Genomic DNA, 56534 nt, shown 5'->3' on the forward strand with positions numbered 1-56534 from the left:
CGCCCGCCAGCACCCGAAACCATCATCCCAATGGATAACAAGCCGACGATGCACTAACAATCAGGTTGGACCAGTCAGATGAGGCTGCTCAGTCTTGACTCGGGAACAAAGCGGGTCGCACACTTCCTGCGAAAGGACCAAAAAATGGTTACGAAAGCAGAACTTGAGAAACAGGTGGCTGAACTCAAACGCCAGCTCGACGCCCAAAAACAGGCCGGGCCCACCCCGAAGGCGGACGACGAATCCAAGGCCGCGCAACACGGTTTCTCGGATCAGCTTCATGAGTGGTCGGGCGAATTGGAACATGTTCTGGAAGAGCTGGAAGAGATGCCTCAGAAAAAACCGGTTCTGTTTGCCTTGGGTATCTTTGCGCTTGGATATCTGATCGGGCGGTCGCGTTAGGAGAGTGCAATGAGCCGTATTTCACGAAACATCTCGGTCGTACTGCGCACCGAACGCCTGATCGCTCAGCGGCATCTGGCCGTGGTTGTCAAACGCTCCGGCTTTTTTGCCGCCGCGGGCCTTGCCGCAGGGCTTGCGGTCATCATGCTGAATGTGGCCGGTTACCTGGCCCTGTCCGAAGTGATATCCAAGCCGCTGGCTGCCCTAACCGTTGCGGGTATTGATCTGGTTCTGGCTTTGATATTGGCCATCCTGGCAAACTCATTGAATGCGCAGGAAGACACCACGCAAGTGGCAGAGCTGCGCGATATCGCCATTGCCGATATCGAAGCGGAAATTCAGGACACCCTGACCGAGGCACGCGGCGCCATGGGCGGATTGCGCAATGTGGGCCGGGACCCTTTGGGCATGATCGCCCCCGGCCTGGCCAGCGCCATCGTAAACGCGCTGATCAAACATCTGAGAAACCAGAAAGACAAATCCCAATAAGGCCCAAACCCCAGAGAGCGGACTGGCGGCAATTACATCAGGTTTTTTGGGTAAGTGGCTATTCTGTCAGACTAAATCGAACCAGTCTCAGTTAGCTCTGGAAACCCTGAAATTATTCGAAACAAAATTGACGTCAATCGGTAGGAGCGGCGGCGCGTTTCAGCTTGAAGGTGCTTTGGCGGGCTAGCGATCTTTCCTGGTTGAAGCGGCTTTAGACGGAGGAATGGACGGAAGCGAATTTCTGTGGACTTCGTATGCGCTTGAAACACTGCGTCGCGCGTTCGCATCGTCGACACGGCAGGCACGAATTCTCGACGCGGTTGTTGTGCCACCTGCTCCTTTGCTGATTTTTGATAGTACCAATATCACTTATAGTAACTCCATACGATGCGAAGCGCATCCGTGACGACGTTTTCTGCTTTACCCTACCGCTTCGTTAACTTCTTGGGGAATTTCAATGCTGCAACTTTGTTTCGGCTTATGGTAACGACCACTTCGCGCACTTCGCTTTCATCATCAAAAGCCCGCCAAAGGTAGTGGCGCTTGCAATTTACCCTCATGACAACATCGTCCACGCGCCAATTCCATTTCGAGAATGCACGCAATTGTTGAACACGCTTCCGCCTTACCTCAGCGGCAAACATGGGGCCAAACCTGTTCCACAAGTATCAGACGATTTCGCGGCTCACATAGATGCTTCGCTCGTGCAGCAGACCTTCGAAATTTCGATTCGAGAGCGGAATTCGGATGTACAGCATCACCGCCAAGCAGATGATCCCAGGAGAGGTATTGACACACTTGAAAGAGACAGGTTTGGTCGTGGGCAAAAGCCACAAAACACCCCCTGCCCCGCCAACCAAAAATCTTCTGACAAGACCACTTGGGCGGTCTCAGAGACCTTATGTTGATAGTAACGCTCTCAGTTATGGAAACGGAGCTCGCCAAGAGCGACACGCCTGATAACGCTGGCGGCACGCTGGCTGCGTTGGAGCATCTCAAGGCAGCGAGACGCTGGACAGCGACTCCAAAAAAGCCACAAGATCCGCGATCTCCTGTTCCGTCAAATTCAGTTCGGAAAGTATTGCTTCACCATCGGCGTGAAGCCTTTCCGTATCGATTTCGCTGTAGTGTCTTATTACCGCAACCAAGTCGATCAAACTACCGTCATGCATGTAAGGCGCGGTTTCGGCGATTCCCCGCAGGCTTGGCGTACGAAAAGTTCCAAAGTCCGAATGGCTCCTGCGTACGTTTCGAACCGCCCAAGCACCTTGCTTTTCCGGATCGTCGTTCCAGTTGCCGTCCAGTGTGTATGGGCTTGAGAGTAGGAAATTAAGCCCTCCGAACCGCCCATCGTCGACTTCGGTTTCGCTCAGAAAATATGGCACGCCGGCGTCGTGGAACTCGTTGTTGGAAAACCTCGGGCCGTTGTGACACAACACACAATTTCCACGCCCTAAGAAGAGCTGAAGACCTCGCTGGGCTGCTTCGGGGTATTTCACGGCCTCTGTCAGATCGCGGCGCTCTAACGCGTCCCGGAACTTGTCAAATTGTGTCCGCTCAGTTGCCTGCGTTTCCAAATAGGCCGATAGGGTTTTAGCCGTGTTTACCAACACCAGTTCCGGTTCCTGGCTTCGAATATCGCTAAAAATGGCTTCAAAGTCATCGACATACGCACTTTCGGAGATTGCTGCCTTTAGGCTTGCGTCGGTATGCGCCATCTCTTCAGCCTCGATGATCGGATGCAAACTGGCAGCCCAAAGATTGTCACTCTTGCCGCCCCACCCGTACCAACGCAGACCAGCGAGGTTCCGCAGCGACGGTGTATTGCGATCTAAAAGCACACGACCGGACGCCCGCGCCTCAGACGTGGTGAAGGCCTGTTCAGGGTCATGACAACTTGCACAAGAGAACGCGCCGTCGACTGACAACAGTGGATCGTTGAACAAAGCCGCGCCGAGCGCAATCGCCTTTGGATCGTTTGAAACCCTGTTGCTTGGATCGGGTTGGAAGGATGGTGGCCATTGCCCGAAGGACAGTGTTTGCTGGATTTCTTTTTCTGACAGCAAAACCTCTGCGCGCGCTGCCCCGGTCAGGACGATAAATACTGCGGTTACCCAAAACTTCATTTCAGCACGATGTCAGAAGTATATGATATCAATTGCCCGTTAAAATCGACATCCACCTGAAGTTCCCACGATCCCGGCATGTGAAACAGCATGTCATCGACACGGAACATTCTGTCGCCCAACGCCGTGACCGTCGGAGTGTAGTTCATGCCGTGTTGGTGAGCCGGCATGATCGCATCGACGCGCATTTCGTTCACGGCAGTTTCATCGCAGACGGAGATTAAAATGGAAAACGGTTGGGCCAATGGGATTTCATCGACAGTCATTTGCACCTCGGGTGCGTTTTGAGTGTCCGAACTCAAGAATTGCCCCGTTGGCTCACAAGCTATGGCCGCGCTTGACGATACCAGAAATGAGACAAGCCAGCGGATCATTCCGTTGCCAGCAAACGTTCTGCGTTGGCATAGGCGATGTTGTCCGCAATCTGGTCCGGCAGCAAATCCAGCCATTCGCGTGAAAACTCTGCATGCGGGCCAACGTAGTACCATCGCTCCGGTGCAAATGTGTCCGTGCCGACCATGAACCGATCCGGGTGCGCTTCGAATGCAGTCTTCCAATCCGGATCGACGCGCCCCCGCGAGACCATGTCAGAGCGAAACGCAAGATCTGCCCAAAGTCGGGGATAAGTGTCCATTGCGTTGACCACACTGGCCGGGTCGTCAAAGCCAGAGTGGGCCCACAGAACCCTAGCCTCGGGCCAAGTATCAAAGATCAGATCAACCGCCTCTCGATCGCCGTGGTGGTGAAGAATGAGGTTTCGCTCTTTCGCCAATGCAATCATGCGCTGGATGACAGGCGTCTTAATGTCATCTCCGTAAGCGTGAAACTCGCCGATGGCTTCGTAGTCGTTCTTGGCTAGATTTGCTTCCAGATAGTCGATAACCGTTTCGTCGTGCATCCAGGTGTTGATTTCACCGCGGCGACGGTAAGGGCGCAGTGCCGGAACAACGATGTCAGGCGCTGCAGCCAAAAGCAGTTGCGTGCCATTGTCATCCGAACTGGAAACAAGAGCTTTTCGCACGCCTGCATCTCGCAGGATTTTAGCAACTTGTTCAGGTGGCACCAGTTTCACTGCATCGTGGCTGTAGTGAATATGTGCATCGAAAATCGGTCGCTCTTCGGCGATGGCCACTCCACCGAACAGCGCTGCACATAAGATGAATGTGTACTTTAGCACTTCACGTGTCCTCCATAGCGTTCAGTCCCGAGCAAGCGTAACGTCGAAATTTACATGCAGGTAAGGTTCGGTGATCTTGCCCGACAGTGCCATGCCATCGGGAAATTCCGAAGCGGGTCGTTCAACATAGGTCATCACCAGATCGTCCCGAACGCCAAACACCGTATCCTGATCCAAATAGGGATCGTCGTCCGGGAAAATCTCGGTCACAAGTGAGCGATATCCCGGGGCTTTGACGATAAAGTGCAGGTGTGAAGGCCTCCATGGGTGGCGACCGCATGCGCGCAGAATGTCGCCAACCGGCCCGTCGGACGGCACCGTGTACTCAACTGGCTTTACTGTGGTGAACGCATATCTGCCGTCACCGCCAACTGTCATCAGGCCGTGGAAAGAATAGGTATCCTGTTCTTCATCCTGACTGGCATACAGGCCATTGGGGGCCGTTTGCCAAATGTCGAGTTCAGCGCCGGCAATGGGATTGCCCTCCGTGTCCCGAATGACGCCTTCGGCGAGCAGAACCGGCCCGCCGTAATGTCGCTTCATATCCCCACCGATCGGCAGCGGAGGGGCGCCAGACACATGAAACGGACCTAATACTGACGAACTTGTTGCGTCTGGGCTGGAATGCAGCATGTCCACCAGCGACGACAGCCCCAACACATCCGAAGCCAGCACAAATTCGTGCCGATCCTCGGTTTCCACGGCGGCGCAGCCTTCCAGAAATGCAATTCCGGCGCGCCATTCTTCGTGGGTCAGATTGGTCTCGCGGGCAAAATCATGAAGGTGCTTGACCAGGGACCCAATGATCTCGCGCATTCGCGGGTTGGTGTCTTTGGACAGGTATCCCATGAAAACATCGGTGATGTTGTCTTTTGTGACAGTGCGCATCTTGACCTCCTTATATCAGGGCAAGGCTGAGGATCGGAAACTCGATCAGGATAAACAGAACGATCAGCATCACGAACGCAAAGGGAAGTGCGCCCATGAACACGTCTTTGAGTGATATCCGGTCGTCGTTGATTGTGGATTTGATAACAAAACAGGATATGCCCAAAGGCGGGGTCAGCAGCCCGATTTCAGCGCCGACAACGGTGATGATCCCAAACCAAATCAGCGACATATCCAGTGCCTCGGCCATGGGCAGGAACAATGGAACGACGATCAGGATGATCGATGCCGTATCGAGCAATGTTCCCAAAAACAGCATCAGCAGAACATAGAGCAGCATGATCGACCAGAAAGACGCGGAGTTCCCTGCAAGCAAATCCTGCAACTGGTTCGGCAGACCGGCGAGGCCCAGCATGCGGCTGTAGATTGACGCCGCTGTGATCAGGAACAGGATCGCCGCTGTGATATGGCCGGTTTCCAACAGCGCGTCCCAGAACGCGCGCGGCGACATCGACTTGCGGGCAACCGCAATAACCAGCGCGACCAGTGCCCCGGCTGCCCCTGCCTCGACAGCGGTTAACCACCCCGTGTAGATGCCGCCCAGCACCACGGTAATGATGAACAATGTCGGCAGCGTTTTGGATGCGATTTCACGCCCGGACATCCATTCAGTGTCGTCAACGACCCGGCCACCGACGAATGCTGGAGTGAAACGGCCCATGACCCAAATCGCTCCGACATAGGCGATTGCCAGCATGATGCCTGGTATTACCCCCGCCAAGAACATGTCCCCAACAGATTGTTCGGCGACAAAAGAATAAATGATCAGCATAGCCGACGGGGGGATGATCATGCCCAGCACTGAAGACCCGGCTACCACTCCGACGGCAAAGCGCGGGTTGTATGCCTGCGCCATCATCTGCGGGACCGAGACCTTGGTGAACACGGATGCAGATGCAATCGACGAACCGGTCACGGCGGCAAAGACGGCGTTGGCCCCGACGGTTGCCATTCCGATACCGCCTTTGACCTTACGAAATCGCATGGTCATGACCTCGTAGATGTCCCGGCCCAGCCCCGCCTTTGAGACGATAAGCCCCATGAAGGTAAACAGCGGGATGGTCGCGAAACTGTATTCCATCGCGCTGTCGCCGACCGCCACTTTCAACAGGTTCAGCGCCAGCGTGAAGTTGTCCCGCATCAGCCAGATTGAAACGAACGAGACCACACCCAGAGCGATAGGGATGTAAAGGCCGGCGTAGATCAGAAAGACGATGGCGATGACCGAGATCAGGCCAATCTCAATCGGCGTCATTCTGCGGCCTCGTCCTGTTCAGGCGTGCGGACAAGCTGCGGGCGGTCCTGCGCCGTGACGACCTTGAGAAGGAAGATCACGCAGGCAAGCGCAGTACCACACGCGATGACCAGTTTGACCGGCCACCATGGCAACGTGAAAAGACCGGGTACTCCGAAATAGTCCTGCGTCTCCCACATATGCAGGAACTCGGGAAAGGTGACGTAGGCGATTAGGCCCATAAAGATTGCCGATATGGCGTTGATGATACGCCTCAAACTGCCTGTCAGACCCGGGCGGCGATGGTGCAGCAAGTTCAGAAACCCGTCCGAGCGCGTCAATCGATCCACTCTCACCACATCGGCGAGTTGCAGGAACACGATCATCACGACCGAAAACTGCACCATCTCGTATGTTCCGCGTAGAGGTGAAGAAAACAGACCGCGCGCTACGACATCCACGTTCAGGATTACCACCAACGCCAATACGACGAGCGTACCCAAAGCGTTGGCGGCGATAGCAAGCGAATTGGCGACCCGCGACAGGCCATCAACTGCGGTCTTCAGCATGAAACGCCCCTTTCGTGGATCGCCAGACGGTTATTCGGCCGTCCAGTCACGCACTCCGGTGAACCCGGCATCCTGAAGTTTGCCGAGATAGGCCGCCAGCATCTCTGTGCCCTGCTCGCCATTGTCGTTCAGCGTCGCCGCCCATTCCTGTGCGACATTCGGCATGGCGTTTGCCCAGGCCGCGCGATCTTCGTCCGAAACCTCGACGATGGTACCACCTGCTTCGACATATGCGTCCCGCGAAGCCGCAGCCCGGTCCATAGCGATACCCGCGACATGGTCACGATAGTCGATGGCCACAGCCTTCAACACGTCTTTGACTTCATCCGGCAGGCCTGCCCAATAATCGGCATTGACGGTTATGGTTTTGGAGTTCACAGCACCCAGATCAGCTTTGAGCATATAGGGGGCCACTTCCGCGATCTTGAATGTCTTCGCAGCCTCGGGCCACAGCATGCCACAATCGACCAGACCGGTCTGAAGCATGTTGTAGAAATCGGTCAGACCTCCGCGTACACCTGCCGCATCTTTAATGCCTTCCAGATACCGCAGATTGAGCCCTGCCCCGGCAATCTTGCGGCCCTCAAGGTCGGCGACCGACGAAACAGGTTCTGTGCAGAAAATCTGATAGGTGTCGAGCACAACGCCCGTAGCCAGGTAAACCTGGTTCTGCGCGGCAAACTCGTTTTGCATCGCCGGATATTCGCGCGCGATTTCATCTACTGCCTTGGCCACCGCACGGGAGTCCGATGCCACGAAGGGTGTCGAACCCGATATCCCCTGGCTGGGCAACTTGGACGAATGGAAGATGGTTGTGACAATGCCGATGTCACCAAGGCCAAGCTGGATCCCTTCCAAAACACCCTTCGGCTTTACGATCGAACCACCATAGTTCTCTTGCCAGTTCACCTTATAATTGCCGGAATCGGCCAGCCGCTTGTCCACTTCGGGAATGAAGAAGTTGGTAAATTCCTTCACCCACAAAGCCCGGTCGGGATAGCCATCAATCACGACCGCAGAAATGGTTTCTTCTGCAGCAACGGGCATCGCCGTTACGCTTGCCAGAGCAGCGGCCATCAGGCTGCGTTTGGTCCAGTTTTTCATTTCTCTCCTCCCAGAAAGACAGGTCTTTTCTTTATTAGTTTGCATTGACCCAGTTGACGGTCAGGTCCGTGCCCGCCGCTTTGAACAGTTTTGCAATGGCGCAATACTTGGCTGTTTCCTCACCTACGCGCGCCAGCTCTTCCTGGCTGGCGCGCGTATCGCAACGTACCGTGAGTGTGACTTCGGGAAAGGGTACGTCGATCTCTTCTTCCATGAGGACACCGCGACGATCCAACCGACACATTGCATCGATCGTCACGGTACCCAGGTCAATTCCCAGCCGCTTGGCAGTCTTGTGCCCTATGACATTCGTGCAAGCGATCAGAGCAGCCATTGCGGTTTCAGTCGGAGACGGGCCAAGATTTGTTCCGCCCCGCTCGACAGGCTCGTCGACAATCACATCCAGATCGCGAATGGGGATCTCGGTGCGTGCATGTGTCGGGCATTGAGCCGTCGTGCGGTACGTCACGACGGGTTTCACTTTCATCGCCACAGCGTCCCCTCCTCATGCATATGAGCAAACCTTTTCAAACGGAAAGCGCGGCAACTTTTGGAACAAACCAGCCTCATCCGCGTAGCCCAGGTTGCAAAGAAAGTTCGACCTAAGCGTCGTGCCCGCGAAGAATTCCTCGTCGACGATCTGGTTCGAAAAACCTGACATGGCGCCAACGTCCAACCCGACAGCCCGGGCCGCGATCATGAAGTAAGCGCCCTGAAGCGTGCCGTTGCGAAACGCAGTGTCGGCCACGTAGTCGGGATTGTTTTCGAACAATGGCCGACGATCTTCGTGCGGGAAAAGAAAGGGCAGCTCTTTCCAGAACTCCAAGTCGTGGGCAATTATGGCCGTCACTGGCGCATCCATCATCTTTGGCACGTTCTTTGGTTTCAAGGACTTGGCCAGCCGCTCTTTGCCCTCTGCGCTTTTTACAAAAACGAACCGCGCAGGCAGCGTGTTCATGCTGGTCGCGCCGTTGATCGTGATGTCGTAGATTTCTTCAAGCAACGCGTTAGAAACCGGTTTGTCGGTCCATGCGTAGTGAGATCTGGACTCGCGCAGGATCAAGCCGATCGCGTCATCCGACAAGCGCGGAATGCGTTCGCGCAGCTCGCGGTGATCTTGCTGCGCCTTGGCGCGAAGTGCCTCCAGCTCTGCCCTGGTCGGTGCGCTCATGCTGCGGCCACTTTTAGCTTGGCGTCTTTCTCATCTATGACAGGGTTCGCGCAAATGCCGATGCCTTCGATCTCAACCTCAACGGTTTCACCCGGCTTCAACCAGCGAGGGTTGGGTTTTTTGGCATGGCCCACACCCGGCGGTGTTCCCAATGCAATCAGATCACCTGGTTCAAGGGTCATGAACTCTGAAACCGTAGCAATCACCTGACGAACACCCCAGATCATGTTGGCGGTATTCGAACTTTGAAGAACCTCGTCACCAACGCGGCTTTCGATCTTCAGACCCGAAGCGCCCTCGGGCAATTCATCCGGAGTCACGGTGAAGGGGCCAATTGCACCCGTGTGGTCAAAATTCTTACCCGGCGTCCATTGTACCGTTTTACGCTGATAGTCCCGCACCGACCCGTCGTTGAAAACCGTATACCCAAACACATGATCCAGCGCGTCTTCTTCCGAGATATGGCGGCCACGTTTGCCGACAATCAACATCAGCTCCGCTTCGTAGTCGAAGTGCTCGGAAGCTGCCGGTCGCACCATGGGCGCGCCAGCCGCCATGACCGAGTTCTTCCCGCGCATGAACAGCGTCGGATATTCCGGGATGTCATAGCCGCCTTCCTTGATATGGTCGGTATAGTTCAACCCCATACAGATAATCGTACCCGGCGCTGCAATGGGCAACGCCGGCTGGATCGAGGACACCGGCACATAGTCGGCAGAAGTGATTTTGTCAGCCAATGAGTCGGCCAACGCAGGATCGGTTATCATCCCCATCAGGTCGGAACCGACAGAATGATCCAAACCCGTTAAATTCACTGCGTTTTCGCCATTCACAGCAAAAACCGCCGTACCTTCCGAAGTCACTCCCACCATGTATTTCATGTTCACCATCCATAACAGTTCGCTTGATTTTTGCCGACTATTTTGAAATATGTCAAATAATATCGATATTTTTGGAGACCACAGATGGTTGCCTGGGCGAACTACAAATCAGAGGCAAAAAGCCGTGGCGCACTTGCTTTGGAACTCTACGTTGCAGTCAGCACACCCGCCAAAACACCCGAAGATGTGAAGGCGTCGCTTCCCGATCATCTGGCATATCAGGCGCAGCTTGAACGCGCGGGACAGCTGGCCTTTGCAGGACCAATGTCGGATGAGACTGGTGAACATATGCAAGGAATGGGCTTGATTATCTATCGTGCCGACAGCCTTGAGATCGCACGAAAACTGGCTGAAGACGATCCTATGCACCAAAGCGGTGCGCGCAGTTTTGTACTTCGGCGCTGGATGATCAACGAAGGCTCACTGAACCTTTCGGTCGGCCTATCGACCGGTACGAGCACACTCAGTTAATAGCTCCCCGAAGAAAGCGCATTCACAAAGGATTAGTCGGATATGGACGTTATGCTTGATAGCGAGGGCAAGGAGAAATCTGCCACTCATGCTGCATATCGACGGTTACGCGAAATGATCCTGACAGGCGACTTGCCCCCCGGACAGAAGCTCAAGATCGAGCAACTCCGCGGCCTGCTGGATACTGGGGCAAGCCCGGTTCGCGAGGCTCTTAGCCTTTTGACCTCTGACATGCTGGTCGAGCGGATTGATCAGCGTGGATTTCGAGCAGCGCCAGTCAGCAAGTGCAACTTCGAGGAAATCCTATTGCTGCGATGCAACCTTGAGGAAACCGCGCTGCGGGCTTCAATCGCCAATGCAGATGGCGCTTGGGAAGACAGGTTGGTTCTGCGCCATCACCATATGAAAAAGGCCAGCCTAAGCGGTGCACCTGACTTTGAAGACGCCCACAAGGCGTTTCATATGGCTTTGTTGGAGAATGCAAAACTGCCGTTGCTGTTGCGTTATTGTTCCCAGCTATACGACCTCAACATCCGCTATCGCTATCTGGCGGCAGGAGGGCCAAGCTACAAAAAGCGTGACATTGCCGCCGAACACCAGAACATCCTAGATGCCGCACTCGACCACGACGCAGACAGCGCAACGCGCCACTTGCTCGATCACTACCGCCGAACAGGTGAGTACCTGAGCAGTCAAATGGACTCTTGAAATGCAGCGGAATTGGTTTCTGGGCGATTTATTGAATCAGTTGTTCGACCGCCCGGGAAAACGGCGAGGCAAAGAAGACAAGCGATCCATTGCAAAGCTGTGTGAGGTACTCTTGTCCGCTGAAGGCGAAGTTTCGGGTTTTACGCTGGCGTCCACAATTTTGGATCGCTACCAGACTTTGAGTGAACACGAAAAACTGGAGTTTTTTGCCTATTTGAATGACCAGCTTGAACTGGATGCAGATCAGCTTTGTGAAACTGCGCGACTTTATGCGAATGATCGAAGTATTAATCTATATCAAAGGCTTAGTGAGATCGCAGAGCCCCGTCGACAAGAATTGTTGCGTCGGTTGAATCAGCCCTCTGGTGCCACACAAGCGGTTGTAGGCATGCGCGTGGACCTGTTGCGCTTTCTCAAGTCTAACCCCGAACTCCAGCGCACCGATATTGATTTCGTTCACTTGTTGCGGAGTTGGTTCAATCGGGGGTTTCTGGTCCTCAAACAGATTAGCTGGGATACCCCTGCCCGTGTTCTGGACAAAGTCGTTGCCTATGAAGCGGTTCATCTGATCAACGACCTGGACGACCTGCGACGCAGGCTTTGCCCGCCAGATCGCCGTTGCTTTGCGTTTTTTCATCCCTCGATGCCGGATGAGCCCCTAATTTTTGTAGAAGTGGCCCTGACGACGGAAATACCAGACGCAATCGATGCGCTTTTGTCTGAAGATCGGGAACCGATCGAAGCCGAACAAGCAAAAGTCGCGGCATTCTACTCGATCTCGAACTGCCAGAAAGGTTTGACCGGTATCAGCTTTGGCAATCTGTTGATCAAACAGGTTGTAACTGAGCTGTCGAGAGAGCTTGAGCGGCTTGATACATTTGTAACCTTGTCGCCGATACCGGGGCTAAACCGGTGGCTGGACTGTGAAACAGACAACCCGGAACACGGGCATGCCGCCGAGGCCGTGCTTGCAGAAACAGCAACACCGCAGGACGTGCGTGCGATGGCTGCCCGGTACCTACTGTTCGCCAAGCGCAAAGACGGGATGCCGCTGGATCCCGTGGCCCGGTTTCACCTGGGAAATGGTGCCGAACTTCACGAACTGCACGCCAATGCTGATTTGTCGGCGAACGGCCGCGCCCAATCTAGCGGAGCGATGGCCAACTACCTTTACGATTTGAAAAAGACAGAACGTCATCACGAAGAGTTCGCGACACATGCCACGATAGAAGCCTCGCGTTCTATTCGCGCGGCCTCAAGCGCTGCGCTTGCGGCCAAGCCAAGGGAAAGTACTGCGTGACCAACACCCTATATGACAACCTTTTTGCCCGCCATGCAGGTAACGAGGCTCCGTTCCTGCAGCTCGATGATGGCCACGTAGTGTCCTATGACGCGTTCTTGAAGCGCACCGCGCAGATCGCGCATGTTTTGCGCAATGACGGAGCCTCCCCCGGCGATCGCATCGTTGTGCAGGCACCCAAGTTGGCTGATACACTTGCACTCTACGCAGCTGCGGTTCAGGTAGGTGCCGTCTACCTGCCCCTGAATACGGCCTATACATTGGCAGAGTTGGACTATTTCATCTCTGATGCGCAACCTTCGATGGTCGTTTGCGACTGCAAAGACAAAACTGAAATCGGAAAATTGGCGGCGTGGTCTGGGGCAAAGCTGCGGACACTCGGCAGTGCTTCCGCTAGCCTGAGCAGCGAGGCCGACGCACAGCCTTGTGCATTCGAACCCGTGGATCGCGCTCCGGACGATCTTGCCGCGTTGCTTTATACATCGGGCACCACAGGTCGTTCCAAAGGCGCAATGCTGAGCCATCAAAACCTATTGTCCAACGCCCAAGCTCTTGTTGATCTGTGGTGCATCACAAACGACGATCGCTTGGTTCACGCGCTACCGATCTTTCACACGCACGGGCTTTTTGTGGCAATGAATACATCACTACTCGCCGGTGCCAGAGTTCGCCTGATGGAAAAATTCGACCTTAGCGCCATCCTGGATGAGTTGCCTCAATCGACCCTTTTGATGGGGGTTCCCACTTTTTATACCAGACTGCTGGCAGACGACCGGTTCACCAAAGAGATCACCGAGAACATGCGCCTGTTCATTTCCGGCTCCGCGCCTCTGCTTGCCGAAACCCATCAGACATTCGAAACACGCACCGGCCACCGCATCCTTGAACGCTATGGCATGACCGAGACAAACATGAACACTTCAAACCCCTATAGCGGCGAACGTCGCGCTGGAACTGTCGGCATGGCTCTGCCCGGTATCGAAGTGGTCGTGACACATCCGGTTACTGGGAAACCACTGCCCCTAGTCCAGGTAGGAATGATCGAAGTTCGCGGCCCCAATGTGTTCGAAGGCTATTGGCAGATGCCCGAAAAAACCGCCGAAGAGTTGCGAGAGAACGGGTTCTTCATTACCGGCGATCTGGGTCAGTATAGTAAGGATGGATACCTGTCGATTGTAGGACGGTCAAAAGATCTCATCATCACCGGCGGTTACAACGTCTACCCTAAAGAAATCGAAGATGTCCTGAATGACATTGATGGTATTTTGGAGTCGGCAGTGTTTGGCATTCCCGACATCGATTTCGGCGAAGCAATCATCGCCGCTCTGGTGGCTAAGCCAGACGCACAACCGGACATGGAACAGATAGCGAGGACCATCAAAGGCAAGCTGTCAAGCTTTAAACACCCACGCCGCTACGAGCTCATCTCGGAACTGCCGCGCAAAACAATGGGAAAAGTCCAAAAAAATGTGCTGCGCGAACGGCACGCGCAAAAGGAGCCATTGGAAGTGTCTTAGTGACGAGCCAGGGCCCACAATCAAACGAGGACTCCTCGACCCGATACTACCCCACCCTTCGGACAACCAAACTCAACAGGAGATGCACTATGACCCGCATGACGGCCAGAGATTTCGACCAGGAGCTTTTGGACCTGTACGACTTTTACGCACACGGTAAAATCACCAAGCGCCAATTCCTGGACCGCGCAGGCAAGTTCGCGGTCGGCGGCGTGACTGCTGTCGCGCTGCTGAACATGCTCAGCCCAAACTATGCCCTTGCTCAGCAGGTTTCCTTCAACGACCCTGATATTCACGCAGACTATATCACTTACCCTTCGCCGAATGGAACCGGCGATGTCCGAGGCTACCTGGTTCGACCAACGGGCGTGGACGATCCCCTACCCGGAGTGCTGGTGATCCACGAAAACCGGGGCCTGAATCCCTATATCGAGGACGTGGCGCGCAGATTGGCGAAAGCCGGATTTATGGCTCTGGCCCCCGACGGCTTGACCTCGGTCGGCGGATACCCAGGCAACGACGCTGATGGGCGTGAACTGCAGAAGACAGTGGATCGAGTCGAATTGATGAACGATTTCTTCAACGGATTCGAATACCTGCTAAATCGGAAAGACTGCACGGGCAAAGTCGGCGCGGTTGGTTTCTGCTACGGCGGCGGTGTCGTTAGCGCAATAGCCGTGGCCTACCCCGAACTTGCCGCTGGAGTGCCATTCTACGGTCGTCAACCGGCAGCAGAGGATGTGACCAAAATTCAAGCGCCGTTGCTAATTCAGATGGGCGAGCTTGATGAACGTATCAATGCAGGCTGGCCAGATTTTGAAACTGCTCTAAAGGCCAATGAAAAGGTCTACGAAGCCTATATCTACGACAATGCTAACCACGGCTTTCACAATGACAGCACACCACGCTATGACGAGGAGATGGCGAACCTTGCCTGGGACCGAACAATTGATTGGTTCAACACATATCTGAAATAACAGGAACCTCCGCAGCCAGTGCCTCCAGTCAGCGACACGCAGGCTGGGCGCAGTTGCATTGGCCATACAACGATGATGGTGTGGGTGCTGACAGACAAATTGTGGCCGGCTTCAAAAAGGTCAGTATAGCATCGCTTCGTCCGGCACAAAGATTGTATGGTCGAGCGAAGCCTTGCTTGCGTTCTATGGGTATTGCGAAATCTGGCAGCAAATGTCCGTTATGGGCCTTTAGTTTGAACCTCATTTCAGCTGTGCTTGTGATCTTTCAAAGTGGTATTAGCCTCGCTAGACTGAAGATCCCCAATTCTTCAGATGGTTAACACCCAATCAGTTGTTCGTTTTCAACATTACGAAACCGTTACACTAGGTACTCCAGGAATGTTTTGGTTTTCGGTGCTGGATTCACGGTCTGTTCCGTCCACGTTCGACAATGCACGCGCCAACAGGCGGAAATTGCGAAACAATCCAGGGTCAGAAAACACGACCGAAGTTAGACAGAAATGAATGGCGGAGAGACAGGGATTCGAACCCTGGAGACGGTTTCCCGCCTACACACTTTCCAGGCGTGCGCCTTCGACCACTCGGCCACCTCTCCGTGCGGGCGATGTTTGGACCATCGCACACGGATTTGCAAGGGGCGATTGAGATTGATTTACACCTCGTCCCCGTCATCCGAGGTCAAGTCATCGCGGGTCATTTTCACCGGCTCGGAAATGACAACAGGCGCTTTTGATTGCGGCGGGGCCTCGTCCTTTTTCAAGGCCGTTTCTTCACCCCGCAGCACTTCGGCATTCCGAAACCAGACGTCACGCTGTGCAAACGGAATCTCGATCTCTTCTTCAACAAAGCGCCGATTAATCTCGTGGTTCATGTCCGATTTGACGGACAGCGCCCAGTTCACATCCCTCAGGATGGCACGTATCTCAAAGTCGAGCGAATCCGCTCCGAAACCCTGAAACACGACGCTAGGTGCCGGGTTGGCCAGGACCATGGGATGCGCGTTGGCAATCTCTGACAGAATCGTCTCAACCTTTTTGGTGTCCGTACCATAGGCCACGCCGACCGGTACGATCACGCGGCCAATGGTGTTGCCCCGCGTGTAGTTCGTCACCACGCCGCTGATCAGGTCCGAGTTCGGAACGATCACATCCGTTCGATCAAAGGTCTCAATCCGTGTCGATCGGACCGAGATATCGCGGACATATCCCATCATCCCGTTGACATCGATCCAGTCCCCTTTCGAAATCGGACGCTCAACCAGCAGGATGATACCCGACACGAAGTTCGACACGATGGTTTGCAGGCCAAAGCCGATCCCGACGGACAGGGCCCCCGCAACGATGGCCAGAGAGGACAGATCAAACCCAGCCACCACAATGGCCACAAGTGCAGCCAGAAAGATCCCGACATAGCCCGTTCCCGCGACGATGGCGTTCTGTCCGCCCGGATCGATGCTGGTTTTTGGCAGCAAAGATGTCCGCAGACCGCCCTGAAGCAGGCGGGTCAGCGTGTAACCAATCGCAAAGATCGCCACGAAGGTCAGGAAGTTGCTAGGCGAGATTGTGACCCCGCCAATGTCAAACCCAAGCAGCAGGCGCGACCACGCCTCGCTCAGATCGGTTTCTCGTGCGCCCCAATAGAGCGCCAGAATCGGCAGCGCGACAATGGCGAGCACAAACCCTACAAGCACCGAGAACAGTGAATCCCGCGCGGTGTCACCCTGCCCCGTCACCCAGCCATAGACCGAGGTGATGAACCGCTGCAAAATCACCAAGGCGGCGATCAGAACCAGCGTCTTGATCGTTGGATAGACAATCGCCTCGGCCGCATTGATATAACCGATGGCTGCAAGAACCGGCGTGGCCATCCCCAGCAGGAACAGCGCGCGGCGGATCAATTCCACAAGCTGGCTGAACCCTGCGGCACGAGCCGAGCGCGCCTCTTCCTCGTCCGAGGTGCCGGAATGTCGAACCTGCCGGATCCGCAACAACAAGGCCGAACTTGCCACGATAATCGGAAAGCTCACGACCGCGCGGGTGGCGTCTGATACGTTTTCGATCTGATCGAACAGCACCGTCAACTCGTGTAGGATCAGCATGAGCGCCAACAGGTCGAGATACACACGCAGTTCGGTGATTTTCGCAGCCGAAAGCCTCTTGAAGCCTTGCGCCGCCCCGATCAGATAGGCCTGACGCCCGATCCAGTCGAAATAGAAGACGATGGCCGCCCAGTATGGGATTTCCTGAAACAAAAGCGTCCCGCGGAACCCAAGCACTCCCGTCAGGGTGATCGCCTGAACCAGCATAAGCACACCCAGCCAAGGCAGGAAAATCCGCGACAGCGAGACGATAAACGTCCAGACCCCGCTGCCCCGAATGCCCAGCGAGCGCAGATAAGCGCCCCCGCGTTCGGACCATCTGCGCCCGTAGATCAACAGCACGAAGGCAAAAACGGTCAGCAGAAAAACGGGCAATCCCCGATCTTGCAGCTGTTCCTTGACGGTGTCGGACCGCAGGTTTCTTGCGGTTTCGTTGAACAGGCTTGATGCGGCTTCGGTTACATCGACCCATGCCGGGCCCCAATAAACCGGGTTCAGCGGCGACGGGCCTCTTTCAAGCAGTTGCTTCGCCTGTCTTTCGCGGATGATCTGATCGATCTCGCTGATCAGACCATTGGCACGGCTAAAGGCTTCTTCCGAAATAATTCTGGGAACGCGCAGGCTATCGAGCTGCGTATCAAGATGTTCGCGCAGGTTGGCAATGTCTTCGGGTTCGTTCGAGCCATCATCCGGCTTTGGCCCCAGGGCCTTTACCTGGTTTTCAAGCGTTTGGATACGCTCGGTATTTGCATTCCGCGCCCTGTTAAAGTCGTCGCGATAGCCGTTTATTTCCGCGCGAAGGTTCTCCAACGCGGCGTTCGAGGCCCGGTTGGCCTCGATCACCGTTTCGGCCCGTTCGGCGGTGCTGACCCACCCCCGATAATAGTCGCTTTGCCGATCAGACAATTGCGCGTGGGCAAGCCCGCCCATCCCGATCAGGCAAACCGCCAGCAGGGCCAGAAGCAGGCGAACCTGCCTAAACATCAGACGTCCTCAAAAACGCCGGGTATGCTGCGCGGCGCTTCGGTCATCCACTCGGGAACCGGCAGCTCTTTTTCACGCAGAAAGTCCGGGTTGAACAGTTTGGACTGATAGCGGGTGCCATAGTCACACAGGATCGTCACAATGGTGTGGCCCGGCCCAAGCTCCTTGGCCAGACGCACGGCACCGGCCATGTTGATCGCAGTTGAGCCACCCATGACCAGCCCTTCGTCGCGCAGCAGGTCGAAGATATAAGGCAACGCCTCATTATCCGACATCTGGCAGACGAAATCCGGTGAGAACCCTTCCAGGTTCTTCGTGATGCGCACCTGTCCGATACCCTCGGCGATCGAGCCACCCTCGGTCGCGATCTCGCCGGAGGTATAGTAGGAATATAGCCCTGCCCCCATCGGATCGACCAAACCGATTTTGACGCCTTTGGGCTGCAGCGCATCGGCGACGCCTGCCACAGTGCCCCCCGATCCGGCGGCACAGATAAAGCCATCCACCTTGCCACCGGTTTGTTCCCAGATCTCGGGACCCGTGGTTTCGATATGGGCCTGGCGGTTGGCCACGTTGTCGAATTGATTGGCCCAGATCGCGCCATTGGGTTCGGTCTGCGCAAGCTCTTCCGCCAATCGGCGCGAATAATGCACAAAGTTGTTGGGGTTGCGATAAGGTGCAGCGGGCACCTGAACCAGCTGTGCACCAGCCAGACGCAACATATCTTTTTTCTCTTCCGATTGGGTTTCGGGGATCACGATCACCGTCCTGAACCCCATCGACGCGCCGACCAAGGCCAGGCCGATCCCAGTATTCCCCGCAGTACCTTCGACAATCGTGCCGCCCGGTTTCAGCTCACCCCGCGCGATGGCGTCGCGGATGATGTAAAGCGCGGCGCGGTCCTTGACGGATTGGCCGGGATTCATGAATTCCGCTTTGCCGAGTATCTCGCATCCGGTTTCTTCGCTGATACGGCGCAGACGGATCAGGGGTGTTTTTCCGACCGCGTCGGCCAGGTCTCGTGCAATGCGCATGGCGCCCTCTTGTCATTTGGTATCGCAGAAGATTTACAGGTGCCCAGCTTTAACCACAAGCAAGATAGTCACACCCGCAGGCGCCCCCGGTGCCGGGCGAGCCAATGCGCAAGTGTCAGCAGCGGCAGGTCCTTGAAAACATTGCGATCCACCAGATCAATGAACTCCGCAAAAGGCATTATTTTGCTGCGAATATCCTCACCTTCCTGAGCCAATCCGCCGCCTTGGACCGTTTCGGTCAGGTCGCCCAGCCCGACAAAGAGGTGCACATACTCCGTAGACGACCCGCTTGAGGCATAGGCCCCGCCCGCGCATTCGAGCCCCGTAAACCTGATCCCCGCTTCTTCCCACGCTTCACGGTGGGCCGTTTCTTGCGGAGTTTCGCCAGGATCGATCATTCCGGCGACAGGTTCCCACATCCACGGCTCGGGGTCGTCAATCAGGTAGAGCGGTGCCCGAAACTGTTCCACCAGCAGAACCACATCGCGCACAGGGTCATAAGGCAGCACGACCACTGCGCTGCCTTGCATCAGAGCACTGCGCCTGAGAACCGGGCCCATCGCGCCGTCATATTGCCGATGCTGCAGCTCGGCCTCGTCCATACCGAAATAGTCGACATAGGCATGCGTAAGACTGTGCAACCTGACATCCCTGGCCACATCGCGGCTGTCACCGGTTTTGCGCGCGCGGGCGGCAAGCCGGGCCCAGGCCCGCGTGCGGATGGCCGGAAAGCTCTGGGCAATCTTGGCCGGATCGACCTTGCCGAAAAAGCTCATGACCTCTGCTGCAGCCAGCAGAGAGACCGGCCCCCAGTCTTCTACCCAGCGGTCCAGCGACCAAAGATGATCGTGGTCCCATTTTTCCGGTCTGGGAAAAAACACTTGTGCCGTGACCTGAGCCCCGTCCGACGTTGTCACAGACATATTCTGCAGATCATAGTCGAACCCGGCCTCATAAAACGCCAGACGTGACAGCTCATGATCCGTGAGCCCGCGCACCAAAACCCCGGTGGCCTCGGACCCCGGAGACGACAGGATCATCGGGAAAGGCTGATCCTTAACGGCATAGACAACGTGGTCAGACAGCTTTGCTTCGACTGCGCCCAATGCCTCGGACGGGCGTCCCAAAACCAGCTCCAGCAATGGGGTGTGGCGGAGCGTTCCGTAGAAAAACAAATCGGCCAAAACGTGAAATTCTCGCTTGGGATAAGGCGGCTTAGTTCCAGCGCCGCGCGGCAATCTCGGTCAACAATCCCGCGATGACGGCGCCAACCAGCAAGGTCCAGATGATGTTCGACGCCCAAAGCTGTTCCGAGAACGCAAATGACAGCTGAAAGATCGCCATAATGGCCTCGAGCGGGCCGTCAAAACGGTGACGCATCGCCTGCCGAAACATCTCGTAGGTGCCCTGAACGAACACGCCCCAAAACACCAAAGCAGCGACGCCAGTCAGCCCGTTATTGATACCTGCAGTCCAACCGCGCCCGGCTCGCCAGCCCATGATTTTCCAACCGCAGGCGATACCGAGGATGATGTTCACCATGGTGAAATATCCGTAGGATTTTCCCTCTTCGCCGTTGGCAATGATCATCGACGATACGAGGAACGCGATGATCACAAGACAGATCGAAGCTACAAGTCGTGCGGCGGTAGGCATTAATTCAGTCCGTCCCTTACTTTAACTCGGCTTTGCTATTGTGATCTGTGTCACATCGCAATTGCCGGTGTCAAAGGCTGCGCCGCATGCGGTCAAATAATAATTCCACATGCGGCGGAAACGCTCATCAAAGCCCAATTCGGCCACTTGATCCCATTTGGCGTTAAACGTTTCGTACCAACGCCGCAGGGTCAGGTCATAGCTTTTGCCAAATTCCTTGGACTGCACCACGTCAAGCCCGGCCTCGACGATCTGTTCCCGCAGGATTTTCGGCGCGGGCAGCATGCCACCCGGAAAGATGTATTTCTGAATGAAATCAATGCTGTTCCTGTAAACATCCCATCTATGATCCGCCACCGTGATGATCTGCAACGTGGCTTTGCCACCGGGCTTCAGCCGCTCTCGAACAGTGTCGAAGTAGACCGGCCAGTATTTTTGACCCACCGCTTCAAACATCTCAATCGAGGCGATGCCGTCATATTGACCGCTCTCATCGCGGTAGTCTTGCAACTTGAACTCAACAAAGTCAGAAAGTCCTGCTTTTTCAATACGCTCCCTGGCGTACTTCAACTGCTCCTGACTGATCGTCAAACCCGTGACCCGCAAGCCACGTTCTTTAGCTGCATATTCCGCAAATCCGCCCCAACCGCAGCCGATCTCAAGGATGTGGTCACCGGGCTTGGCACCCATTTCATCAACGAGGCTTGCGTATTTTGCCGTCTGCGCCTTTTCCAGGCTTTCCTGTCCGGTCTCAAAGATCGCGCTGGAATAGGTCATCGTATCGTCCAGCCACAACCCATAGAAATCATTACCCAAATCGTAATGATATGAGATATTCTTCTTGGCCTGCGATCGGTTGTTGCGGTGCAACCAGAACCGCAGCCTTTCGTAGGCGCGGACAAGCACTTTGCCTGTGAAATCGTCATAGACCGTTTCATTGCCCAGATGCACCAGATCCATAAAGGCCCTCAGGTCGGGTGTGCTCCAATCGCCTTCAAGATAGCCGTCCGAAAACCCAAGCTCGCCCTCGCGGACCAGGCGCGCGAAGATATCGGGATCATGTATGTCAACTTGGGCAATCGGGCCCGGTTTGGGCCCTTCGGCCCGAAAAACACGGCCATCCGGTAAGGTGATATCCAGACGGCCCGCCTGCATACTGCACACCATCTTGAACACCTGAACAAAATATCTCGGCAGGTTTTCCTGCCCGTCCGTGGTCGTAAGGAACATCCGCTCTCCTCTTTGCGGTCGCAGCCTCAGGCTAGGGCGGGAAATTGTTTCTGGCAAGTTTTCAGTTCCTTACAGGTGTTTTGAGCGTTTGATACAACTCCAGCGCGTGCCTGCGGCCCTCGGCCAATTCCACTACGGGACGCGGGTACAAATCATCCGGCGACAAGGCCCAGGATCGAGGGACAGCATCGAAATAGGACAAAGCCTCGACCCCCGGGTTGCTTTGACCCTCCGCAATCCATCTGCGCAGATAGGCTGCGTTCGGGTCGAACCGTTCCCGCTGTGTCTCGGGATTAAAGATGCGAAAGAACGGCGCCGCATCCGGTCCAGATCCCGCAACCCATTGCCATCCGAGCGCATTTGCCGCCGGATCCCAATCGATCAGGCAATCGGCAAACCAGTTCATCCCGATCTTCCAATGCGTTGCCAGGTGCTTGGTCAGATAGCTCGCTACGATCATCCGCACCCGATTGTGCATACGCCCGGTAACATACATCTCGCGCAGTCCGGCATCGATGATCGGAATTCCCGTACAGGCCTGTTGCCATGCGCGCACGGGTTCGGAATGCGCATCGGTGTTCCATGGGAAGTTATCCCATTCGGGACGCCAATTCTCCGACAGAATATGCGGCGTGTTGCACATCAATTGATAGGCGAACTCTCGCCAAACCAGCTGTCTGAGAAATGGTTCGGTGCCTGAAACGCCGGACATGGCGGCATTCTGCACCGCGTGCCATATGGTGCGCGGCCCGATTTCGCCCAGAGACAGATATTCGGACAATCGCGAAGTGTTGGGTTTGTCCGGGCGGTCACGGTCCTGCGCATAATCTGAGACGATGTCCAGAAAGCTATGTAAACAGTCCAGGGCGGCGTTTTCGCCGGGGTGCACATGGGATCGAACCACGGCAGCGCCCCGCTTCATCCCGCTGCCCAGTTTCCAGTCGTCCAATTGGTCCGAGGCTGGCCAGACCTGTAATGGGCACAACGCCCCCGGAAATACCGCAGGCAAAGACACATCGCGGGTTCGTACCGACCGCCACATCGGGGTGAACACGCGAAAGGGCTGATCCGACTTTGTTTTGACGTCCCAGGGCTCAAACAGAAGATGCCCGGCAAAGGAACGCGCGTGAATGCCGCGTGCTGTCAGGTCGGATTTGATCTGCGTATCCCGCTCGATCGTGGCCGGATCATAACAACGGGACCAAAACACCGTATCTGCGCCAGTTTCCGCGATAAGCGCGTTGAGAACATCCAACGCCCGACCGCGCCGCAAAATCAACCGACTGCCGCGACCGCGCAGCGTTTCCGCAAAAGTCCGCAAGCCCAGTTCCAGCCGCCATTTCGGAGCGGCCCCAAGGCCCTGGATCAGATCATCACAGATATAGAGCGGCAAGATGGGGCGACCCGATTGCACGGCTGCGTCCAACGCCGGATGATCGGACAGGCGCAAATCGCGCCTGAACCACAGGATGACGGGTTTCTGCTGATCACTCATATCCGGCCTTTTTCGGGGGTACGAACCCACCACCGGATTGGATCAAAAAATGCGCTCAAGCGCTTCCAAAAGCTGATCAATTTCGGCTTGAGAGGTATAATGCGTGAAGCTGAGGCGCAAAACGCCCTGAGCTTCGTCCACACCCAGGGCGTTAAGGGCGCGGTTTGCATAAAAGTCTCCGCCACCGGCCATGATGCCCAAATCGGCCAGCTTTGCCGCCACGGGCTCAGCCGGTCCTGACAGGGCCAAAGCAACCGTCGGCGCGCGCGCAGACGCATCGCTCGGACCGATCAACCGAACCGCGTTCCTGTTCTTCACCGAGTCCAGAACGGGTTGCAACAGGGTCACTTCATGGGCTCGCATCAGGTCATGGGCAAAAGCACCACGCTCGGCTGCAGTACCGCCCGGCCCGCTATGGTGGTCGCAGAGCAAGTCCATGTAATCCACCATCCCGGCACAGGCCGCGATCTGCGCATGATCCGGACCGGCGGGTGTGAATCGTTTGTACAGCGTGCCGCCGTTGAAATAGTGTGCCTGATTGGGCAGCAACTCACCCAGATTGCGGCGGATGACCATACAGCCCTGATGCGGGCCGTAGGTTTTGTAGGCCGAAAACAAATAGATATCCGGCCCAAGCTCTCCGACATTCGGGAACCCGTGCGGGACATAAGATACCCCGTCAACGCAGACAAACGCCCCTGCCGCGTGCGCGATGGCGGTGATCTCGGTAATCGGATTGATCTCACCCACCACGTTCGAGCAATGCGGGAAGCAAACGAGACGCACAGAGTCGTCCAGAAGGTTTTCAAGATCCGCAGGATCCAGCGATCCGGTTTCGGGGTTGATCTGCCACTCCCGAATGTCGATGCCGTCTTCCTGCAGACGCCGCCAGGGGCCGGAATTGGCCTCATGGTCCTGATTGGTCACCACGATAGCCTCGCCCGGTTTCAGCCATTTACGAAATGCTTGCGCCAGAACATAGGTATTTTGCGTGGTGGATGGCCCAAAGCTCAATTCATCCCCGTCGACGCCCAGCATCGCGCTGAGGCGGGTTCGCGCCTCGTCCATCTCTTCCCCGGCAAGGCGACTGGCTTCATAGGTCCCATAGGGTTGCACTTTGCGCTCTGTGTAAAAGCGAAACAGCCGGTCGATCACCGGTTTGCAGGTATATGACCCACCCGCGTTTTCGAAAAACGCCTGACCTTGAAGGTCAGGTTCGGAAAACGCCGGAAACTGGGCGCGTACAAAATCGATATCCAGAGTGGTCATGCCCTGCCCCGTGTTGTTGGTTCAATACTGGTGCCTGTATCAGCCCTGGACCTTGGTATAGGTCCCCTCACCCGCCAAAATACCGCGGAAGCCGCCGGGCTCATCCAGGCCAAAGACGATCAGTGGCAGGTTGTTGTCGCGCGCCAACGCAATGGCCGATGCATCCATGACCCGCAGGCGTTTGGCCAAGACGTCGTCATAGGTCACGGTGTCATAGCGGACCGCATCCGGGTTGGTCTTGGGGTCCTTGTCATAGACGCCATCGACCCCGTTTTTGCCCATAAAGATGGCCTCGCACGCCATTTCGTTAGCCCGCAACGTCGCAGCTGTATCGGTTGTGAAATAGGGGTTCCCGGTTCCGGCGGCAAAGATGCAGACACGCTTTTTCTCAAGGTGGCGCACCGCGCGGCGACGGATATAGGGCTCGCAAACCTCGTCCATCCGGATGGCCGAGATCACCCGGGTAAAGACGCCAACGCCTTCGAGCGCGGACTGCATGCCAAGCGCGTTCATGACCGTTGCCAGCATGCCCATATAGTCGGCCGTTGTCCTCTCCATCCCCTGCGCGGAACCAGAGAGCCCGCGAAAGATATTGCCACCGCCGATGACCATGCAAATCTCGACGCCCAGATCGTGTACCGACTTTACCTCTTGCGCGATGCGCTGAACGGTGGGGGGATGCAGGCCAAAACCCTGATCCCCCATCAATGCTTCGCCGGAAATCTTCAACATCACGCGCTTGTATTTGGTTTTTGGGGTTTCAGTTGAATCTGTCGATTGGGAAAGGGTCATGTTGCGCTCCGGGCTGGCACGGGGTTATTTTCCGGCGCAAAATGAAGCAAATCGTCTGCGGGTTCAATGCGGATGATACGGAATAAGGCAGGCGCTCATGGCCGAAGACGCTGAGACCCGGATTTGGGATCGCCTGGGCGACCTGCCCGAGGACAAACCGATCCTGATTGCAGGGCCCACGGCCTCGGGGAAATCCGCACTGGCCCTTGCACTTGCCGAACGGTTTGGCGGCGTCATCGTCAACGCGGATGCAAGCCAGGTCTACGGATGCTGGCGCGTAATCTCGGCCCGACCATCAGCAGAAGAAGAGGCGCAGGCCGCACATGCCCTTTATGGCCATGTCGCGTACGATCAGCCGTATTCTACGGGTCATTGGTTGCGAGAGGTCACGCCGCTTTTGTCCGCTGGACCCCGCCCGATTATCGTGGGCGGCACGGGTTTGTATTTCACCGCGCTGACCGAAGGCATGGCGGAAATCCCCCCAACGCCAGCGCCGGTTCGCGCCGAGGCCGATCAGTTGAGCCTTGCGGTACTGATTGCGGGCGTCGACCCACAAACATTGGACCAACTGGATCAGCGCAACCGGGCACGGGTTCAACGCGCCTGGGAAGTTCAAAAAGCCACCGGAAAGCCGTTGGCTGAGTGGCAGGCCGACACACCCGCCCCAACGCTTGAGCTTGCGAAAGCTGTTCCCATCGTTTTTGACGTCGACAAGGATTGGTTACTAGACCGCATCCATCGCAGGTTCGATCAGATGTTGGATATGGGCGCGTTGGATGAAGTTGCTGCAATGCGCGATCTCTATGACCCGACGCTGCCTTCGTTCAAAGCCATCGGAGTGCCCGAGCTTTTGGCGCATCTTGAGGGCAGAATGACATTGGACGAGGCGCGCGAAAAAGCGACGATAGCGACACGACAATTTGCCAAAAGGCAGCGCACGTGGTTTCGCGCGCGCATGAAATCCTGGATCCGTATCAGCGCTGCGGACAACTGATCAGCACTCGCCCGCTATTTTTCCATTACATTACAGATATTTAATCAGAAACGGCTGCCATTCTGAATAGCGATAGCCGTCACTGCGGTGCAGGTTTAGCCACTTGAAATGGCCCTTCACATACAACTCATCTTTCTGACCATATGTCGTTTTTCGCCTCTGGATGACGATTTCGAACATTGACGGCAGGAAAAAACTGGTGCCGAATACCGCCATGGGGATGACGCAAACTCACGAAATCAAGTCCTTCAATGTACCGGCCTGTTCTGATCAGGCCGCGTAACGCAAAAACTCAGCAAAAAATACATCAGATCACAGGGAGAGATCTATGAGTAACCAATCAGCAACCGAAGCGCAGGTGCACTGGGCCGCCAAGATGCACGCGCAAGAATACCGCGATGGCAATCTCAGCCGTCGCGAGTTCATGGCCCGCGCCACCGCATTGGGCGTCGCCGCCCCGACAGCCTATGGCCTGATCGGTCTGCAATCACCGGCAGCAGCGCAGGAACCTCAGCGCGGCGGGACCATCCGCTATCAGATGGAAGTACGCGCGCTGAAGGATCCGCGCACCTATGACTGGACGCAGATTGCTACCTATACAGCTGGCTGGCTTGAGTATCTTGTTGAATACAACAACGACGGTTCGTTCAAACCTATGCTGCTGGAAAGCTGGGAGGCCAATGACGACGCCACCGAATACACTCTGAACGTCCGTAAAGGCGTGAAGTGGAACAACGGTGACGATTTCACCGCCGAAGACGTTGCGCGCAACATCACCGGCTGGTGTGACAGCGCGCTGGAAGGGAACTCGATGGCGTCCCGTATGGCGTCTCTGATCGATGAGGGCACTCAGCAGGCCGCAGATGGCGCGATCACAGTCGTCGACAGCCACACTGTGAAGCTGAAGTGTAGCGCACCAGACATTACGATCATTCCGGGCATGGCCGACTATCCGGCGGCGATTGTGCACTCCAGCTTTGACGCAAATGACATGCTTGGCAATCCGGTCGGCACAGGGTTCATGAAACCTGAAAGCCACGAAGTGGGCGTAAAGGGCGTTCTTGTGCGCAACGAAGACCACGATTGGTGGGGCTATGAGGCCGGCAAAGGCGGCTATATCGATCGCATCGAATTCATCGACTACGGCACTGACCCGGCCGCGTTCCTGGCAGCCTATGAGGCCGAAGAGATCGACATGAACTGGGAATCGGTTGGCGAATTCGTCGACATCTTTGACGGCATCGGACTTGTACGTTCTGAGATTCCGTCAGGCTTTACCATCGTGATCCGCCCGAACCAATTGGCCGAGGATGGCAATGGCAATAAGATCTACGGCGACAAGCGCGTGCGTCAGGCTCTGGCCATGGCGGTCGACAACGAGGTGTGTCTGGAGCTGGGTATGTCTGGATATGGTATTCCTGCCGAAAACTGCCACGTTGGTCCGATGCATCCCGAATATGACTCGGCTGTGACCCGCATTCCCTATGATCCCGCCGGTGCCAAAGCAATGATGGACGAAGCGGGCATGGGTGATTTTGAGCACGAAGTGCAGTCGATCGACGACGACTGGCGCCGCAACACCACCGCCGCCGTGGTGGCGCAGCTGAATGACGCCGGCATCAAGGCAAAGCACACGGTTCTGCCCGGTTCGACCTTCTGGAACGACTGGACGAAATACGCGTTCTCTTCGACCAATTGGAACCACCGCCCGCTTGGGACACAAGTTCTGGCGCTGGCCTACAAGTCTGGCGTGGCATGGAACGAATCCGGCTTTGCCAATGATGAGTTTGACAAGCTTCTGGCCGAAGCGAACTCGCTGGCCGATGTGGACATGCGCCGTGAGGTTATGGCCAAGCTTCAGGCGATCATGATCGACGAAGGCGTGACCATTCAGCCCTATTGGCGGACAGCCATGCGCCACCATCGCGACAACATGGTGGGGGTCGAAAAACACATCGCGGACCTGCCGCAGCTTTATAAGTTCGGCCTTCTGTCCTGATCCAAGAAACGAGAGGCCGCGCCATACTGGCGCGGCTTTTTCGTCATCGCATTAGCGATCAAAAACACAGCAACGCGCAGGACACTAAGCAGCCAGCGCTAGCCTACCAACAGGGGCTAACATGGGACTATTCATACTAAGGCGCGTCGGCATCATGCTGTTGACAGCACTGTGCCTGACATTTCTGGTCTTCTTTCTGACCAACCTGTACCCGAACCTCGAAAAGCTTGCGAAGACGCAGGGCAATTTCCGGATGTCTGACGAGCAGGTCGAGAGCTATCTGAGCAAAAACGGATACCTGCAATCGACGCCCATCAAATACGGCGAGTGGCTGGGTGTATTGCCCTCATATCGGCACACCAACGAGGACGGAACCGTTCAGGGGCGCTGCATTCTGCCGGGACAATCCGCCGAAGAGGCCCCCAATTTCTGTGGCATTCTGCAAGGGTATTGGGGCTATTCCACGGTCTTCAAAGAAGAGGTTTCAACCGTTGTTGGAAATCGGCTGGCGCTGACCGGTCGACTGATGTTCTGGGTTATGCTGCTTATGGTCCCATCGGCCCTGATCCTGGGCATTCTGGCAGGGATGAAAGAGGGTTCGGCCACGGACCGTACCCTGTCCACCTTCGCCATCACGACTACGGCAACGCCGGAATACGTCTCGGGCGTGATCTTTATCGCGATCTTCACCTCGTCTGCTGTCGGGTTGAAATGGTTCAAGGGCACAGCGACGCAAGCAATGGAGAATCCCACGTTTGAGAATTTCTTCTTACCGGTTCTGACAATTGCGCTGTACGGAATGGGCTATATCGCCCGCATGACCCGCGCCTCGATGACCGAGGTGATGACTGCGCAGTACATCCGCACCGCACGGCTCAAGGGGGTGTCCTTCCCGAATATCGTCATGAAACACGCGCTGCGCAACGCGCTGATCGCGCCGTTCACCGTCATCATGCTGCAGTTCCCATGGCTGCTGAACGGTGTGGTGATCGTCGAGACCCTGTTCAACTACAAGGGCTTCGGCTGGGCGCTGGTACAGGCGGCGGGCAACAACGACATTCAGCTGTTGCTGGCGATCTCGGTCGTGTCGGTCTTTGTGGTGCTGGTGACTCAGCTGATCTCGGATATCGGCTATGTCTACCTCAACCCGCGCATTCGCATTTCATAAGGGAGGATAGGACATGGAACCTTTAACCTGGACCGGCTCTATCGCCTTTCTGAACCCTTTGCTTGCCCTGGCGCTTGCCTTGATGATCCTTTCGATCCTCGTCTGGATGCTGGCCAGCATTGTGCTGCCCGAAGATCAGATGACCGTGAACGCGGACGGCACGCTCAGCTCAAGTTCGGGCTTGCGGAACATGATCAGTGCGGCGCTGCGCTATAGCTTTTTGGCCAGCGTGGCCTTGGCCGTCGCCTACATTGTGCTGGGCATCCTGCTGGGGACAAACGCAGGGATAATCGGTGCGATTTCCCGGCAATTCCTACCAGTTTGGCTGTCGCTGATCATTCTCTATGCGATGTCGATCGCCTTCAAACGCAAGCTTGGCCTTTATGGCAAGTTGTTTGACAGCCCCATTGGCATGATCGGGTTCGGCCTCGTGATGTTCTGGGTGTTCACCGGAATATTTGGCGCGCTTGATCTGATCGTGACGCACGATCCGCTTGCACAGCTTTCCGGCATGAAAAACAAGGTGCCCGGAACGCCGCTGGCCAGCCCCGAGGATGGCCAATATGCCTGGTACCTGTTGGGTGGCGACAACCTTGCCCGTGACGTGTTCAGCCGCATGGTCAAAGGTGCATGGATCGTGGTGCAGATCGCGCCGCTTGCGACCATGTTTGCCTTCATGGTCGGGATCACTCTGGGCCTGCCCGCCGGATACTACGGCGGACGTCTGGATACGTTCTTGTCCTTCCTGGCAAACCTGATCCTGGCCTTCCCGGTGATCTTGCTGTTCTACCTGCTGGTTACACCCGAAATCGTGGCGACCGGTGTGCCGAACTATATGGCTGCTGTGCTGTTCATCTTCCCGATCCTATTCCTTGGCGTTCTGCTGAACTCGCGCTTTTACACGCGCCCCAGTTTTCGCACGCCATTGCTGATCGGGGTGTTGGGCGTTGCGTTCTGGCTGTACCTGTCGCTGATTTCAACCGAAGGATACATCATCAACACGGATACATACGGGATTTGGGGCCTGCCCACCTATCTCGATCTGTTTGATATTCCCGGCGGTATTCTGGTGGTCTTTGTCTCGGTTGTATTCGTGAACTCACCCACGGTGTTCCGCATCGTGCGCGGGCTGGCACTGGACATCAAAACCCGGGACTATGTGGCGGCGGCGCAAACCCGTGGCGAGGGCCCGTGGTATATCATGCTGTGGGAAATCCTGCCCAACGCCCGTGGCCCGCTGATCGTCGATTTCTGTCTGCGCATCGGCTACACCACCATCCTTCTGGGAACCTTGGGGTTCTTCGGGCTCGGCCTGCCGCCGGAAAGCCCGGATTGGGGTTCGACCATCAATGAGGGGCGCAAGCTCTTGTCGATCTACCTGCACCCTGCCCTTCCGCCTGCGCTGGCGCTGTTGTCTCTGGTTCTGGGATTGAACCTGTTGGCAGATGGCCTGCGCGAAGAAAGCCTGAAGGACTGATGTAAGAGCGGCCGGGGGCATCGCCCCCGGATCCTCAGAGTATTTTAGCCAGATGACGGGGTTCCCCTGACTCTCGCGAGGAGTAAGCAAGATGAACAAACTGGCAGATTATGACGGGCCAATTCTTGAGATCGACAAGCTGTCGATTTCCTTCTTCACCCGTCTTCGCGAAATTCCGGCGGTGATGGATTTCTCGGTCAGTGTACAACCAGGCGAGGCTGTTGGACTGGTGGGTGAATCCGGATGTGGCAAATCCACCGTGGCGCTGGGCGTCATGCAGGATTTGGGCAAGAACGGGCGCATCGTCGGTGGCTCGATCAAGTTCAAGGGTCGTGATCTAAGCGAGATGACGACCGAGGAACTGCGCGACATACGCGGCAATGAGATCGCGATGATCTATCAGGAGCCGATGGCATCGCTGAACCCCGCCATGAAGATCGGCAAACAGCTGATGGAGGTGCCGATGATCCACGAGGGCGTCGGCGCGGAAGAGGCCTATGCCCGCGCGCTGGAAGTCGTCACCGATGTGCGCCTCCCTGACCCAGAGCGGATGTTGAATTCCTTCCCGCATCAGTTGTCGGGCGGTCAGCAGCAGCGGATCGTGATTGCGATGGCGCTGATGTCGAAACCGGCGCTGTTGATCCTGGATGAACCGACAACGGCACTGGACGTGACCGTAGAGGCCGCCGTTGTCGAACTGGTCAAGGATTTGGGCAAGAAATACGGCACGTCGATGCTGTTTATCTCGCACAACCTTGGGCTGGTTCTGGAAACTTGCGACCGGCTGTGCGTAATGTATTCCGGTGAAGCGGTCGAGCGTGGATCGATCAAGGATGTTTTCGACGAAATGCAGCATCCTTACACGCAGGCGCTGTTCCGCTCGATCCCCCTGCCCGGCGCTGACAAGAACGCGCGCCCCTTGGTGGCCATCCCCGGCAACTTTCCTTTGCCGCATGAGCGTCCCCCGGGGTGTAATTTCGGCCCGCGCTGCGACTATTTCGAAGAAGGGCGCTGTGACGCGCAGGACATTCTGATGCAGGCGGTGCCCGGCAACGATCGGCATCACACACGATGCCTGAAATTCCAGGAAATCGATTGGAACGCCCCGATCACCGTCGGCGAACAAAAGGAAAAGGCCGAGATTGGTCGCACCGTTCTGAAGATGGACAACCTTAAGAAATACTATGAGGTTGCAGCGAACGCCTTGTTTGGTGGTGGCGAGACCAAGGTTGTCAAAGCCAATGAAACATTGAGTTTCGAGGCCCACGAGTCCGAGACCCTGGCCATTGTGGGCGAATCCGGTTGCGGCAAGTCCACCTTTGCGAAGGTTCTGATGGGGCTGGAAACGGCCACCGACGGGCAGATCCTGCTGGACAATCGCAACATCGAAGCCGTGCCCATCGAAGAGCGTGACGCCAAGACGGTTGGCGAGGTTCAGATGGTGTTCCAGAACCCGTTCGATACGCTGAACCCTTCGATGACCGTTGGCCGACAGATCATCCGTGCCTTGGAGATTTTCGGCGTCGGCAACTCGGAAGCCGAGCGTAAGAAGCGGATGCTGGAGCTTTTGGATTTGGTGAAACTGCCGCGTGCCTTCGCCGACCGGATGCCACGCCAGCTGTCTGGCGGGCAGAAGCAACGGGTCGGTATCGCCCGCGCATTTGCCGGTGACGCACGCATCGTTGTGGCGGATGAACCGGTCTCGGCCCTGGATGTGTCAGTGCAGGCGGCGGTGACCGATCTGTTGATGGAGATCCAGCGCGAGCACAAGACCACACTGCTGTTCATCAGCCACGACCTGTCCATCGTGCGCTATCTCAGTGACCGGGTGATGGTGATGTATCTGGGTCATGTGGTCGAGCTGGGCACAACCGATCAGGTCTTTGCCCCGCCCTATCACCCCTATACCGAAGCGCTGCTGAGCGCCGTGCCGATTGCTGATACGTCGGTCGAAAAGCAGCACATCGTGCTTGAAGGCGACATTCCGTCGGCCATGAACCCGCCTCCGGGCTGTCCGTTCCAGACCCGCTGTCGCTGGAAATCCGAAGTGCCGGACGGGCGCTGCGAATCCCATGTGCCGCCGGTGAAAACTCTGGCCGAGGGGCATCAGGTCAAATGCCACCTGGCCGAGGATATTCTGGCAAGGATGGAGCCGGTTATCAAAGTTGCGGCGGAATAAAACACCAAAAGGCCGGTTTAAAACCGGCCTCTTTTCTTCGCCTCTGGTCGGCTTAACCGCCCCAAATGACTTTGACGTATTTCTGGGTTTCCTTGTAGGGCGGAACGCCGCCGTGCCGTTCGACCGCTTCGGGGCCCGCATTGTAAGCAGCCAAGGCTAGCCGCCAGGATTTGAACTTGCGATATTGCCAGGACAGATACCGCGCGCCGCCTTCCAGGTTCTGGATCGGGTCATGCGGGTTGACGCCCAGCAACTGAGCGGTCTGTGGCATCAACTGTGCCAGCCCCAGCGCACCCTTGTGAGAAACCGCACCGGGATTCCAACCGCTTTCCTGCTGCACGAGACGTAAGAACAGCTCTTCCGGGACATTGTGCTGACGGGCAGCCTTACGGGCGTGTTCAAGGAATTGACCCTTGTAATTGCCGGTATAGCGCTTTTGAAAGGCGCCGCCATCCTTGCGCTTGGGCTTCAACCGCTCAGAATCGCGATATTGCGTTGCGGCCCGGCCATCCAGCACTTTGGATTGTTTGAGAAAGATCGCCTGACGGCTCTTTGACGACAATGCCTGCGCTTGCACTGCGCCCGTTGTCAGACACAGGCACACAGCCACAACACCACCAACCAGAACACGCATCAAGCCAATCCCGCTCGTTCAACAACCAGACGGAGTATAGGTATTTCACCCGGAAATGAAAGCTTGGTTAACATTGCGCTAAGAGTATCGCGTTCACAGTTGCCTTATGATCCGTGTTCCAACCAAGGCGCAGGCCGTATAGTGTTGACCGGGAAATCGGCACCAGATTCGGGTGCACAAGATACGAAAGAACGAGGGAATTTATGGCGGGATCAGTCAACAAAGTCATTCTGATTGGCAACCTTGGTGCCGACCCAGAGGTGCGGTCGTTCCAGAATGGCGGAAAAGTGTGCAACCTGCGCATTGCAACCTCGGAGACATGGAAAGACCGCAACACCGGAGAGCGTCGGGATCGCACGCAGTGGCATTCAATCGCGATCTTCTCTGAACCTCTGATCCGCGTGGCCGAACAGTACCTGCGCAAAGGCAGCAAGGTTTATGTCGAAGGCCAGTTGGAAACCCGCAAATGGCAGGACCAATCCGGTCAGGACCGGTACACCACCGAAGTTGCCCTGCGGCCCTATCGCAGTGAATTGACCATGCTGGACAGCCGTGGTGAAGGTGGTGGCGGAAGCTATGGCGGCGGTGGTCAGGCCGGTGGTGGCTATGGCGATCCCTACGGTGCCCCCTCGGGCGCACCCGCACCTGCATCCGGCGGAATCGACGACGACGAGATTCCGTTCTAAAACGGAGACATAATCATGGCATGGTCCTTCTCTGTTGGTCGGATGCTTGGCTCCGAACTGAGGGTCCATGTCACCTTCTTCCTGCTTTTGATCTGGATCGGATTTTCCGCTTATTCAAGCGGCGGGTTGTCTGCGGCAATTGACAATGTGTTGTTTGTCCTCGCCCTTTTTGCCTGTGTGGTGGCCCACGAATTCGGGCATGCGCTTATGGCGCGCAGGTTCGGCATTCGCACGCCCTATATCACGCTTTTGCCGATCGGTGGTTTGGCGCGTCTGGAACGGATGCCTGAAAATCCCATGCGAGAGATCTGGGTTGCGCTGGCAGGACCGGCGGTAAATGTGGCGATCTGGCTAGTGCTTGTCCTTCTCGGCGCCGGCTGGCCGATGGATATGCTTAGGCAGGTCGATTCCACGCATGCTGATATGCTGGAGCGTCTGGCGTCCCTGAACCTTTTGCTGGCGGTGTTCAACATGATCCCGGCCTTTCCGATGGATGGCGGGCGGGTGTTCCGGGCGCTGCTGTGCCTGAAAATGGATCGCGTCAAGGCGACGCGCTTTGCCGCCCTGGGTGGACAGGTTGTGGCCTTTGGGCTGGGCTTTCTGGGGCTATCCTCTGGCAACCCTATACTGATCCTGATCGCGATTTTTGTGTTCATCGCCGCAAACGCGGAAAGTCAGGACGTGGCCCTACGATCGGTCGCGCGGCGTGTACTGGCGCGGGACGCGATGATCACCGAATTCCTGCCACTCTCTCCCAGTGATACGCTCAACGCAGCCGCGCAGGCGGTGATCCACACGACGCAGCACGAGTTTCCGGTTCTGGATGCCGACCGAAACCTGAAAGGGTTTGTCACCCGTGATCGTTTGTTCTCGGCCCTCGCCGAAGAGCGCCCGCGCTCGGATCTTGCGACCACGATTATGGAGACCGAAATCCCAAAGGTGTCCCTGACAGCGAGCCTGAACAGGGTACTGGACGCGCTTCACAAAGGTGCGCCCGCTATAGCCGTTTGCAGCGAAAACGGGCCGATGATCGGCTATATCACACGCGAAAACATCGGTGAGCTGATGGTGATTCAAGGGCGCTGAGCCCCTTGTTCAACGCGTGGACAGCGCGTCCTCCAGAACAGAGAGCACGGAATTCCGCGGCACATCCGACGTGACAAAGGCCTGACCGATCCCGCGCGCCAGGATAAATCGCAATTGGCCGTCGATGACCTTTTTGTCCTGCGCCATCAGATCCACCAGGGCTTTGGCATTCGGCAACTCTCCAGGAATATCGGCAAGGTCGGTTTTCATCCCCATGGCGCGCAGATGCGCGCGCACGCGGCTGGGGTCTTCCTGCGCGCACAGGCCCAGACGGGCGGAAAGCTCGAAAGCCAGCGCACAACCGATGGCCACACCCTCGCCGTGCAGCAAGCGGTCGGAATACCCAGTGGCAGCCTCCAGCGCGTGGCAGAACGTATGGCCCAGATTCAACAGCGCGCGGTCACCCTGTTCGGTCTCGTCCCGCTCGACAATCTCGGCCTTCATCTGAACTGATCGTGTCACAGCCTGTACCCGTGCTGCCATATCACCACCGGCAAGCGCGGGGCCATTGGTTTCAAGCCAGTCGAAGAACGTGGCATCCCCCAACAGCCCGTATTTTACGACCTCGCCATAACCCGCCAGAAAGTCACGCGCGGTCAGTGATCCCAAAACCGAGGTGTCCGCCAACACCAGCGAAGGTTGATGAAACGCACCGATCAGGTTCTTGCCTTGAGGCGCGTTGATCCCGGTTTTACCCCCGACCGAACTGTCGACTTGCGCCAACAGTGAGGTCGGAATTTGCACGAACCGCACGCCGCGGCGCATGACAGCGGCAGCGAATCCAGCAAGATCACCAATGACGCCGCCACCGAAGGCGACAACGACATCGCGGCGTTCGACCTTTTCGGCCAACAGCCATTCAACCGCGCGTTCAAAATGCGGCCAGCTTTTGGTGGCTTCCCCGGCGGGCAAGGCCAGCGCGGTCATGTCGACACCGGCGGTCGCCAACCCATCGCGCAAGGCCTCTAGGTGCAGGCCGGCGACCGTCTCGTCGGTCAAAACCGCCACTTTAGGGCGCGGCAAAAGCGGCGCAATGCGCGCGCCCGCCTGTGCCAGAAGATCAGGCCCGATCTCAACATTGTAAGACCGGTCACCAAGCTCAACGCGTACTGTCTGATGCATTTATTTCAGTTCCAAAACATCCGGGCGCGTCAGCAAGGCCGCCAGAACCCGGTCTACCATTTCGTCAATCGCCGTTTCGCCATCCGACATGGCCTGCAGGTCCGCTTGCTCATAAACCGGCACGCGCGCCTCATACAGCGTCCGCAAAGTCGCATAGGGATCTGCGGTCCGCAAAAGCGGTCTAGTGTCCTTGTGCCGAACACGGTTCCACAAGACCTCAAGATCGGCGCGCAACCAGACCGAGACGCCCTGCTGTGAAATCAAGCTGCGGTTTCCACTGGACAAAAAGGCGCCTCCCCCGGTGGACAGAATGCCTTTTTTCTCTTCCAGCAATCGGGCAATCACCTGCGTTTCCTTGCTGCGAAAGAACGCCTCGCCATCGCGCGCGAAGATTTCGGGGATGGACATATTGGCCGCCGATTCGATCTCGGCGTCGCTGTCGAGGAACGGAACGTTCAGTCGCGTGGCCAAGGCACGGCCCACCGCCGTCTTGCCAGCGCCCATCATGCCAACCAAAACCACGGTTTTGTGCAGATCATAGCTCTGCGCCGTGTCGTCGCGCCGGGTGGTATGCTTTATTTCGCTCATTTAAACGTGAATGACGTGATCTCGGCAAAAATGCCAGTTATAACTTGGTCAAAATCAAAAATTGAGGCAGCGTTGACCCATGGGCCGTCTAATCAAGTTCCTGCTGTACCTAATCTGCCTGTGCTTTATCGCATTGGTCGGGTACGCCTATGTCGGACCGTTCTTTGGTGCTGATTTTTCGGCACCGCAGGACGAAATTCGCGAACCGGTCATTTTGAATGCGGACTAAGGCCACCCTGCTGGCGCTTTTTCTGGCCGGAACCGCGCAGGCGCAAGAACCTTTGTCGGTTATCGAATGGCTGTCTGAGGCGCCTGAAAACCTGCCGGGTACGGTGCTGCTGGAACCGCCGGTGACGGATACGGGAACACAGCCGGAAATCTCGGTCACTCCGCTTGAGGCACTGTCGTCACCGCTTGGCCTGGTATCGTCGTCGGTCACCGGGCTGCCCGTGGACCTGTGGCAGAGCAGCGATCCGAAACGTCTTACCCAACTGCTTGAACAGGTATCGGTCAAATCAAACCCCGCAATGCAACGGTTGTTGTTTACCTTGTTATTGTCCGAAGCGCGCGCGCCCGCGGGCTCTGAAATGCCCGACGAATTGCTGATGGCGCGGCTGGATCGTCTGATGCAATTGGGGGCCGCTGATCCGGTTCAATCTCTTGTTCAACTCGCAGGTCCCACGGACACTCAGGAACGGTTTCAAAGGTGGTTCAATGCAACCTTGCTGACCGGAGACGAAGACCGCAGTTGTACTGCGTTGATCGCACAGCCCGGCCTGTCGCGCGACTATTCCGCGCAAATCTTTTGCAAGGCGCGGCGTGGCGATTGGGCATCGGCGGCATTGACGCTTGAGGCCGCCCACGCGCTTGAGGTTTTGCCCCCAGAAGATCTTGCCCTGCTGGATCGCTTTCTCAGCCCGGAATTGTTTGAGGGGGCTGAATATCTGCCGGTTCCTGAACATCCTGACCCTCTGGCGTTTCGGCTGTTCGAGGCGATTGGCGAACGGATGCCAACCGCCCCGTTGCCGCGTGCTTTTGCCAATGCGGATCTTAGGGATGTCGCGGGATGGAAAGCCCAGGTCGAAGCGGCGGAACGCCTGACCCGTATCGGCGCGCTCACGCCCAACCGGTTGCTGGGGCTTTATACCGAACGCTCACCAGCCGCGTCCGGTGCGGTCTGGGATCGGGTTTCAGCGGTGCAAAAGTTCGAAAAGGCGCTGCAATCGGGCAAGCCTGCCGCGATATCGAAGGCACTCACAACCGTCTGGCAACAGATGCAGAAAGTGGGGCTTGAGGTTCCGTTTGCCGAGCTGTTTGCCGACCGGCTGGCCAACGTCACCTTGAAGGATAGCGAAGCCGAAAATCTGCGCTGGCGCATCCTGTTGCTGTCCGAAAACTACGAACGCGCGGCCCAGATACAGCCCAATGGCCCAACCGCAAACGCGTTTCTGGCTGCGCTGGCGATGGGGGATCCCGGGCGGGCGCCATCGCCTTCTCCGCTGGCGGATGCAGTGGCCGAAGGATTTGCCTGGTCACCTCCGATCCCTTCGGACATTGATGCCATGCTGCGCAACAACCAGCTTGGCGAAGGTATTCTCGAAGCGATGGTGCTGTTTGCCCATGGCTCTCGCGGCAATCTGGTCGACCTGACAGCGGCAATCGCCACCCTGCGTCGGGTCGGGTTGGAGGACACCGCACGCCGTGCTGCCCTGCAGCTTATGATCTTGAACGGGGCCTGATCATGTCGGCCCCGGCCTCTCAGGACCTGTGGATATCCACCTTTCTCGAAGCGCAAGCGGCAGAGCTGGGCGCTGCCACCAACACGCTGTTGGCCTATGGTCGCGATCTTAAGGATTTCTCGGCTTGGCTGGAAAGGCGCAAATCGGATTTTGCCCGGGCAGACCGGGATCAGATCGAAGGATATCTGATCGATTGCGATGCCGAGGGCCTGTCGAGATCCACACGCGCGCGCCGCCTGTCTGCCATCAAACAGATTTACCGTTTTGCGTTCGAGGAAGGCTGGCGCGACAACAACCCTGCCATACAGATCAAGGGACCCGGTCGCCAGAAACGCCTGCCCAAAACGCTCGATGTGCCAGAAGTGGATCGCCTGCTGTCCGCAGCGCGCCAGACCGGGCGCAACGCATCGGACAAACTGCGCAACACATGTTTGATGGAGTTGCTCTACGCTACCGGCATGCGCGTCACCGAGCTTGTGTCCCTGCCGGTGTCATCGGCCCGGGGCGATCCGCGGATGTTGCTGATCCTTGGCAAAGGCGGCAAGGAACGGATGGTGCCACTGTCGCCCCCTGCCCGCGACGCGCTGAAAGAATGGTTAAAACAGCGCGATGAGGCCGAAGATCAGGCGGTTGCCAAAGGCGCGCAGCGGTCGCGGTTCCTGTTCCCCTCGCGCGGGAAATCCGGCCATCTGACTCGGCATCGGTTCTTCCTGCTGGTCAAGGAATTCGCCGTTCAGGGCGGTGTTTCACCGGAAAAAGTCACGCCTCACACGTTGCGCCATGCGTTTGCTACGCATCTGCTGACCAACGGTGCAGACCTGCGCTCGATTCAGACGCTGCTGGGGCACGCGGATGTGGCAACAACCGAAATCTACACGCATGTTCTGGATGAACGGCTGTCAGAACTGGTGCTGGAACATCACCCGTTGGCGAAAGATGCACCCGAGGACAAGGGCTAACCCCTTGATCAGACGCAACCGCACCCCCATAACGGATGCAGAAACAAACACACACAAGGACCAATGGAACCCAGCCCTTCTTTGCTCGATAGCGCCTTTTGGATCTCCGCAGGCTCTATCCTTTTGCTGCTCGTCTTGTCGGGCTTTTTCTCAGGATCTGAAACGGCGCTGACCGCATCTTCGCGGGGCAAGCTTCGGGCACAGGCGGATAAGGGGTCTCGTGGCGCGCAAAAGGCGCTGGATATCACTGACGACAACGAACGTCTGATCGGTTCGGTGCTGTTGGGCAACAACCTTGTGAACATTCTGGCCGCATCGCTTGCGACAGCCCTGTTCACACGCCTCTTTGGTGAAAGCGGCGTGGCCCTTGCGACACTGGTCATGACTTTCCTTGTTCTGATTTTTGCCGAGGTGCTGCCAAAGACCTATGCGATCACCAATTCGGAAAAGGCCGCAGCGGCGGTTGCACCGGTGATCAGCGTCGTCGTGACGGTGTTTTCCCCCATCGTGGCCGCCGTGCGCGTTCTGGTGCGCGGTGTCTTGCGTCTGTTCGGTGTTCAGATTGACCCGGATTCCAACATTCTGGCGGTGCGCGAAGAGATCGCAGGCGCCTTGCAACTGGGCCATTCCGAAGGTGTGGTCGAAAAGGAAGATCGCGACCGTATCCTGGGCGCGCTGGATCTTGGGGATCGTGCAGTCGAAGAGATCATGCTCCACCGCTCAAACATCGAGATGATCGACGCCAATGATGAGCCCGAGGCGATCCTGAAACAGTGTCTTGAAAGCCCTCATACCCGCCTGCCCGTGTTCCGGGACGAGCCCGAAAACATTGTGGGCGTGGTTCACGCCAAAGACCTGTTTCGCGCCATGTACGCCAAGGTTGGCGGTGCGGACGGAGATACAAAACAGCTCAAGAATTTTGATATCTCAAAGGTCGCCAACGATCCCTATTTCGTGCCCGAAACCACCACGCTGGACGATCAGATGCGAGAGTTCCTGCGGATGCACAGCCACTTCGCGTTGGTCGTGGACGAATATGGATCTCTGCGCGGTCTGATCACGCTGGAAGACATTCTCGAAGAGATCGTAGGCGAAATCGCGGATGAGTTCGATCTTGAAGAAGACGTCCCGGTCACCCGCACAGAGGATGGCCAATATCTTGTCGAAGGTGCCATGACGATCCGCGATGTGAACCGCGCGTTGGACTGGTCCCTGCCTGACGAAGAAGCCAATACCGTGGCCGGTCTTGTCATTCACGAGGCCCAGATGATCCCGATCGTCGGTCAGGTGTTTTCCTTTCATGGCTTTCGGTTCGAAGTCACGGCTAAAGAAGGAAACCGGATCACCGGCCTTAAAGTTCGCCCTCTCTGACCTGCCGTTGACACTTCGTTAAAAACGACATCATCTGTCGCTTGCGCGGCAGATGACCCAAGCCTGAGCTTGCACCTTCGCGAAATATTCAGGAGGTCCAGATGAAGAATACAGCTCAGGTGGTGGTGATTGGTGGTGGCGTTGTGGGCTGCTCGGTGTTGTATCACCTGACCAAGCTGGGCTGGTCGGATGTCATGCTGCTGGAACGGTCCGAGCTGACCTCGGGTTCAACCTGGCATGCCGCGGGTGGGTTTCACACCCTGAATGGCGATACCAACATGGCCGCACTGCAGGGCTATACGATCCGCCTGTATAAAGAGCTGGAAGAGATCACCGGGATGTCCTGTGGTCTGCACCATGTCGGCGGCGTGACGCTGGCCGACAATCAGGACCGGTTCGACATGCTGCTGGCCGAGCGTGCCAAGCACCGGTTCATGGGGCTCGAGACTGAAATCGTCGGCCCGGAAGAGATCAAGAAGATCGCTCCCATAGCCAATACCGACGGCATTATCGGCGCGCTTTATGATCCGTTGGACGGGCATTTGGACCCGTCGGGCACGACCCATGCCTATGCCAAGGCGGCGCGCATGGGCGGCGCCACGATTGAAACCCATTGCATGGTGCGTGAAACCAACCAACGTGCCGACGGCACCTGGGATGTGGTCACTGACAAGGGCACCATTCACGCCGAACACGTCGTGAATGCAGGTGGCCTTTGGGCGCGCGAGGTGGGCGCGATGGCCGGCATATATTTCCCGCTGCACCCGATGGAGCATCAGTATCTGGTGACGGACTCAATCCCGCAAATCGAAGCCATCATCGACGCAGGTGGCGAGCACCCGCATGTCATGGACCCGGCCGGCGAAAGCTATTTGCGTCAGGAAGGGCGTGGACTTTGCATCGGGTTCTATGAACAGCCCTGTAAACCCTGGGCCGTGGATGGCACGCCATGGGATTTCGGACACGAACTGCTGCCCGATGATTATGACAAGATCACCGACAGTATCGAGTTCGCATATCAGCGTTTCCCGGTTCTGGCCGAGGCCGGCGTCAAATCCGTGATCCACGGGCCGTTTACTTTTGCACCCGACGGCAACCCCTTGGTCGGGCCGGTTCCGGGCGTCCGCAACTACTGGTCCGCTTGTGGTGTCATGGCCGGGTTCAGCCAGGGCGGTGGCGTTGGCCTGACGCTGGCGCAGTGGATGATCGACGGCGAACCCGAGCGTGACGTCTTTGCCATGGACGTTGCCCGGTTCGGCGACTGGATCAGCCCCGGCTACACGCGGCCCAAGGTCATCGAGAACTATCAAAAACGCTTTAGCGTTGCCTACCCGAATGAAGAACTGCCTGCAGCACGGCCCAACCGCACCACGCCGATGTATGACATCTTCAGCGACCTTGGCGCGGTCTGGGGGCAACAATACGGGCTTGAAGTGCCGAATTATTTCGCAACAGGCAACGAACCAAGCTATGAAACACCCTCGTTCCGCCGCTCTGACGCCTTTGCCGCCACAGGGCGCGAGGTCAAAGCCGTGCGCAACGGCGTTGGCATCAACGAGGTCCACAACTTCGGCAAGTACCGCATCACCGGTCCTGACGCCCGCGCGTGGCTGGACAGGATCATGGCGGGTCGCATTCCGAAACCCGGCCGCGTGTCGCTGACCCCGATGCTGTCACACAAGGGCAAGCTGATCGGGGATTTCACGGTGTCCTGCCTGTCGGAGACCGAGTTTCAGGTGACGGCCTCTTACGGAAGTCAGGCGTTTCACATGCGTTGGTTCCAACAGAACGCCCAAGCGGATGTGCAGATCGAAAACATCAGCGACCAGCGCACAGGGTTTCAGATCGCCGGGCCCAAAGCCAAGGCCGTTCTTGCAGCGTGTACCCGCGCGGATCTTTCGGAGTTCCGGTTCATGGACGTGCGTCGGATCACGGTCGGTATGACGGACTGCATCGTCCAAAGGCTCAGCTACACCGGGGATTTGGGGTTCGAGATTTATTGTGATCCGATGGCACAGCGACAATTGTGGTGGACCCTTTGGCAAGCCGGACAGGCGCATGGAATGGCCCCATTTGGCATGCGCGCAATGATGAGCCTGCGTCTGGACAAATTCTTTGGCTCGTGGATGCGAGAGTTTTCGCCAGACTACACCGCGGCGGAAACCGGGTTGGACCGGTTCATTTCTTTCGCCAAGAATACCGACTTCATTGGGCGAAACGCAGCAGAGGCGGAACGGAACCAAGGTGTCGGACGTCAGCTTACCGCCTTCGAAGTCGATGCCGATGATGCGGATGTGAACGCCTATGAACCGATTTGGCTGAACAGCTCTGTGGTGGGGTTCTGTACCTCTGGCGGCTATTCCCACACCGCGCAGAAATCCATTGCGCTCGGCTTTCTTCCAACGGACCAGATCACGGACGGGCTGGCGGTTGAGATCGAGATTCTGGGGCAAATGCGCAAGGCTAAGGTCATCTCGACCCCTTTGTTTGACCCTGACGGCAGCCGAATGAGGGGATGACACTATCCCTGCCTGCGGGCATGGTGCTGCCATGAAAGAGATACCCGTTATCCTGTTGGCCGCAGGCCAATCCAGCCGCATGGGTGGAGTGGACAAGTTGATGCAATTGCTGGGCGGTGTCCCGCTTTTGCGACTGACCGCGCAGAAAGCGCTGGCGGTTGGGCCCGTGATCGTTGCCCTGCCGTTTGCGCCACACCCGCGCTATGATGCGCTTGAGGGGTTGGATGTCACCAAAATCGGCATCCCGGATGCGGCAGAGGGGATGAATGCCAGTCTGCGCGGCGCCCTGCGGCATATCCCGCAGGATGCCCCGCGTGTCATGGTATTGCTGGCCGACCTGCCCGACCTGACGACAGAGGATTTGGTCAATGTCGCGGCCTCTTGCGCAACGCATCCCGGAAATCTGATCTGGCGTGGGACATCTGAGGATGGAAAGCCCGGGCACCCTGTCGTGTTTGATCGGTCGCTTTTGCCAGAGCTTTCCGCGTTGACGGGGGACGCCGGTGCCCAAGCAATTGTGAAACGACACGCGCAGGCGGTGCATCTGCACCAACTGCCCGGCGATCACGCACTGTTGGATCTGGATACATCCGAAGATTGGCAGCGCTGGCAACAGAAAAACGACATCCCGAAATAGACACGGCCCGGTCATTTCTGACCGGGCCGGTTGCCCAAAAAGGACTACCACTTTCACCAATCCCCAGATGCGCAGTCGAACCGCCAATGGCGTTCAGACTATTCCGCTGCCGAACCTAAACAAGACCCCCTCGTTAACATGCCGCTCGCGCTGTGGAGACTGAGATGTGCCTTCGACACCCCCTAGTGTCTCGGGCCCCCCTCGCTTGGGCAATTACATCGTTGCCCATCATACGCGTACAAACAATGTAAAATTGGAAAGAAGGGTTAATTTTGGTGACCCCGGCTTGGCAATTGAGCAACAACGGCACAGAGGCGACTCTACCTATGATTGCTTCGTTAACAACCCCAGCCATGTTGAATTCAGTGTTTCCCATCCGTTTTGGTCGATACAGGATTGAATTCGCAAAGAACTACAAAACAGCCTTCGTCTCTATCAAAAGAAGACTCATCTTATAGTTGCGCGTCGCTCGTGTGAAAAAAATCCGCGTTTTGTTGTTAACGGAATTGAATCAATTCAATGCTTTCCAGGATTTGACAGCGTGATCGGCAACAATCCACCGATTCGCGTCCTGTCCACCGGCATGATTCTGTTCAAAGCCGCCGATTTCAAGCGCTGATTACATAAAGAGAAAGTGGCAAAATTAAGGTTTCTTAATTTTTTCCTCAGGTTTCTCCAACACTTGCGCGCCATCTCCTGCTCATAAGCGCGGATAGAACCGCCTAACACAGACAGGAGTCATTATGAGCATCCGTAAATCCTCACTTCTTTTTCCGCGTACGTCCAATTGGGTCGGCGCCGGCGCTTTGGGGGCAGCCCTTCTGACCACTACGGCGTTGCCTTCGATGGCGGATGAGGCGCTGGCCGATCTGGTCGAATCTGTTTCGCCATCGGTCGTGACGATCATCGCCGAACAGAAAGCCGCCCCTACCCCGACCAATGGCCAGGATTTCGGGCTTGAAAGCCATCCCTTTGGTGAGTTTTTCAAACGTTTTGGCGCACCGGAAGGGTTCCAGATGCCTGATCGCGGACCGGGCCAGGGCCTGGGATCGGGATTTGTTCTGGATGAAGACGGATACATCATCACCAACCACCATGTGGTCGACAACGCAGAAACGGTAACCGTGCGACTCAGCGATGACCGTTCGTTCGAGGCGGAAATCATCGGGACAGATCCGCTGACAGATATTGCCGTTCTCAAAATTGACGCCGGTGAAAACCTGCAAGCCGTCCAGTTGGGTGACAGCGATGTCATTCGCGTGGGCGAAGACGTTGTCGCGATCGGCAACCCGTTTGGCCTCAGCTCGACGGTGACCACGGGTATCGTGTCCGCCAAGGAACGCAACATCTCGGCCGGCCCCTATGCTGAATTCATTCAGACCGATGCCGCGATCAACAAAGGCAACTCTGGCGGTCCGCTGTTTAATATGGAAGGCGAAGTGGTCGGCGTGAACTCGGCCATCTATTCGCCCAGCGGCGGTTCGGTTGGTCTGGGCTTTGCCGTGACGTCGAACATTGTTGAACATATCGCCGCAGATCTGCGTGAGGACGGCCAGGTGAGCCGTGGCTGGCTGGGTGTTTCGATCCAGAATGTCAACCCGCAACTGGCAGCAGCCCTTGGCATCGACGCCACCGCGGGCGCGCTTGTTTCGGACGTGGTTGAAGGCAGTCCTGCCGACGGTGCGCTGCAACAGGGTGACGTGATCCTGTCGTTCAACGATCAGGATGTCGGGTCAAGCAGCGATCTCCCGCTTTTGGTGGGCACCACCAAGGTCGGATCAGAAAGCGCGATGATCGTGCTGCGTGACGGCAAAGAAGAGGTGGTCAAGATCACCATCGGCCAACACGAAACCGCGCAGGCCGCTGCGGACGTGACAACAGACGACACCGTCGAAGGCACCAAACTGGGCGTCACCGTTGCACCGTTGACCGAAACCGCGCGTGCGGAAATGGGCGTGGGTGAAACGGTAAACGGCGTTGTCGTGACCGATCTGCAGCCCAAAAGCCCTGCAGCCAAGGCCGGCCTGCAGCGGGGCGATGTGATCGTTCGTCTTGGCAATCAGGACACGGTGACCCCGGACGCGCTGAAAACAGCGTTAGATAGCGAAAAGACGGATCCGGCGCTGGTTCTGATCAACCGGGGCGGCAACCAGATTTTCGTCGCGGTCGAAATCGCCTGAACTAACACCTAAGCGCGCCACATGATGGGGAAATCTGGCGCGCTTATTCCGGCAGGCCCGGTTTGTCCACGCGCCGCCGGAACGGCCGGGTGCGGCTTCGCACCCGGCATGTTTTTTTAAGAGGGTAAGTATGTTTATATCACGAGTAAAAGGAGCCCCAACCATGAGCAGACGCCTGTTGATCGTTGAAGATGATGAGGACACACGGGACTTCATCGCAAAGGGCTTTGGTGAAGAAGGTTATGTTGTCGAAGCCGCCGCGGATGGGCGCGAAGGCCTGTATCATGCCACAGATGGTGGGTTCGACGCGATCGTTCTGGATCGGATGCTGCCCGGCCTTGACGGGTTGTCACTGATCAAGTCCATGCGCGCGGCGGGTGTCAAAACGCCGGTCCTGATGCTGACCGCCATGAGCGCGGTTGACGAGCGTGTCAAAGGGCTGCGGGCTGGGGCGGACGACTATCTGGTCAAGCCGTTTTCCTTTCAGGAATTGCACGCCCGGATCGAGGCGCTGCTGCGCCGCCCTCAGGAATCCGAAGAAACCCCGACCCTGACCTGCCGCGATCTGGAAATGGATCTGCTGACCCGCAAGGTTACGCGCGGCGGGCGTGAAATCACGCTGACCCCGCGGGAGTTTCAGATCCTCGAATTCTTCCTGCGGCGCAAGAACCGCGTCGTGTCACGGACCATGTTGCTGGAAGGCGTCTGGGATTACCATTTCGATCCCAACACCAATGTTGTCGACGTCCATATCTCAAAGCTGAGACGGCAATTGGACGAAGACGGGGCACCGCCGATCATTGAAACCGTCCGGGGTGCCGGGTACATGGTATCGGATGGCTAACCTGCTACGGACGCTTAGAAATTCCCGGTCTCGGCTGGTTCTGGCCAGTATGGTGCTCAGCACTTTGCTGGCCGCAAGCGTTCTGGCGATGGTCTATGTCACCGCCAACCGGACAATTACCGGCGAAACCCGGTCGGTCGTCTCAGCCGAGTTGACAGGGCTGGCGGATGAATATGAACGCCGCGGGTTGATCGGCCTGATGACGGCCATCGAACGCCGCCTGCCGAGTGCTGCCGACCGCGACGCATTGTACCTTTTGACGGGCCGACAAGGCACCAAGCTGGCAGGTAACCTGAGCCGCTGGCCGAAAGGCATCGTTGCAGGCAGTGGCTGGGTCGAGTTTCAGTTGCGCAAGGGCGATACGGACGAATTCGTGCCGGTTTCCGCAGCCTCTATCCGCTTGCCCGGGGGTGAGCGCCTGCTGGTCGGGCGCGACGCAATCGCGCGCCAGCAATTCGACCGCGTTCTCTTGCGCTCGGTCGCAGTGGCGCTGGTCACTGCTTTTGTCCTGAGCCTGCTGACAGGTTGGCTGCTGACGCGTCTTGTGTTTTCTCGCCTCAAGGACTTTGCCGACACCGCAGACAATATCGTGTCCGGTGATCTGTCTCAGCGTATGCCTCTGCGCGGTACGGGCGACGAATTCGACCAGGTGGCCAGTACTCTGAACAACATGCTGGACCGCGTCGAAGAACTGATCAGCAATCTGCGCACCACGTCGAATTCCATTGCCCACGACCTGCGCTCTCCGCTGTCCCGCCTGCGCCAACGGGTTGAGGCTTTGTCAGAGCCCGGAAAAACCGATGCGGAGCGCGAGGTCGACATGGCACGTGCCACGGGTGAGGTCGATCATGTCCTGCGTGTTCTGACGCAACTGACCGAAATCTCGCGCGCCGAGGCCGGCCTGGGGCGGGAACAGTTTGAACCTGTCAACCTGCGGCAACTGGTGGATGACGTGGTTGAGCTTTACGAACCGGTTGCCGCCGATCAGTCGATCCATCTGGAAGTCGTGGGCACTGCTGACCCGATACAAGGGCACAAGCCGTTGCTTTCGCAAGCGCTTTCGAACCTTTTGGAAAACGCGATGCGGTATGCTCCGCACGATACAAAGATAACGATCAGCGTTCGTGAACAGGGGCCGTTCACCATGCTCAGCGTCCGCGACCGTGGGCCCGGAGTGCCCGAAAGCGACCTGCCCCGGCTGCAGATGCCGTTCGTCACGCTGGACCCCGCCCGGACCGAGCGGAACTCGGGCCTTGGGCTGGCTTTGGTTGCCGCCATATCCCATATGCATGGCGGCACATTCATAGCGCGCAACCGCGATCCGGGGCTGGAAACGACGCTGAAGCTGTCTCGGACGCCTTAACGCGGCAGTCCGTTGATCGCCATCATCTTGTTTTTGTAGCGTTTATTTTCGGTGACATCCGCACCGAACCAATCCGGCGGAGTGTAAGCCCGCGCCTCGTCTTCGGTCGAAAACTCGACCTCGACCAGCTTCAGCGGTGCAAGATCACCCAGAAAAACATCCAATTCGAACACGCGCCCATCAGCAAGCGTTCCGGTATAACGTTCCTTTTCGACCCGGCGCCCTTCGGTTTCGGGCCAGAACGTGGCGAATTGATCGGCCGAGATTTCAGCCTCACGCTCAATCCGCGCGATGCCGCCTGCACCCTTCAGGGTCAGAAAATAGACGTCGTTCTTTTGACGCAGGCGCAACTCGGTCGAGTCGTCGGGTGCTGTCAGATAGCCCTGCCGCACAACGGCTTTTTGAGTGCCGTTCAGGTCGGGCATGTCAGCCACCAGGAACTTGCGCTCGATCTCCATGCTCATTTACTTGCCCCCAGTCCTTTTTCCAATTCCTTGAACAGCGCGCGATACGCCAGACCGCCCACACTGCGCCCCGCATAGGTCAACACAGGCGCGCGATGCTGGCCCATTCGTTCGATATCCGCAGCGAAGGGTATGGTCGTTTTCAGGAACCGTTTGCGGTACAGCTTGCGCATGGCCTCCATTGTTTCGATATGCAGAGTCTTTCGCCGCTGAACCATTGAGAAAAAAGCCTTAATCTTCTTTTTCGGCATCTTGTGATCATCGAAGAACCCCACCAATTGCTCGAATGTCCGCTCGGATAGGGTGCTGGGGATCACCGGTACCACAATCAGGTCCGCCGCCCGAAAGATATTTTCCGACAGGGTCGAGAAATTGGGCGGGCAATCCAGAACGATGACGTCGTAATCTCCACCAACGGACATCAGTGCCTTTTTCAGGCGCGAACGTCGGTTTTTCATGCGCGACAGGAATACATCGAAATCCCGATAGGTCAGATTGGCGGGCAATACATCCAGCCCGTCGAAATCACTGGCGCGGATCGCCTTGGTAAAGCGTTTGACGTCCTCGAAGAACCGCGCCTCGGTCAGCTTCTTCGAAGGTTTGACGCGCAGATAGAACCCCGACGCACCCTGAGGATCCAGATCGCACAACAAAACGCGCAGCCTCTTTTGCGCATATGCATAAGCAAGGTTCACCGAGGTCGCCGTCTTACCGACACCACCCTTGTTGCTATAGCAGGCAATGACCTTCATCCCTTACTCCTTTGCGTCGTGAAACAGGGTGCGAAACAGTCGCCGGATTTCGCTGCTGTCGAAATGCTGGAAATTCGCAATGACCCGGCCACGTTCGAACTTTTGCTTTTGATCCAGAACCGCGATCACTCCGCCAACCGACATGCAGAGCCCAGGGTTCGTCTGACCTGCAGGCTGTTGCTGAACAAATTTCAACAACGCCGCTTGCTGGACCGCGCAATCGTTGAACAGGCCCAGGTTATCTTGTAGCTTTTTCAGCGGCTTAATGATCGTTTTGAATGCGCCTTTATCAAAGAGCGGGCCGAAGAACTCCATCAGGTAACGCAGCTTTTTGCAATGGATGCGCAGGTCATGCACCGCCTCATCCGGGGTCTCCGGCGTGATGTTGCGGGCCAGTTTGCACACTTTGCGATAGCGTTTCCAAATCAGGGAACGCGCGTAGTCATAGGCCCCATGATTGGCACTGGGGCCCGGATCCAGCCGGGAAACATCGCGAAACAGGTCGTCCAAGTGCTGCATCTGTGCGTCATATTCCGGGCTGCGAAACTGGCGCACCAATCTGGACAGGGCGCGCTTGCGCTCGCCTTCAAAGCGGTTGAACATATCCTCAAGACCTGCATGAAGCGTCGACGGTACCAGTTTGAAAAAGCGCCTCTTTTCCAAAAGATAGACATCCAGGTCCCGCAACCGCCCGGTCTGAGCCATCAACTCGGAAAACTCCAGCTTGAGTTGAGCGGTCTGAGGGTCCGAATAAACCCCTTTGAACAGGCTGAGCACGGATCTGATCCGGCGCAGGGATACCCGGTAGTCATGTAGAAACTCAGTGTCGATATCCGCTATTACACCACTTTCGTTTTGGCGGGCAACTTTCAGGAAAGTATGAATAATATCTGCTGCAGCCTCGATGGCCGGTTCAGTTTTCCCCAAGGGAATAACCGGCTTTGCCGCATAGGGCTGCATGTCAGGAAACAGCAAGGGAAAGATCGCCTGAGGGCCCGTTGCGCTGCTGCGTACAGACAGCATGTCACAGACACGAGCAAAAGCCCGGTCATAGCCGCGCAATGGTTCGATCGCTACAATCACCGCCTGCCCGCCGTCGGACCGCAAAGTCAGGATCGTTCCGCGCGCTTGGGTCTTTTGCACATCGTCCAGAACAGAGAGTGCGGTGCGCGCTAGCTGGCCTTCTCCGATAGTGGTCAAAGCGCGCAACTTCGGGAATTTTGACAGCCCGGATTTCACCGGCCCTTCGGGCAGATCGGCAACAAATTTGCCTTGCGCCCTGCACCGCTGCGACACGGGCGCGGCGGACGCGTCGTAAAGGTGAACTCTGCCAGCACAGTCCAAGAGAACCCTGTTTGACTTGCGCAGCGATTGATCGTGACAATCCAGAACAGAAAATTTTCTGGGGGCCGAAGGTGCGGTGATCTGGACCATCAACCCGGGCAACTCCTGTTTCCACGCGTCAGGATCAGGCAATTCCGGCAAGACAAAAATCGCGGCTTTGCCGGGTCCTTTGCCCTTGGGCCGCGCAATATCTTTCCTGCTATTGTCTGACGATTTCGCGGCTTCTGAGCCTTTGGGCATCACCGACCTCATGACAGCATAAACGTATGAAATCGCGATCCTGTATATACGTCAAGGATTTCCCGAAGTCGGGCGAAACGGGCCGCGGAAACGCCAAGAAGAAGATGACACCGCCGGGGGCTGTCGCTAAGACAAGATCATGTCCGATCCGGTTTCATCGATCCGCAATCTTGGCCCTGCATTTGAACAAGCCTGCGCGCGTGTGGGCATAACCTCGGCCCAGCAATTGCGGGACTTGGGCGCTGATGCGGCCTATGCGAAGCTGCTTCAGTCCGGCGTGCGCCCGCATTTCATTGGATATTACGTGTTGGTGATGGGTTTGCAGGGGCGGCCTTGGAACGACTGTAAAGGCGAGGAGAAAAAGGCGCTGCGGGTCAAGTTTGACGCCCTCAAGGCCAGCGCCAAAGCGCCCCCGGAAAACCAGATGATTGCGGATCTGGATGCGATCGGGGTGCGCGTGGCACCCCAGGATCTCAAACCCGTTTGACCTAGCCTTCCAACGCGCGGATCATGTCGACGCGCGTGGCGTGGCGGCCACCTTCGAACTCTGCCCCCAAAAACGCATCGACAACAGCCAATGCTGCGTCTTCGTCCAGAACCCGTGCGCCCAGAGACAGCATGTTGGCATCATTGTGCTGCCGGATCATGCTGGCCGAAAACGTATCGCTGCACACCCCGCATCGAATGCCTTTGACCTTGTTGGCCGCCATCATGATGCCCTGCCCGGTGCCACACAGGACAATCCCCAACTGGCAGTCGCCTGATGCAACACGGCGCGCCGCGGCCTCGCCATGGGTCGGATAATGCGTGCTTTCCGTGGTCTGCGGGCCGATATCGACCACTTCCCATCCGCGCGAGGTGACGTGATCTGCAACGGCACGCCTCAGATCAATGGCGGCGTGGTCACTGGAAAGTACGATGCGTTTGGTGTCGGTCATGGCTGCGATCCGGAGTTGTGGATTTGGACAAAAAAAGCCGCACCCGAAAACGGATGCGGCCTTTATCTACTGCGCGGTCAACGACTTAGCCGACCAACTCGATGCCCGAGAAGAAGTACGCTATCTCAACAGCCGCGGTTTCCGGCGCGTCCGAACCGTGGACCGAGTTTTCGCCAACCGACTCGGCGAACTCGGCGCGGATGGTGCCCGGGGCTGCGTCTGCGGGATTGGTTGCGCCCATGACTTCGCGGTTCTTGGCAATTGCGCCTTCGCCTTCAAGAACCTGAACAACAACCGGAGCAGACGACATGAATTCGCACAGCTCGTCATAGAACGGACGCTCGGCGTGAACATCATAGAATTTGCCAGCTTGCGCCTTGGTCATGTGGATGCGCTTTTGCGCAACGATGCGCAGGCCGGCCTCTTCGAACTTGGCGTTGATCTTGCCAGTCAGGTTGCGGCGGGTTGCATCGGGTTTGATGATCGAGAATGTGCGTTCCAGTGCCATATCGGCCTCTCCTTCGTGTTTGGCGCGTTGCGCCGAAATCCATCGCGCGCCGCCTAGCACGGTATGAGGCATATGAAAAGCACTATGATCGCCTGCTGTTCAGATCGTGTCGGGCAGCGGCTGTAACCGATCAATTCGTCGGACATAGAGCACGGCCAGCAGGCCAACGAAACTGCTGGCACACATCATTCCTAGAACCAGAAACGGGCCATTTTGCGGGGTGACGAACGCTCCGGTCGTCAGCGTCAGAATGGCCCCCAGCGCCACAACCATGGCGCCGGACAAACCGGCTGCACTGCCCGCCAGTTTCGGGCGCACCGACATCACCCCGGCAGAGGCGTTGGCGTTGGTCAGGCCATTGCCAAAGCCGACGCAAATCGCGGATCCGAAAAAAACCCAGACCGAGCCCATCTGCCCCAGGAACAGCATCAATCCGATGAACGGGCCAATCGAGGCGACCAATCTGCCCATCAGAATCATCGTTGTCAGTTGGGTATGTGCTGCAATGCGTCCCGTGATAAAGTTGCCCACCATGAAGCCGCCCGTGATGATACCAATCCCTAGGCCCAGCATAGCCGGGCTCAGGTCGAACCACACGGCGGCCACCAAAGGCGCTCCGGTGATGAAACTGTAGAACCCGCCGATCGAGAAAGCGGCGCAGAGGGCGTATCCCCAGTACCGCCGGGCCCGAAACAAATGCGGGTATTCGCGCAGCTGAGCAGAGAATGTGGATGACCGATTGGTATTGGTCTCTCCCATATCCAGCCAGAGCAAAACGAACATGCCCGCTCCGAACACGGTGTAGAGCACAAAGCCCGCCCGCCAGCCGAATGCCATGTCCAGCGCCCCGCCCAGCATCGGGCCCAGCATGGGCGCCAGGGCCATGGCCATTGCGACATAGCCCAACTTGCTGGCGGCCTCGTTTGGCGGGTGCATGTCGCGGATCGATGCGCTGGACAGAACGGGCCCGGCGACAACGGCGGCCTGCAACAGGCGAAAGCCCAGAAACACCCAGATCGACTCGGCCAGAACACAACCAAGCGAAGCCAGCGCAAAGATCGCCATGCCCGTCAGCAGAATCGGCCTGCGCCCAAACCGGTCCGAAAGCGGCCCAAGGATCAGTTGCAAGACCGCCGACACCGCCAGGTATCCGGCGACGGACAGGTTCACCAGCGCATAATCAACCTGAAAATCCTGTGCCATATGGGCCAGTGACGGCAAAAACATGTTCAGCGACAGAACCGAAAGACCCGTCGCAAAAATCAGGGTGACAAGATGTGGGGGCGTTTGTGCCGGGCGCATCGAAAAGAAACCGTCAGAAATTCAACCGGATCAGCGCTAACACATCGCTTGGGCGTTGAACATGGCAAGCCGCTGGCGGCGACTTCACAGCTCTGCTAAGAGCGGCCTCATGCTACGGATCGAAGACATCACCTATGCCGTTGAAGGCCGCCCCCTTTTTGACGGGGCCAGCGCAACCATTCCCGATGGCCACAAGGTTGGTCTGGTCGGGCGCAATGGAACCGGCAAGACCACGCTTTTCCGTCTGATCAGGGGCGAACTGGCGTTGGAATCGGGCAATATCTCGGTCCCGAAACGCGCCCGGATTGGTGGCGTTGCGCAAGAGGTGCCCTCGTCCGACGTATCGCTGATCAACACGGTTCTGGCCGCCGATACCGAGCGCGCCGCGTTGATGGCCGAGGCCGACAGCGCCGAGGACCCGTCGCGTATAGCCGAAATTCAGACCCGCTTGGCCGATATAGATGCCTGGTCGGCCGAGGCCCGCGCGGCCTCGATCCTCAAAGGGTTGGGGTTTGATGACGAAGATCAACTGAAACCTTGCTCGGATTTCTCGGGCGGTTGGAGGATGCGCGTGGCGCTGGCGGCGGTGCTGTTTTCACAGCCCGACCTGCTGTTGCTGGACGAGCCGACCAACTACCTGGATCTCGAAGGCGCGTTGTGGCTGGAAAGCTATCTGGCCAAGTATCCGCATACCGTCATCATCATCAGCCACGATCGTGGGCTGTTGAACCGTGCAGTGGGCTCGATCCTGCATCTGGAAGATCGCAAGCTCACCTACTATGCGGTGCCGTATGACAAGTTCGCCGAGCGCCGTGCCGAACGTCTGGCGCAAGCGGAGTCGGAGAACACCAAGGCTAAGGCCCGCATCGCGCATCTTCAAAGCTTCGTGGATCGCTTCCGCTACAAGGCGTCCAAAGCTGTTCAGGCCCAATCCCGCCTGAAGATGATTGAACGCATCCAGCTGGTCTCTACCCCGCAAGAGGCCGCCTTGCGTGCGTTTTCGTTCCCGGAACCGGAAGAACTGTCACCCCCGATCATCCAGATCGAAGGCGGTGTGACCGGCTATGGCGAGACCGAAGTGCTGCGCCGTCTGAACCTGCGGATCGATCAGGATGACCGGATCGCGCTGCTGGGCAAAAACGGTCAGGGCAAATCGACCTTGTCCAAGCTGCTGTCAGACCGCCTGCCCCTCATGGCAGGCAAAATGAGCCGCTCCAACAAGCTGCGCATCGGTTATTTCGCACAGCATCAGGTGGACGAGCTCTATGTGGATGAAACCCCGCTGGACCACCTGCGCCGCCTGCGCCCGGATGAGGCGCCGGGCAAGTGGCGGTCGCGTCTGGCCGGGTTCGGGCTGAACGCGGATCAGGCCGAAACCGAGGTTGGCCGTCTGTCGGGTGGTCAAAAAGCCCGCCTGTCGCTGCTGATCGCCACCATCGACGCGCCGCATATGCTGATCCTCGACGAACCGACCAACCATTTGGACATCGAAAGCCGCGAGGCGCTGGTCGAGGCGCTGACCGCCTATTCCGGCGCCGTCGTTCTGGTCAGCCACGACATGCATCTTTTGTCGCTTGTGGCGGATCGGCTGTGGCTCGTGTCAGACGGCACTGTGAAGCCGTTCGACGGCGATCTGGAGGCCTACCGCGCGCTTTTGCTGGCGCGGGACAAACCGGTGAAAGAGAAACCGCAAGCGGCCAAGCCCAAGCGCCCCTCGCGCGATACGATGCTGGCCTTGCGCGCCGATCTGCGCAAATGCGAGGACCGGATCGAAAAGCTGACGGACATGCACGAAAAGCTCTCGGCCAA

General features: G+C 57.2%; 53 protein-coding genes, 1 tRNA gene and 1 pseudogene (1 of these 55 running past the window's edge). 25 read left to right on the forward strand and 30 right to left on the reverse strand.

Going from position 1 to position 56534, the window contains the following annotated elements; all coding sequences use genetic code 11:
* The first annotated feature begins 144 nt into the window (after positions 1 to 144).
* On the forward strand, positions 145 to 402 hold the full coding sequence (locus ACR0AG_RS16555) for a hypothetical protein (protein ID WP_480840900.1): 258 nt from the start codon (positions 145 to 147) through the stop codon (positions 400 to 402).
* 9 nt (positions 403 to 411) lie between these two features.
* Positions 412 to 891, forward strand: coding sequence for a phage holin family protein (locus ACR0AG_RS16560; protein ID WP_480840902.1), 480 nt, complete (start codon positions 412 to 414; stop codon positions 889 to 891).
* Positions 892 to 1024: 133 nt separating this feature from the next.
* Here ACR0AG_RS16560 and ACR0AG_RS16565 read toward each other — a convergent pair.
* From ACR0AG_RS16565 to ACR0AG_RS16615, 11 genes and pseudogenes are all read right to left on the reverse strand, one after another.
* Positions 1025 to 1718 (reverse strand): annotated as a pseudogene (locus ACR0AG_RS16565) (IS6 family transposase).
* Between the two features lie 168 nt (positions 1719 to 1886).
* Positions 1887 to 3017 (reverse strand): cytochrome-c peroxidase, encoded by a 1131-nt coding sequence (locus ACR0AG_RS16570; RefSeq protein WP_480840904.1) that lies wholly within the window; start codon positions 3015 to 3017, stop codon positions 1887 to 1889.
* Positions 3014 to 3391, reverse strand: a complete 378-nt coding sequence (locus ACR0AG_RS16575) for a hypothetical protein (RefSeq protein WP_480840906.1) — start codon at positions 3389 to 3391, stop codon at positions 3014 to 3016. The genes ACR0AG_RS16570 and ACR0AG_RS16575 overlap by 4 nt, the downstream gene beginning before the upstream one ends.
* On the reverse strand, positions 3388 to 4194 hold the full coding sequence (locus ACR0AG_RS16580) for an amidohydrolase family protein (protein WP_480840908.1): 807 nt from the start codon (positions 4192 to 4194) through the stop codon (positions 3388 to 3390). Before ACR0AG_RS16580 ends, ACR0AG_RS16575 begins: the two co-directional genes overlap by 4 nt.
* 21 nt (positions 4195 to 4215) lie before the next feature.
* Positions 4216 to 5082 (reverse strand): dioxygenase family protein, encoded by an 867-nt coding sequence (locus tag ACR0AG_RS16585; protein ID WP_480840910.1) that lies wholly within the window; start codon positions 5080 to 5082, stop codon positions 4216 to 4218.
* 10 nt (positions 5083 to 5092) lie between these two features.
* A complete protein-coding gene (locus ACR0AG_RS16590) occupies positions 5093 to 6397 on the reverse strand; it encodes a TRAP transporter large permease (protein ID WP_480840912.1) in 1305 nt (434 codons plus the stop codon).
* Positions 6394 to 6945: a TRAP transporter small permease subunit gene (locus ACR0AG_RS16595; RefSeq protein WP_480840914.1), complete on the reverse strand. Its 552-nt coding sequence runs from the start codon at positions 6943 to 6945 to the stop codon at positions 6394 to 6396. Before ACR0AG_RS16595 ends, ACR0AG_RS16590 begins: the two co-directional genes overlap by 4 nt.
* Before the next feature lie 30 nt (positions 6946 to 6975).
* Positions 6976 to 8049, reverse strand: a complete 1074-nt coding sequence (locus ACR0AG_RS16600; RefSeq protein WP_480840916.1) for a C4-dicarboxylate TRAP transporter substrate-binding protein — start codon at positions 8047 to 8049, stop codon at positions 6976 to 6978.
* A gap of 34 nt (positions 8050 to 8083) precedes the next feature.
* Positions 8084 to 8536 (reverse strand): OsmC family protein, encoded by a 453-nt coding sequence (locus ACR0AG_RS16605; RefSeq protein WP_480840918.1) that lies wholly within the window; start codon positions 8534 to 8536, stop codon positions 8084 to 8086.
* 18 nt (positions 8537 to 8554) lie between these two features.
* Positions 8555 to 9220: a malonic semialdehyde reductase gene (locus ACR0AG_RS16610; protein ID WP_480840920.1), complete on the reverse strand. Its 666-nt coding sequence runs from the start codon at positions 9218 to 9220 to the stop codon at positions 8555 to 8557.
* On the reverse strand, positions 9217 to 10101 hold the full coding sequence (locus ACR0AG_RS16615) for a fumarylacetoacetate hydrolase family protein (RefSeq protein ID WP_480840922.1): 885 nt from the start codon (positions 10099 to 10101) through the stop codon (positions 9217 to 9219). Before ACR0AG_RS16615 ends, ACR0AG_RS16610 begins: the two co-directional genes overlap by 4 nt.
* Before the next feature lie 84 nt (positions 10102 to 10185).
* On the opposite strand from ACR0AG_RS16615, the gene ACR0AG_RS16620 reads away from it, so the two are divergent.
* The 5 genes from ACR0AG_RS16620 to yghX all read left to right on the forward strand — a co-directional run bounded on the left by ACR0AG_RS16620 (position 10186) and on the right by yghX (position 15074).
* The gene (locus tag ACR0AG_RS16620; protein ID WP_480840924.1) at positions 10186 to 10572 is read left to right on the forward strand and encodes a YciI family protein; all 387 of its coding nucleotides are present in this window, start codon (positions 10186 to 10188) and stop codon (positions 10570 to 10572) included.
* A gap of 51 nt (positions 10573 to 10623) precedes the next feature.
* On the forward strand, positions 10624 to 11280 hold the full coding sequence (locus tag ACR0AG_RS16625; RefSeq protein WP_480841187.1) for a GntR family transcriptional regulator: 657 nt from the start codon (positions 10624 to 10626) through the stop codon (positions 11278 to 11280).
* A 1-nt stretch (position 11281) separates the two neighbouring features.
* Entirely contained in the window at positions 11282 to 12580 is a 1299-nt protein-coding gene (locus tag ACR0AG_RS16630) for a malonyl-CoA decarboxylase (RefSeq protein WP_480840926.1), read from the forward strand.
* Entirely contained in the window at positions 12577 to 14097 is a 1521-nt protein-coding gene (locus ACR0AG_RS16635) for a malonate--CoA ligase (protein ID WP_480840928.1), read from the forward strand. Before ACR0AG_RS16630 ends, ACR0AG_RS16635 begins: the two co-directional genes overlap by 4 nt.
* An 89-nt stretch (positions 14098 to 14186) precedes the next feature.
* Positions 14187 to 15074, forward strand: coding sequence for a YghX family hydrolase (gene yghX, locus ACR0AG_RS16640; protein WP_480840930.1), 888 nt, complete (start codon positions 14187 to 14189; stop codon positions 15072 to 15074).
* 505 nt (positions 15075 to 15579) lie between these two features.
* Here the strand turns inward: yghX and ACR0AG_RS16645 are convergent.
* The 9 genes from ACR0AG_RS16645 to pyrH all read right to left on the reverse strand — a co-directional run bounded on the left by ACR0AG_RS16645 (position 15580) and on the right by pyrH (position 25632).
* Positions 15580 to 15669: transfer RNA gene (locus ACR0AG_RS16645), tRNA-Ser, on the reverse strand.
* A gap of 57 nt (positions 15670 to 15726) precedes the next feature.
* Positions 15727 to 18156 carry a DUF3772 domain-containing protein gene (locus tag ACR0AG_RS16650; RefSeq protein ID WP_480840932.1) on the reverse strand — a complete coding sequence of 810 codons (2430 nt, stop codon included), beginning with the start codon at positions 18154 to 18156 and terminating at the stop codon, positions 15727 to 15729.
* Complete coding sequence (locus ACR0AG_RS16655; protein ID WP_480840934.1) at positions 18156 to 19190, reverse strand: cysteine synthase A; 1035 nt, start codon at positions 19188 to 19190, stop codon at positions 18156 to 18158. Before ACR0AG_RS16655 ends, ACR0AG_RS16650 begins: the two co-directional genes overlap by 1 nt.
* 68 nt (positions 19191 to 19258) lie before the next feature.
* Positions 19259 to 20374 (reverse strand): NUDIX domain-containing protein, encoded by a 1116-nt coding sequence (locus ACR0AG_RS16660; protein WP_480840936.1) that lies wholly within the window; start codon positions 20372 to 20374, stop codon positions 19259 to 19261.
* Between the two features lie 31 nt (positions 20375 to 20405).
* Positions 20406 to 20846 carry a TrgA family protein gene (locus tag ACR0AG_RS16665; protein WP_480840938.1) on the reverse strand — a complete coding sequence of 147 codons (441 nt, stop codon included), beginning with the start codon at positions 20844 to 20846 and terminating at the stop codon, positions 20406 to 20408.
* A gap of 21 nt (positions 20847 to 20867) precedes the next feature.
* The gene (locus ACR0AG_RS16670) at positions 20868 to 22076 is read right to left on the reverse strand and encodes a class I SAM-dependent methyltransferase (protein WP_480840940.1); all 1209 of its coding nucleotides are present in this window, start codon (positions 22074 to 22076) and stop codon (positions 20868 to 20870) included.
* Positions 22077 to 22137: 61 nt separating this feature from the next.
* Positions 22138 to 23571, reverse strand: a complete 1434-nt coding sequence (locus tag ACR0AG_RS16675; protein ID WP_480840942.1) for a cryptochrome/photolyase family protein — start codon at positions 23569 to 23571, stop codon at positions 22138 to 22140.
* Positions 23572 to 23613: 42 nt separating this feature from the next.
* Positions 23614 to 24840, reverse strand: a complete 1227-nt coding sequence (locus tag ACR0AG_RS16680; RefSeq protein ID WP_480840944.1) for an aminotransferase class V-fold PLP-dependent enzyme — start codon at positions 24838 to 24840, stop codon at positions 23614 to 23616.
* Positions 24841 to 24879: 39 nt separating this feature from the next.
* The gene (gene pyrH / locus ACR0AG_RS16685) at positions 24880 to 25632 is read right to left on the reverse strand and encodes a UMP kinase (protein ID WP_170571867.1); all 753 of its coding nucleotides are present in this window, start codon (positions 25630 to 25632) and stop codon (positions 24880 to 24882) included.
* A gap of 97 nt (positions 25633 to 25729) precedes the next feature.
* Between pyrH and miaA the strand changes: the two genes are divergently transcribed.
* Positions 25730 to 26626 carry a tRNA (adenosine(37)-N6)-dimethylallyltransferase MiaA gene (miaA, locus tag ACR0AG_RS16690; RefSeq protein ID WP_480840946.1) on the forward strand — a complete coding sequence of 299 codons (897 nt, stop codon included), beginning with the start codon at positions 25730 to 25732 and terminating at the stop codon, positions 26624 to 26626.
* A 30-nt stretch (positions 26627 to 26656) separates the two neighbouring features.
* Here the strand turns inward: miaA and ACR0AG_RS16695 are convergent, their stop codons facing one another.
* Positions 26657 to 26842: a hypothetical protein gene (locus tag ACR0AG_RS16695; protein WP_480840948.1), complete on the reverse strand. Its 186-nt coding sequence runs from the start codon at positions 26840 to 26842 to the stop codon at positions 26657 to 26659.
* A gap of 112 nt (positions 26843 to 26954) precedes the next feature.
* Between ACR0AG_RS16695 and ACR0AG_RS16700 the strand changes: the two genes are divergently transcribed.
* From ACR0AG_RS16700 to ACR0AG_RS16715, 4 genes are all read left to right on the forward strand, one after another.
* A complete protein-coding gene (locus ACR0AG_RS16700; protein WP_480840950.1) occupies positions 26955 to 28625 on the forward strand; it encodes an ABC transporter substrate-binding protein in 1671 nt (556 codons plus the stop codon).
* A 121-nt stretch (positions 28626 to 28746) separates the two neighbouring features.
* On the forward strand, positions 28747 to 29793 hold the full coding sequence (locus tag ACR0AG_RS16705; RefSeq protein ID WP_480840952.1) for an ABC transporter permease: 1047 nt from the start codon (positions 28747 to 28749) through the stop codon (positions 29791 to 29793).
* Between the two features lie 13 nt (positions 29794 to 29806).
* Positions 29807 to 31270, forward strand: a complete 1464-nt coding sequence (locus ACR0AG_RS16710; RefSeq protein ID WP_480840954.1) for an ABC transporter permease — start codon at positions 29807 to 29809, stop codon at positions 31268 to 31270.
* A 91-nt stretch (positions 31271 to 31361) separates the two neighbouring features.
* Positions 31362 to 33449 (forward strand): dipeptide ABC transporter ATP-binding protein, encoded by a 2088-nt coding sequence (locus tag ACR0AG_RS16715; protein WP_480840956.1) that lies wholly within the window; start codon positions 31362 to 31364, stop codon positions 33447 to 33449.
* 52 nt (positions 33450 to 33501) lie between these two features.
* Here ACR0AG_RS16715 and ACR0AG_RS16720 read toward each other — a convergent pair whose 3' ends face one another.
* Positions 33502 to 34083 (reverse strand): lytic transglycosylase domain-containing protein, encoded by a 582-nt coding sequence (locus ACR0AG_RS16720; protein ID WP_480840958.1) that lies wholly within the window; start codon positions 34081 to 34083, stop codon positions 33502 to 33504.
* A gap of 203 nt (positions 34084 to 34286) precedes the next feature.
* On the opposite strand from ACR0AG_RS16720, the gene ssb reads away from it, so the two are divergent.
* Positions 34287 to 34769, forward strand: coding sequence for a single-stranded DNA-binding protein (gene ssb / locus ACR0AG_RS16725; RefSeq protein ID WP_480840960.1), 483 nt, complete (start codon positions 34287 to 34289; stop codon positions 34767 to 34769).
* A gap of 15 nt (positions 34770 to 34784) precedes the next feature.
* Complete coding sequence (locus ACR0AG_RS16730; protein ID WP_480840962.1) at positions 34785 to 35855, forward strand: site-2 protease family protein; 1071 nt, start codon at positions 34785 to 34787, stop codon at positions 35853 to 35855.
* Positions 35856 to 35864: 9 nt separating this feature from the next.
* Here ACR0AG_RS16730 and aroB read toward each other — a convergent pair whose 3' ends face one another.
* Positions 35865 to 36977: a 3-dehydroquinate synthase gene (gene aroB, locus ACR0AG_RS16735; protein WP_480840964.1), complete on the reverse strand. Its 1113-nt coding sequence runs from the start codon at positions 36975 to 36977 to the stop codon at positions 35865 to 35867.
* Entirely contained in the window at positions 36978 to 37565 is a 588-nt protein-coding gene (locus tag ACR0AG_RS16740) for a shikimate kinase (protein ID WP_480840966.1), read from the reverse strand. It abuts the gene before it with no gap.
* A 79-nt stretch (positions 37566 to 37644) separates the two neighbouring features.
* Here ACR0AG_RS16740 and ACR0AG_RS16745 point away from each other — a divergent pair, with 79 nt between their 5' ends.
* The 9 genes from ACR0AG_RS16745 (at position 37645) to ACR0AG_RS16785 (ending at position 49177) form a co-directional block, all read left to right on the forward strand.
* Positions 37645 to 37794: a hypothetical protein gene (locus ACR0AG_RS16745; RefSeq protein ID WP_480840968.1), complete on the forward strand. Its 150-nt coding sequence runs from the start codon at positions 37645 to 37647 to the stop codon at positions 37792 to 37794.
* Positions 37784 to 39304 (forward strand): hypothetical protein, encoded by a 1521-nt coding sequence (locus ACR0AG_RS16750; RefSeq protein WP_480840970.1) that lies wholly within the window; start codon positions 37784 to 37786, stop codon positions 39302 to 39304. Before ACR0AG_RS16745 ends, ACR0AG_RS16750 begins: the two co-directional genes overlap by 11 nt.
* Before the next feature lie 2 nt (positions 39305 to 39306).
* Positions 39307 to 40263, forward strand: coding sequence for a site-specific tyrosine recombinase XerD (locus ACR0AG_RS16755; RefSeq protein WP_480840972.1), 957 nt, complete (start codon positions 39307 to 39309; stop codon positions 40261 to 40263).
* A 63-nt stretch (positions 40264 to 40326) separates the two neighbouring features.
* Entirely contained in the window at positions 40327 to 41634 is a 1308-nt protein-coding gene (locus ACR0AG_RS16760; protein WP_480840974.1) for an HlyC/CorC family transporter, read from the forward strand.
* A gap of 101 nt (positions 41635 to 41735) precedes the next feature.
* Positions 41736 to 44153: a GcvT family protein gene (locus ACR0AG_RS16765; protein WP_480840976.1), complete on the forward strand. Its 2418-nt coding sequence runs from the start codon at positions 41736 to 41738 to the stop codon at positions 44151 to 44153.
* Positions 44154 to 44184: 31 nt separating this feature from the next.
* Positions 44185 to 44790, forward strand: coding sequence for a nucleotidyltransferase family protein (locus tag ACR0AG_RS16770; protein WP_480840978.1), 606 nt, complete (start codon positions 44185 to 44187; stop codon positions 44788 to 44790).
* 743 nt (positions 44791 to 45533) lie between these two features.
* Entirely contained in the window at positions 45534 to 46970 is a 1437-nt protein-coding gene (locus ACR0AG_RS16775; RefSeq protein ID WP_480840980.1) for a Do family serine endopeptidase, read from the forward strand.
* 163 nt (positions 46971 to 47133) lie between these two features.
* Complete coding sequence (locus tag ACR0AG_RS16780) at positions 47134 to 47814, forward strand: response regulator transcription factor (protein WP_480840982.1); 681 nt, start codon at positions 47134 to 47136, stop codon at positions 47812 to 47814.
* Positions 47807 to 49177 (forward strand): sensor histidine kinase, encoded by a 1371-nt coding sequence (locus ACR0AG_RS16785; RefSeq protein WP_480840984.1) that lies wholly within the window; start codon positions 47807 to 47809, stop codon positions 49175 to 49177. The genes ACR0AG_RS16780 and ACR0AG_RS16785 overlap by 8 nt, the downstream gene beginning before the upstream one ends.
* Here ACR0AG_RS16785 and ACR0AG_RS16790 read toward each other — a convergent pair.
* Genes ACR0AG_RS16790 through ACR0AG_RS16800 form a run of 3 tightly spaced genes read right to left on the reverse strand, consistent with a single transcriptional unit; the run spans position 49174 to position 51977 of the window.
* On the reverse strand, positions 49174 to 49641 hold the full coding sequence (locus ACR0AG_RS16790) for a CYTH domain-containing protein (protein ID WP_480840986.1): 468 nt from the start codon (positions 49639 to 49641) through the stop codon (positions 49174 to 49176). The genes ACR0AG_RS16785 and ACR0AG_RS16790 overlap by 4 nt on opposite strands.
* Positions 49638 to 50393: a ParA family protein gene (locus ACR0AG_RS16795; RefSeq protein ID WP_480840988.1), complete on the reverse strand. Its 756-nt coding sequence runs from the start codon at positions 50391 to 50393 to the stop codon at positions 49638 to 49640. Before ACR0AG_RS16795 ends, ACR0AG_RS16790 begins: the two co-directional genes overlap by 4 nt.
* Positions 50394 to 50396: 3 nt before the next feature.
* Positions 50397 to 51977, reverse strand: a complete 1581-nt coding sequence (locus ACR0AG_RS16800; RefSeq protein WP_480840990.1) for a CHAD domain-containing protein — start codon at positions 51975 to 51977, stop codon at positions 50397 to 50399.
* Positions 51978 to 52116: 139 nt separating this feature from the next.
* Here ACR0AG_RS16800 and ACR0AG_RS16805 point away from each other — a divergent pair, with 139 nt between their 5' ends.
* A complete protein-coding gene (locus ACR0AG_RS16805) occupies positions 52117 to 52464 on the forward strand; it encodes a TfoX/Sxy family protein (protein ID WP_480840992.1) in 348 nt (115 codons plus the stop codon).
* 1 nt (position 52465) lies between these two features.
* Here ACR0AG_RS16805 and rpiB read toward each other — a convergent pair whose 3' ends face one another.
* The 3 genes from rpiB to ACR0AG_RS16820 all read right to left on the reverse strand — a co-directional run bounded on the left by rpiB (position 52466) and on the right by ACR0AG_RS16820 (position 54725).
* Entirely contained in the window at positions 52466 to 52915 is a 450-nt protein-coding gene (rpiB, locus tag ACR0AG_RS16810) for a ribose 5-phosphate isomerase B (RefSeq protein ID WP_480840993.1), read from the reverse strand.
* Positions 52916 to 53000: 85 nt separating this feature from the next.
* Positions 53001 to 53423 carry a nucleoside-diphosphate kinase gene (gene ndk, locus ACR0AG_RS16815; RefSeq protein ID WP_008757405.1) on the reverse strand — a complete coding sequence of 141 codons (423 nt, stop codon included), beginning with the start codon at positions 53421 to 53423 and terminating at the stop codon, positions 53001 to 53003.
* A 99-nt stretch (positions 53424 to 53522) separates the two neighbouring features.
* Positions 53523 to 54725 (reverse strand): multidrug effflux MFS transporter, encoded by a 1203-nt coding sequence (locus ACR0AG_RS16820; protein ID WP_480840995.1) that lies wholly within the window; start codon positions 54723 to 54725, stop codon positions 53523 to 53525.
* Between the two features lie 109 nt (positions 54726 to 54834).
* Between ACR0AG_RS16820 and ACR0AG_RS16825 the strand changes: the two genes are divergently transcribed.
* Positions 54835 to 56534, forward strand: partial view of an ABC-F family ATP-binding cassette domain-containing protein gene (locus tag ACR0AG_RS16825; RefSeq protein ID WP_480840997.1) — the 5' portion only. Its footprint extends 151 nt past the window's final position; only the first 1700 of its 1851 coding nucleotides appear in the window; the start codon lies at positions 54835 to 54837; its stop codon lies off the right edge, out of view.

Source organism: Ruegeria sp. H6, assembly GCF_056532975.1.

What these genes read in the sequence shown, in the direction of transcription:
- ACR0AG_RS16560 (WP_480840902.1), top strand. Translation starts at nt 412, where the DNA reads ATGAGCCGTATTTCACGAAACATCTCGGTCGTACTGCGCACCGAACGC.
- ACR0AG_RS16775 (WP_480840980.1), top strand. Translation starts at nt 45,534, where the DNA reads ATGAGCATCCGTAAATCCTCACTTCTTTTTCCGCGTACGTCCAATTGG.
- ACR0AG_RS16705 (WP_480840952.1), top strand. Translation starts at nt 28,747, where the DNA reads ATGGGACTATTCATACTAAGGCGCGTCGGCATCATGCTGTTGACAGCA.
- ACR0AG_RS16575 (WP_480840906.1), bottom strand. Translation starts at nt 3,391, where the DNA reads ATGATCCGCTGGCTTGTCTCATTTCTGGTATCGTCAAGCGCGGCCATA.
- ACR0AG_RS16615 (WP_480840922.1), bottom strand. Translation starts at nt 10,101, where the DNA reads ATGAAATACATGGTGGGAGTGACTTCGGAAGGTACGGCGGTTTTTGCT.
- ACR0AG_RS16745 (WP_480840968.1), top strand. Translation starts at nt 37,645, where the DNA reads ATGGGCCGTCTAATCAAGTTCCTGCTGTACCTAATCTGCCTGTGCTTT.
- ACR0AG_RS16800 (WP_480840990.1), bottom strand. Translation starts at nt 51,977, where the DNA reads ATGCCCAAAGGCTCAGAAGCCGCGAAATCGTCAGACAATAGCAGGAAA.
- rpiB (WP_480840993.1), bottom strand. Translation starts at nt 52,915, where the DNA reads ATGACCGACACCAAACGCATCGTACTTTCCAGTGACCACGCCGCCATT.
- ACR0AG_RS16675 (WP_480840942.1), bottom strand. Translation starts at nt 23,571, where the DNA reads ATGAGTGATCAGCAGAAACCCGTCATCCTGTGGTTCAGGCGCGATTTG.
- ACR0AG_RS16585 (WP_480840910.1), bottom strand. Translation starts at nt 5,082, where the DNA reads ATGCGCACTGTCACAAAAGACAACATCACCGATGTTTTCATGGGATAC.
- ACR0AG_RS16750 (WP_480840970.1), top strand. Translation starts at nt 37,784, where the DNA reads ATGCGGACTAAGGCCACCCTGCTGGCGCTTTTTCTGGCCGGAACCGCG.
- ACR0AG_RS16665 (WP_480840938.1), bottom strand. Translation starts at nt 20,846, where the DNA reads ATGCCTACCGCCGCACGACTTGTAGCTTCGATCTGTCTTGTGATCATC.
- ACR0AG_RS16720 (WP_480840958.1), bottom strand. Translation starts at nt 34,083, where the DNA reads ATGCGTGTTCTGGTTGGTGGTGTTGTGGCTGTGTGCCTGTGTCTGACA.
- ACR0AG_RS16710 (WP_480840954.1), top strand. Translation starts at nt 29,807, where the DNA reads ATGGAACCTTTAACCTGGACCGGCTCTATCGCCTTTCTGAACCCTTTG.
- ACR0AG_RS16670 (WP_480840940.1), bottom strand. Translation starts at nt 22,076, where the DNA reads ATGTTCCTTACGACCACGGACGGGCAGGAAAACCTGCCGAGATATTTT.
- ACR0AG_RS16590 (WP_480840912.1), bottom strand. Translation starts at nt 6,397, where the DNA reads ATGACGCCGATTGAGATTGGCCTGATCTCGGTCATCGCCATCGTCTTT.
- ACR0AG_RS16795 (WP_480840988.1), bottom strand. Translation starts at nt 50,393, where the DNA reads ATGAAGGTCATTGCCTGCTATAGCAACAAGGGTGGTGTCGGTAAGACG.
- ACR0AG_RS16805 (WP_480840992.1), top strand. Translation starts at nt 52,117, where the DNA reads ATGTCCGATCCGGTTTCATCGATCCGCAATCTTGGCCCTGCATTTGAA.
- ACR0AG_RS16760 (WP_480840974.1), top strand. Translation starts at nt 40,327, where the DNA reads ATGGAACCCAGCCCTTCTTTGCTCGATAGCGCCTTTTGGATCTCCGCA.
- ACR0AG_RS16785 (WP_480840984.1), top strand. Translation starts at nt 47,807, where the DNA reads ATGGCTAACCTGCTACGGACGCTTAGAAATTCCCGGTCTCGGCTGGTT.
- ACR0AG_RS16625 (WP_480841187.1), top strand. Translation starts at nt 10,624, where the DNA reads ATGCTTGATAGCGAGGGCAAGGAGAAATCTGCCACTCATGCTGCATAT.
- ACR0AG_RS16695 (WP_480840948.1), bottom strand. Translation starts at nt 26,842, where the DNA reads ATGGCGGTATTCGGCACCAGTTTTTTCCTGCCGTCAATGTTCGAAATC.
- ndk (WP_008757405.1), bottom strand. Translation starts at nt 53,423, where the DNA reads ATGGCACTGGAACGCACATTCTCGATCATCAAACCCGATGCAACCCGC.
- ACR0AG_RS16820 (WP_480840995.1), bottom strand. Translation starts at nt 54,725, where the DNA reads ATGCGCCCGGCACAAACGCCCCCACATCTTGTCACCCTGATTTTTGCG.
- ACR0AG_RS16610 (WP_480840920.1), bottom strand. Translation starts at nt 9,220, where the DNA reads ATGAGCGCACCGACCAGGGCAGAGCTGGAGGCACTTCGCGCCAAGGCG.
- ACR0AG_RS16595 (WP_480840914.1), bottom strand. Translation starts at nt 6,945, where the DNA reads ATGCTGAAGACCGCAGTTGATGGCCTGTCGCGGGTCGCCAATTCGCTT.
- ACR0AG_RS16790 (WP_480840986.1), bottom strand. Translation starts at nt 49,641, where the DNA reads ATGAGCATGGAGATCGAGCGCAAGTTCCTGGTGGCTGACATGCCCGAC.
- ACR0AG_RS16680 (WP_480840944.1), bottom strand. Translation starts at nt 24,840, where the DNA reads ATGACCACTCTGGATATCGATTTTGTACGCGCCCAGTTTCCGGCGTTT.
- ACR0AG_RS16730 (WP_480840962.1), top strand. Translation starts at nt 34,785, where the DNA reads ATGGCATGGTCCTTCTCTGTTGGTCGGATGCTTGGCTCCGAACTGAGG.
- ACR0AG_RS16715 (WP_480840956.1), top strand. Translation starts at nt 31,362, where the DNA reads ATGAACAAACTGGCAGATTATGACGGGCCAATTCTTGAGATCGACAAG.
- ACR0AG_RS16780 (WP_480840982.1), top strand. Translation starts at nt 47,134, where the DNA reads ATGAGCAGACGCCTGTTGATCGTTGAAGATGATGAGGACACACGGGAC.
- ACR0AG_RS16650 (WP_480840932.1), bottom strand. Translation starts at nt 18,156, where the DNA reads ATGTTTAGGCAGGTTCGCCTGCTTCTGGCCCTGCTGGCGGTTTGCCTG.
- ssb (WP_480840960.1), top strand. Translation starts at nt 34,287, where the DNA reads ATGGCGGGATCAGTCAACAAAGTCATTCTGATTGGCAACCTTGGTGCC.
- aroB (WP_480840964.1), bottom strand. Translation starts at nt 36,977, where the DNA reads ATGCATCAGACAGTACGCGTTGAGCTTGGTGACCGGTCTTACAATGTT.
- miaA (WP_480840946.1), top strand. Translation starts at nt 25,730, where the DNA reads ATGGCCGAAGACGCTGAGACCCGGATTTGGGATCGCCTGGGCGACCTG.
- ACR0AG_RS16620 (WP_480840924.1), top strand. Translation starts at nt 10,186, where the DNA reads ATGGTTGCCTGGGCGAACTACAAATCAGAGGCAAAAAGCCGTGGCGCA.
- ACR0AG_RS16600 (WP_480840916.1), bottom strand. Translation starts at nt 8,049, where the DNA reads ATGAAAAACTGGACCAAACGCAGCCTGATGGCCGCTGCTCTGGCAAGC.
- ACR0AG_RS16765 (WP_480840976.1), top strand. Translation starts at nt 41,736, where the DNA reads ATGAAGAATACAGCTCAGGTGGTGGTGATTGGTGGTGGCGTTGTGGGC.
- ACR0AG_RS16755 (WP_480840972.1), top strand. Translation starts at nt 39,307, where the DNA reads ATGTCGGCCCCGGCCTCTCAGGACCTGTGGATATCCACCTTTCTCGAA.
- ACR0AG_RS16630 (WP_480840926.1), top strand. Translation starts at nt 11,282, where the DNA reads ATGCAGCGGAATTGGTTTCTGGGCGATTTATTGAATCAGTTGTTCGAC.
- ACR0AG_RS16740 (WP_480840966.1), bottom strand. Translation starts at nt 37,565, where the DNA reads ATGAGCGAAATAAAGCATACCACCCGGCGCGACGACACGGCGCAGAGC.
- ACR0AG_RS16655 (WP_480840934.1), bottom strand. Translation starts at nt 19,190, where the DNA reads ATGCGCATTGCACGAGACCTGGCCGACGCGGTCGGAAAAACACCCCTG.
- ACR0AG_RS16605 (WP_480840918.1), bottom strand. Translation starts at nt 8,536, where the DNA reads ATGAAAGTGAAACCCGTCGTGACGTACCGCACGACGGCTCAATGCCCG.
- ACR0AG_RS16700 (WP_480840950.1), top strand. Translation starts at nt 26,955, where the DNA reads ATGAGTAACCAATCAGCAACCGAAGCGCAGGTGCACTGGGCCGCCAAG.
- ACR0AG_RS16770 (WP_480840978.1), top strand. Translation starts at nt 44,185, where the DNA reads ATGAAAGAGATACCCGTTATCCTGTTGGCCGCAGGCCAATCCAGCCGC.
- ACR0AG_RS16570 (WP_480840904.1), bottom strand. Translation starts at nt 3,017, where the DNA reads ATGAAGTTTTGGGTAACCGCAGTATTTATCGTCCTGACCGGGGCAGCG.
- ACR0AG_RS16555 (WP_480840900.1), top strand. Translation starts at nt 145, where the DNA reads ATGGTTACGAAAGCAGAACTTGAGAAACAGGTGGCTGAACTCAAACGC.
- pyrH (WP_170571867.1), bottom strand. Translation starts at nt 25,632, where the DNA reads ATGACCCTTTCCCAATCGACAGATTCAACTGAAACCCCAAAAACCAAA.
- yghX (WP_480840930.1), top strand. Translation starts at nt 14,187, where the DNA reads ATGACCCGCATGACGGCCAGAGATTTCGACCAGGAGCTTTTGGACCTG.